General features: G+C 51.8%; 47 protein-coding genes and 1 tRNA gene (2 of these 48 running past the window's edge). 17 read left to right on the top strand and 31 right to left on the bottom strand.

What is annotated here, in order from left to right:
• The 3 genes from ACPXV9_RS05520 to ACPXV9_RS05530 all read left to right on the top strand — a co-directional run.
• On the top strand, nucleotides 1-1,031 hold the 3' portion of the coding sequence (locus tag ACPXV9_RS05520) for a BatD family protein (RefSeq protein ID WP_423895314.1). Its footprint begins 670 nt before the window's first position; the window shows 1,031 of its 1,701 coding nt (coding positions 671-1,701); the start codon falls outside the window, past its left edge; the stop codon is at nucleotides 1,029-1,031.
• A gap of 81 nt (nucleotides 1,032-1,112) precedes the next feature.
• Nucleotides 1,113-2,102 (top strand): LLM class flavin-dependent oxidoreductase, encoded by a 990-nt coding sequence (locus ACPXV9_RS05525; protein WP_423895316.1) that lies wholly within the window; start codon nucleotides 1,113-1,115, stop codon nucleotides 2,100-2,102.
• A 91-nt stretch (nucleotides 2,103-2,193) separates the two neighbouring features.
• Nucleotides 2,194-7,797: a PAS domain S-box protein gene (locus tag ACPXV9_RS05530; protein ID WP_423895318.1), complete on the top strand. Its 5,604-nt coding sequence runs from the start codon at nucleotides 2,194-2,196 to the stop codon at nucleotides 7,795-7,797.
• A 67-nt stretch (nucleotides 7,798-7,864) separates the two neighbouring features.
• Here the strand turns inward: ACPXV9_RS05530 and ACPXV9_RS05535 are convergent, their stop codons facing one another.
• Nucleotides 7,865-9,583 (bottom strand): acyl-CoA dehydrogenase family protein, encoded by a 1,719-nt coding sequence (locus ACPXV9_RS05535; RefSeq protein WP_423895320.1) that lies wholly within the window; start codon nucleotides 9,581-9,583, stop codon nucleotides 7,865-7,867.
• A 199-nt stretch (nucleotides 9,584-9,782) separates the two neighbouring features.
• On the opposite strand from ACPXV9_RS05535, the gene ACPXV9_RS05540 reads away from it, so the two are divergent.
• A complete protein-coding gene (locus ACPXV9_RS05540) occupies nucleotides 9,783-10,397 on the top strand; it encodes a TetR/AcrR family transcriptional regulator (protein ID WP_423895322.1) in 615 nt (204 codons plus the stop codon).
• Nucleotides 10,398-10,437: 40 nt separating this feature from the next.
• On the opposite strand, the gene ACPXV9_RS05545 is transcribed toward ACPXV9_RS05540, so the two are convergent.
• Nucleotides 10,438-11,121 carry a hypothetical protein gene (locus ACPXV9_RS05545; RefSeq protein WP_423895324.1) on the bottom strand — a complete coding sequence of 228 codons (684 nt, stop codon included), beginning with the start codon at nucleotides 11,119-11,121 and terminating at the stop codon, nucleotides 10,438-10,440.
• A 275-nt stretch (nucleotides 11,122-11,396) separates the two neighbouring features.
• Here ACPXV9_RS05545 and ACPXV9_RS05550 point away from each other — a divergent pair, with 275 nt between their 5' ends.
• A complete protein-coding gene (locus ACPXV9_RS05550; RefSeq protein WP_423895326.1) occupies nucleotides 11,397-13,229 on the top strand; it encodes a sensor domain-containing diguanylate cyclase in 1,833 nt (610 codons plus the stop codon).
• A gap of 101 nt (nucleotides 13,230-13,330) precedes the next feature.
• On the top strand, nucleotides 13,331-15,040 hold the full coding sequence (locus tag ACPXV9_RS05555) for an alkaline phosphatase family protein (RefSeq protein WP_423895328.1): 1,710 nt from the start codon (nucleotides 13,331-13,333) through the stop codon (nucleotides 15,038-15,040).
• Nucleotides 15,041-15,126: 86 nt separating this feature from the next.
• On the opposite strand, the gene guaA is transcribed toward ACPXV9_RS05555, so the two are convergent.
• The 6 genes from guaA to ACPXV9_RS05585 form a co-directional block, all read right to left on the bottom strand.
• Complete coding sequence (gene guaA, locus ACPXV9_RS05560) at nucleotides 15,127-16,704, bottom strand: glutamine-hydrolyzing GMP synthase (protein ID WP_423895330.1); 1,578 nt, start codon at nucleotides 16,702-16,704, stop codon at nucleotides 15,127-15,129.
• A 122-nt stretch (nucleotides 16,705-16,826) separates the two neighbouring features.
• Complete coding sequence (guaB, locus tag ACPXV9_RS05565) at nucleotides 16,827-18,308, bottom strand: IMP dehydrogenase (protein WP_423895331.1); 1,482 nt, start codon at nucleotides 18,306-18,308, stop codon at nucleotides 16,827-16,829.
• Nucleotides 18,309-18,448: 140 nt separating this feature from the next.
• Nucleotides 18,449-19,609: an MFS transporter gene (locus tag ACPXV9_RS05570; protein ID WP_423895333.1), complete on the bottom strand. Its 1,161-nt coding sequence runs from the start codon at nucleotides 19,607-19,609 to the stop codon at nucleotides 18,449-18,451.
• Nucleotides 19,606-20,712 (bottom strand): chorismate synthase, encoded by a 1,107-nt coding sequence (aroC, locus tag ACPXV9_RS05575; RefSeq protein ID WP_423895334.1) that lies wholly within the window; start codon nucleotides 20,710-20,712, stop codon nucleotides 19,606-19,608. The genes ACPXV9_RS05570 and aroC overlap by 4 nt, the downstream gene beginning before the upstream one ends.
• Nucleotides 20,713-21,103: 391 nt before the next feature.
• The gene (gene prmB, locus ACPXV9_RS05580; protein WP_423895336.1) at nucleotides 21,104-22,030 is read right to left on the bottom strand and encodes a 50S ribosomal protein L3 N(5)-glutamine methyltransferase; all 927 of its coding nucleotides are present in this window, start codon (nucleotides 22,028-22,030) and stop codon (nucleotides 21,104-21,106) included.
• 12 nt (nucleotides 22,031-22,042) lie between these two features.
• Nucleotides 22,043-22,801, bottom strand: a complete 759-nt coding sequence (locus ACPXV9_RS05585) for a sulfite exporter TauE/SafE family protein (protein ID WP_423895338.1) — start codon at nucleotides 22,799-22,801, stop codon at nucleotides 22,043-22,045.
• Nucleotides 22,802-22,977: 176 nt separating this feature from the next.
• On the opposite strand from ACPXV9_RS05585, the gene folE reads away from it, so the two are divergent.
• Complete coding sequence (gene folE / locus ACPXV9_RS05590; protein ID WP_423895340.1) at nucleotides 22,978-23,517, top strand: GTP cyclohydrolase I FolE; 540 nt, start codon at nucleotides 22,978-22,980, stop codon at nucleotides 23,515-23,517.
• Between the two features lie 13 nt (nucleotides 23,518-23,530).
• On the opposite strand, the gene ACPXV9_RS05595 is transcribed toward folE, so the two are convergent.
• The 17 genes from ACPXV9_RS05595 to sdhC form a co-directional block, all read right to left on the bottom strand.
• On the bottom strand, nucleotides 23,531-24,424 hold the full coding sequence (locus tag ACPXV9_RS05595; RefSeq protein ID WP_423895342.1) for a DUF4892 domain-containing protein: 894 nt from the start codon (nucleotides 24,422-24,424) through the stop codon (nucleotides 23,531-23,533).
• Complete coding sequence (locus tag ACPXV9_RS05600) at nucleotides 24,417-25,298, bottom strand: alpha/beta fold hydrolase (RefSeq protein ID WP_423895343.1); 882 nt, start codon at nucleotides 25,296-25,298, stop codon at nucleotides 24,417-24,419. The genes ACPXV9_RS05595 and ACPXV9_RS05600 overlap by 8 nt, the downstream gene beginning before the upstream one ends.
• Nucleotides 25,299-25,333: 35 nt before the next feature.
• Nucleotides 25,334-25,789: a phosphohistidine phosphatase SixA gene (gene sixA / locus ACPXV9_RS05605; protein ID WP_423895345.1), complete on the bottom strand. Its 456-nt coding sequence runs from the start codon at nucleotides 25,787-25,789 to the stop codon at nucleotides 25,334-25,336.
• Between the two features lie 14 nt (nucleotides 25,790-25,803).
• Nucleotides 25,804-26,064 (bottom strand): DUF4389 domain-containing protein, encoded by a 261-nt coding sequence (locus ACPXV9_RS05610; protein WP_423895347.1) that lies wholly within the window; start codon nucleotides 26,062-26,064, stop codon nucleotides 25,804-25,806.
• Nucleotides 26,065-26,081: 17 nt separating this feature from the next.
• Nucleotides 26,082-27,116, bottom strand: coding sequence for an NAD(P)H-dependent glycerol-3-phosphate dehydrogenase (locus tag ACPXV9_RS05615; RefSeq protein WP_423895348.1), 1,035 nt, complete (start codon nucleotides 27,114-27,116; stop codon nucleotides 26,082-26,084).
• A gap of 99 nt (nucleotides 27,117-27,215) precedes the next feature.
• Complete coding sequence (gene htpG / locus ACPXV9_RS05620) at nucleotides 27,216-29,126, bottom strand: molecular chaperone HtpG (RefSeq protein ID WP_423895350.1); 1,911 nt, start codon at nucleotides 29,124-29,126, stop codon at nucleotides 27,216-27,218.
• A 137-nt stretch (nucleotides 29,127-29,263) separates the two neighbouring features.
• Nucleotides 29,264-29,695: a PaaI family thioesterase gene (locus tag ACPXV9_RS05625; RefSeq protein WP_423895351.1), complete on the bottom strand. Its 432-nt coding sequence runs from the start codon at nucleotides 29,693-29,695 to the stop codon at nucleotides 29,264-29,266.
• On the bottom strand, nucleotides 29,688-30,191 hold the full coding sequence (locus ACPXV9_RS05630; RefSeq protein WP_423895353.1) for a PaaI family thioesterase: 504 nt from the start codon (nucleotides 30,189-30,191) through the stop codon (nucleotides 29,688-29,690). The genes ACPXV9_RS05625 and ACPXV9_RS05630 overlap by 8 nt, the downstream gene beginning before the upstream one ends.
• An 87-nt stretch (nucleotides 30,192-30,278) precedes the next feature.
• Nucleotides 30,279-31,151, bottom strand: coding sequence for a succinate--CoA ligase subunit alpha (gene sucD / locus ACPXV9_RS05635; protein WP_423895354.1), 873 nt, complete (start codon nucleotides 31,149-31,151; stop codon nucleotides 30,279-30,281).
• Between the two features lie 14 nt (nucleotides 31,152-31,165).
• A complete protein-coding gene (gene sucC / locus ACPXV9_RS05640) occupies nucleotides 31,166-32,329 on the bottom strand; it encodes an ADP-forming succinate--CoA ligase subunit beta (RefSeq protein WP_423895356.1) in 1,164 nt (387 codons plus the stop codon).
• A 94-nt stretch (nucleotides 32,330-32,423) separates the two neighbouring features.
• A complete protein-coding gene (gene lpdA, locus ACPXV9_RS05645; RefSeq protein WP_423895358.1) occupies nucleotides 32,424-33,869 on the bottom strand; it encodes a dihydrolipoyl dehydrogenase in 1,446 nt (481 codons plus the stop codon).
• A gap of 84 nt (nucleotides 33,870-33,953) precedes the next feature.
• A complete protein-coding gene (gene odhB / locus ACPXV9_RS05650; protein ID WP_423895359.1) occupies nucleotides 33,954-35,168 on the bottom strand; it encodes a 2-oxoglutarate dehydrogenase complex dihydrolipoyllysine-residue succinyltransferase in 1,215 nt (404 codons plus the stop codon).
• Nucleotides 35,169-35,257: 89 nt separating this feature from the next.
• Entirely contained in the window at nucleotides 35,258-38,110 is a 2,853-nt protein-coding gene (locus tag ACPXV9_RS05655) for a 2-oxoglutarate dehydrogenase E1 component (RefSeq protein ID WP_423895361.1), read from the bottom strand.
• Nucleotides 38,111-38,311: 201 nt separating this feature from the next.
• Nucleotides 38,312-39,016: a succinate dehydrogenase iron-sulfur subunit gene (locus ACPXV9_RS05660; RefSeq protein ID WP_423895363.1), complete on the bottom strand. Its 705-nt coding sequence runs from the start codon at nucleotides 39,014-39,016 to the stop codon at nucleotides 38,312-38,314.
• 17 nt (nucleotides 39,017-39,033) lie between these two features.
• Nucleotides 39,034-40,806 (bottom strand): succinate dehydrogenase flavoprotein subunit, encoded by a 1,773-nt coding sequence (sdhA, locus tag ACPXV9_RS05665; protein ID WP_423895365.1) that lies wholly within the window; start codon nucleotides 40,804-40,806, stop codon nucleotides 39,034-39,036.
• A gap of 3 nt (nucleotides 40,807-40,809) precedes the next feature.
• Entirely contained in the window at nucleotides 40,810-41,178 is a 369-nt protein-coding gene (sdhD, locus tag ACPXV9_RS05670) for a succinate dehydrogenase, hydrophobic membrane anchor protein (RefSeq protein ID WP_423895367.1), read from the bottom strand.
• A complete protein-coding gene (gene sdhC / locus ACPXV9_RS05675; protein WP_423895703.1) occupies nucleotides 41,172-41,546 on the bottom strand; it encodes a succinate dehydrogenase, cytochrome b556 subunit in 375 nt (124 codons plus the stop codon). Before sdhC ends, sdhD begins: the two co-directional genes overlap by 7 nt.
• Before the next feature lie 477 nt (nucleotides 41,547-42,023).
• Here sdhC and gltA point away from each other — a divergent pair, with 477 nt between their 5' ends.
• Nucleotides 42,024-43,313: a citrate synthase gene (gene gltA / locus ACPXV9_RS05680; RefSeq protein WP_423895369.1), complete on the top strand. Its 1,290-nt coding sequence runs from the start codon at nucleotides 42,024-42,026 to the stop codon at nucleotides 43,311-43,313.
• A 62-nt stretch (nucleotides 43,314-43,375) separates the two neighbouring features.
• Here the strand turns inward: gltA and ACPXV9_RS05685 are convergent, their stop codons facing one another.
• Nucleotides 43,376-43,678 carry a hypothetical protein gene (locus ACPXV9_RS05685; protein WP_423895370.1) on the bottom strand — a complete coding sequence of 101 codons (303 nt, stop codon included), beginning with the start codon at nucleotides 43,676-43,678 and terminating at the stop codon, nucleotides 43,376-43,378.
• Between the two features lie 144 nt (nucleotides 43,679-43,822).
• On the opposite strand from ACPXV9_RS05685, the gene ACPXV9_RS05690 reads away from it, so the two are divergent.
• On the top strand, nucleotides 43,823-45,448 hold the full coding sequence (locus ACPXV9_RS05690; protein WP_423895372.1) for a methyl-accepting chemotaxis protein: 1,626 nt from the start codon (nucleotides 43,823-43,825) through the stop codon (nucleotides 45,446-45,448).
• Nucleotide 45,449: 1 nt separating this feature from the next.
• Here ACPXV9_RS05690 and ACPXV9_RS05695 read toward each other — a convergent pair whose 3' ends face one another.
• A complete protein-coding gene (locus ACPXV9_RS05695) occupies nucleotides 45,450-45,680 on the bottom strand; it encodes a hypothetical protein (RefSeq protein ID WP_423895374.1) in 231 nt (76 codons plus the stop codon).
• Between the two features lie 26 nt (nucleotides 45,681-45,706).
• Nucleotides 45,707-46,108 carry a transglutaminase-like cysteine peptidase gene (locus ACPXV9_RS05700; RefSeq protein ID WP_423895376.1) on the bottom strand — a complete coding sequence of 134 codons (402 nt, stop codon included), beginning with the start codon at nucleotides 46,106-46,108 and terminating at the stop codon, nucleotides 45,707-45,709.
• A 147-nt stretch (nucleotides 46,109-46,255) separates the two neighbouring features.
• On the opposite strand from ACPXV9_RS05700, the gene ACPXV9_RS05705 reads away from it, so the two are divergent.
• The 5 genes from ACPXV9_RS05705 (at nucleotide 46,256) to ACPXV9_RS05725 (ending at nucleotide 51,663) form a co-directional block, all read left to right on the top strand.
• A complete protein-coding gene (locus tag ACPXV9_RS05705) occupies nucleotides 46,256-47,131 on the top strand; it encodes a DMT family transporter (protein ID WP_423895378.1) in 876 nt (291 codons plus the stop codon).
• 21 nt (nucleotides 47,132-47,152) lie between these two features.
• Entirely contained in the window at nucleotides 47,153-48,553 is a 1,401-nt protein-coding gene (locus ACPXV9_RS05710) for an NAD(P)/FAD-dependent oxidoreductase (RefSeq protein ID WP_423895380.1), read from the top strand.
• A 105-nt stretch (nucleotides 48,554-48,658) separates the two neighbouring features.
• Nucleotides 48,659-48,734, top strand: a tRNA-Ala gene (locus tag ACPXV9_RS05715).
• Between the two features lie 184 nt (nucleotides 48,735-48,918).
• Entirely contained in the window at nucleotides 48,919-50,763 is a 1,845-nt protein-coding gene (locus tag ACPXV9_RS05720; protein ID WP_423895381.1) for a TonB-dependent receptor plug domain-containing protein, read from the top strand.
• Between the two features lie 27 nt (nucleotides 50,764-50,790).
• Nucleotides 50,791-51,663 carry an EamA family transporter gene (locus ACPXV9_RS05725; protein ID WP_423895382.1) on the top strand — a complete coding sequence of 291 codons (873 nt, stop codon included), beginning with the start codon at nucleotides 50,791-50,793 and terminating at the stop codon, nucleotides 51,661-51,663.
• An 8-nt stretch (nucleotides 51,664-51,671) separates the two neighbouring features.
• Here ACPXV9_RS05725 and ACPXV9_RS05730 read toward each other — a convergent pair whose 3' ends face one another.
• Entirely contained in the window at nucleotides 51,672-52,184 is a 513-nt protein-coding gene (locus ACPXV9_RS05730) for a peptide-methionine (S)-S-oxide reductase (RefSeq protein ID WP_423895383.1), read from the bottom strand.
• 207 nt (nucleotides 52,185-52,391) lie between these two features.
• Between ACPXV9_RS05730 and ACPXV9_RS05735 the strand changes: the two genes are divergently transcribed.
• A complete protein-coding gene (locus tag ACPXV9_RS05735; RefSeq protein ID WP_423895385.1) occupies nucleotides 52,392-53,753 on the top strand; it encodes a GntP family permease in 1,362 nt (453 codons plus the stop codon).
• Between the two features lie 125 nt (nucleotides 53,754-53,878).
• Nucleotides 53,879-54,658, top strand: coding sequence for a lysophospholipid acyltransferase family protein (locus ACPXV9_RS05740; protein ID WP_423895387.1), 780 nt, complete (start codon nucleotides 53,879-53,881; stop codon nucleotides 54,656-54,658).
• Between the two features lie 67 nt (nucleotides 54,659-54,725).
• On the opposite strand, the gene ACPXV9_RS05745 is transcribed toward ACPXV9_RS05740, so the two are convergent.
• Nucleotides 54,726-55,517, bottom strand: coding sequence for a crotonase/enoyl-CoA hydratase family protein (locus ACPXV9_RS05745; RefSeq protein WP_423895389.1), 792 nt, complete (start codon nucleotides 55,515-55,517; stop codon nucleotides 54,726-54,728).
• Between the two features lie 127 nt (nucleotides 55,518-55,644).
• A complete protein-coding gene (locus tag ACPXV9_RS05750) occupies nucleotides 55,645-56,826 on the bottom strand; it encodes a diguanylate cyclase (protein ID WP_423895390.1) in 1,182 nt (393 codons plus the stop codon).
• Nucleotides 56,827-57,152: 326 nt separating this feature from the next.
• Between ACPXV9_RS05750 and ACPXV9_RS05755 the strand changes: the two genes are divergently transcribed.
• Nucleotides 57,153-57,671, top strand: partial view of a hypothetical protein gene (locus ACPXV9_RS05755; RefSeq protein WP_423895391.1) — the 5' portion only. Its footprint extends 81 nt past the window's final position; the window shows 519 of its 600 coding nt (coding positions 1-519); it begins with the start codon at nucleotides 57,153-57,155; the stop codon falls past the right edge of the window.

Genomic DNA, 57,671 nt, shown 5'->3' on the forward strand with positions numbered 1-57,671 from the left:
GTGTGGTGATCAATCAACAGAACTATCGACGCGACCCGTTTTACTCCGATCCCTTTGCCCGCAATGGTAAAAAAATCAATCTGCGCACCCCGGAGAAGACCGTCAATATCCTTGCCCAACCCGGCACCTATGATGCTGACGTCTGGCTGCCTGCGCGTCAGATTGAGCTGCAGCAAAGTTGGAGTCAGGCGCCAGACACCTTTAAAGTGGGTGAGCCCATCACCCGCAATATCACCATCAAAGCCGAGGGCGTGACCGCCGCCCAATTACCGCCTCTGACCATTGAGCCCATGACCGGATTGAGCTACTACCCGGATCAACCGCAGAGCGACGAACAATTGTCTGCACAAGGCGTCACCACCATAAAGCAGGAAAGCTACGCCATCGTCGCCAACAAACCCGGCACCATTACCCTACCCGCCGTTACCTTGAAGTGGTGGGACACCGAAGCCAAACGCATGCGAGAAAGCCGACTGCCAATACAAACCATTCAGGTCGAAGGTACTGCGGCACCCGTCGCAATTCTGGAACCAGAGCCAACTGCAATCTCCGCCGATGAAGCAAATCCGACACAAACGACCAACAGCAACCCTGTCTGGTTTTACACTACGCTTCTCACCACCCTGAGTACCCTGCTTTTTGCGGGCTTGTGGCTCAGCGCACGCAGATCCGGCCACCCCATGCCAACCCCTGACAAAAAACCAGTCAAACCCGCCATAGACCCAAAAGCCTTACACCAAGCTCTGGAATCCGGTGATCCTACTCAGGCACGCCAAGCGTTAATTCAGTGGGGGCAGACACACTTTGACGATTCAGGATTGACCGGCCTGCAACAACTGGCCCGGTATTGTGACGACACAGATTTTTCTGAAAGCCTCACAGCACTGGATCACCAACTTTATGGCAGCGAAGAACAGCGCCTGCCTCCGGCGTTGATTGATGCTTTAAAGCAAGGCATCGGCAGAGTAAAAATCAACACCGCAGAGCAACCGGAAAAGAGCTCATTACCACCACTGTACAAGTCAGCCTAGCTAGACAATACAACTAACATATTGGTTACTCGCAGCAGCAAGTCTTGAGCAAACCTCATATAACATTGACGGCAAAACCCCATGATCCGCTATTCCATTCTCGACCTCTGCCCTGTAGCCGACAACCAAACCCCTCGAGAGGCGCTGGCCAACGCCTTGTCTCTGGCCCAGTTTGCCGAAAACCGGGGTTTCAACCGCTATTGGCTGGCCGAACATCACAATATGGAAGGCATTGCCAGCGCAGCCACATCGGTGGTGATCGGGCACATTGCAGCCGGCACTGAACGGATCCGGGTTGGCGCTGGTGGCATTATGCTGCCCAACCACGCCCCGTTACAGATCGCCGAACAGTTCGGCACCCTCGAAACCCTGTACCCCGGCAGGATAGATCTGGGGTTAGGCAGAGCCCCCGGTACCGATGGCGCCACCGCCTATGCCCTGCGCCGAAATCTGCACGGCGATGACAACCGATTCCCGCGTGATGTACAGGAACTGATGCATTACTTCGATCCCCTAGAACCGGGCCAGAAGGTTATCGCCGTTCCCGGAGCGGGCTTGGACATTCCCGTCTGGATCCTCGGCTCCAGCCTGTTTGGGGCCCAACTGGCCGCCGCCCTCGGCCTGCCTTACGCCTTCGCATCCCATTTTGCTCCGGCACAACTGCACGAGGCCATCGAACTGTACCGACGCCAGTTCCAACCCTCAGATAAGCTCCGCGAACCCTATGTTATGGCCGGTTTCAATGTAATCGCGGCGGATACCGACGATGAAGCCACTTACCTTGCCACATCATTACAACAGAGCTTTTTGAAATTACGTCAGGGCAATCCGGGTAAATTGCCCGCTCCCAGAGAAGGATTTATGGGAACCTTGGCGCCGCAGGAAAGAGCACTACTGAACCAGGTACTGGCCTGCTCGGCAATAGGCTCAAAAACCACTGTGGAGAATAAAATCTGGGATTTTATCGATCACACGGGTGTCGATGAACTGATGGTCACCGGCAGCATCCACGACCATCAGGCACGATTGAAGTCATTTGACATATTGTCTCAAGTCATGGGCAACCCCTGAGCCCTGTGATTGAATAGGGCCATAAGCACATCAAAAAAACAAACGCGGTTATACTGAAACTCTATCGCCAAGATGGGGTAGCGGACCATAAATGATTAATTTGATCGCACAATACGAGCAGCGGGATCATATGGAACTGAGTAGATCAAACAGGACGTCTGCAACGCTGAGAGCTGGCTTGCTGATTGTTTTTCTGGGGTTGGCCATAATCGCCAATAGGATTAATGCGGACACAACCGTTAATGACACTTCCTCTGACTTGCTCCGCTCTACCCTCACTGACGCAGAACAGCAATACATTGCCTCCCTGCCAACGTTAACCATCCCTCTGACTGACGATCAGCCGCCGTACACTTACGCCATCAATGGCAGACCGACCGGTTATTTGAATGAGTTACTCGACTTAATCTTGGACCAACTTGGAGTCAAATATGAACGAGTACCCAACCTAACCTATAACCAAACCATCCAGGGCATGAAAGGTGGGGAGTATGATCTACTCAATGATTATTCGGCTTATGGTTCTGAGCGAGACTACATAATCGATACATCGCCGGTTCTGACCGTACCCTTTGTTGCGGTGGGGCGAACCAACGAATCCCTGATTAAAAGCATCGATGACCTAACAGGCAAAAGAATCGCACTTGTTAAAGGTTATCAGCAGACGTTAGCCATCGAAAACAAGTACCCGGCAATTGACATTGTGTATGTGGATAATATCGATGCCGGCTATCGTTCCTTGAGAACAAAAGAAGCCGATTACTACATTGATAATGCAACTCATGCTGGCTATAAACTGATCGATGGTCTGTATCACGACCTGCAAATTGCCGGTCAATTACCGCAACAAGAGCTGGGCGTTCTCGAATTCAAGTTTGCGATCCATAAAGACCACCCGCTGCTGCATTCGGCCATTCAAAAAATTCTGCAGCAACTGTCTAATACGGACATTATCGAGCTCAAAAAGCGTTGGAGTTATTTTGATTTTGACTCTGACAGTAACCTGCAAAAACTGGAAAAAAAACAACTAGATCTGACAGATAAAGAACAAGCATGGCTTGAACAGCACCATCAGGTGCGGGTGCATATTCTCGATTACACGCCGTTCAGTTTTATATCCGATGGCGAACCCAAGGGGCTCGCATTTGAGTACACCCAGAAAATTCTTTCCGATTTGGGGTTAGAACTGATTCCTGTTCCTATGACCTGGGTCGAAGCAAGGGAGCGCATCAAAAGTGCCGATGGCATTGATCTGGTTCCCATGTTGTACCACACCAAGGATCGGGAATCGTTTGTTAATTTCTCATCGGATTATCTGACATTCCCCATTGTCATTTTCAATAGAAAAAACACCCCGGCATTAACCAGCCTGAAAGATCTTAATGGCAAGACGGTAGCCTTGGAGAAGAGTTTTATTGCCGAAGAGCGTCTGCGTAAGGAATACCCGGAGATTATTCTGGATACTCGTGTGTCTACAGCCTCAGCCATGGAAGCTGTTGCTCTGGGCAAAGCGGATGCCTACGTGGGTAATCTGGTATCGGGTGTCTATTACATTGAACAAGAAGGCTGGACCAACCTGCAAATTGCGGCCCCCACGGGGTTTAAAGATGCGTCATGGGCTTTTGCCACCAGAAAAGATTGGCCCGAATTGGCCTCTATTCTGTCAAAATCTCTGGAGCAGCTTAGCCATCAGGATCATGCCTACCTGAGAAGTAAAGTGTTAAGTGGTGACTACCAACTGGGGGTTCAATGGTCAGCCATTTTCAAACTCGGCGGCCTGTTCATTTTGCTCGTCTGTATTGCGTTTTACTTTATTGTTTCCTGGAACCGTAAGCTCAGTCGCGAAGTTCAGGCGAGAATCGAAATTGAGACCGATCTGAGGAAGGCCAATGACACCATCGAATCCAGTGCCAAACGCTTTCAGACTCTGTTTGAAGGGTCTGAGACAGGTTTTTTGATTGCCGATGACGACAGCTTTCTGGACTGCAACAGAAAAGCCGTTGAAATGCTCGGGTATTCATCCAAACAAGAATTATTATCCAAGTCACCGGCAGAGTTATCCCCTGAATTTCAACCCGATGGTCAAACCTCTGTCGAGCATAAACGCCAAGCTCTGCAAGCGCTTCAGGCTGCAAATGGCAAGCAGGGCATTTCATTTGAAAAGCATTATCAGAAGAAAGACGGCACAACCATACCATTCAATGTAACGGCATCGACCATTGAACTCGATGGCAACAATTACGTCCTTTTAAATTGGCATGATCTGTCTGACCGTTACGAAACGGAAAGAAAACTGCTTGAGAGTGAGCAACAATTTCGAACTCTGGTTGCCAATATTCCCGGGGTTACCTATCGCTGTCTGGGGTATGCCCCTTGGACCATGTTGTTTATCAGTGATGGCATTGAAGAATTTGCCGGCCATCCTGCCACTGATTTCCTTGGTGACAACCCTAAAATCAACTTTGGTGATTTGATTCATCCCGATGATGAAGAGCAAATCGAGGAGGCCATGGAACGAGCCATTTCCAGCCGTTCAACCATCAGTAACGAATTCCGGTTTTACCATGCAAACGGCGAGATTCGTTATGCCATCGATAAACTGCAAATCATCTATGACGATGATGGCAGCATCCTCTATATGGATGGTGCCATGTTTGACATTACTGACAGAAAGCGCGCCGAACAAAATGCAGAATCGACATCCCGGAGACTGTCAACGCTGGTGGATGCCATACCGTCTATTATCTTTATGAAGGATCTGGATGGCCGTATGACATTGGCCAACAGCTATCATGAGCAGGCTATTGGCATCAAACCTGAGGACGTAACCGGAAAAACCTGCCACGAATTCCTGCCCGAAGCAGCCGCAAAGCTTATTGAACAACAGGATAATCGGGTATTACTGGACGGCGAAACGCTCAGTTATGAAGAAATATTACCAAGACCGGATGGCACACCACGGGATTATTTGACCTACAAAGCCCCACTGAAAGACAGTGATGATACCATTATTGGTCTGGTTGGCATTGCCACCGACATCACCGAAAGGAAAACCGCAGAAACTGAACTGCAAGTTGCAAAAGGCAATGCCGAGTCCAAAAGTATTGAGCTCGAAAAACTCAATAGAGATTTCATTGCCATACTTCAACACTCGACAGATTTTCTTTACATAAAAGACATTGAACATCGCTTCACCGCGGCAAGTCTGAATCTGGCCAAACTGACAGGCCATCAAAGTTGGCAAGATTTGAAAGGTAAAACCGATTTTGATCTTTACGATAGGGAAATTGCCGCAACCTATTATCAATCTGAAAGGCCGGTGATAGAGCAAGGCAAACCGCTTCTGGATCATCTGGAGCCCTACACTCGTCCTGATGGCTCGCAGGGCTGGTTGAAAACCAACCGCCATCCCTTGTTTGACGAACACGACAAGGTGATTGGCCTGTTCGGTTTTTCCTCAGATGTCACTGAATTGATCAATGCAAGAAAGATGGCGGATGAGGCCAGTCAGGCAAAATCCGATTTCCTTGCCAATATGTCCCATGAGATACGCACTCCAATGAATGCCATCATTGGTATGTCTTATCTGGCACTGCAATCGGGTCTGAACGCCAAGCAGCATAATTATGTCATTAAAGTAAATAATTCCGCACGCGCCCTATTGGGAATCATCAATGACATTCTGGATTTTTCAAAAATAGAAGCCGGCAAACTGGCAATCGAGAAAATACCCTTCCAGCTCGATGATCTACTGGAAAACCTCGCCACAGTCATTGGCTTGAAGGCAGACGAAAAAGGTCTTGAATTGCTATTTGACATAGAGCCGAATCTGCCACTGGCTTTGGTTGGTGATCCCATGAGGCTCAATCAGATATTGATCAACCTTTCCAATAATGCCGTCAAATTTACCGACCAGGGTGAGATCATTATCCGGGTTCGGCTAATTGCCTCGAGCACACAACACGCAGAACTTGAGTTCCAGGTTCAAGATACCGGCATTGGTCTGAGTGATACTGAGAAATCCAAATTATTCCAATCTTTCTCTCAAGCAGACACCTCTACCTCACGGAAATATGGTGGCACCGGGCTTGGATTAGCGATTTCCAAAAGTATTACCCATATGATGCAGGGCAAAATAGGCGTAGACAGTAAACTCGGAGAAGGCAGCACATTCTACTTTACTGCCAAATTAGGGTTACAGGAAAATCCTGCCCAGCTATCTACCAGCCAACAAGCGTCTCTCGAAAATCTGCGCGTTCTGATCGTCGAAGATAACGTCTCTGCCCGAACCATTTTATCGAGCATGACATCGAGTTTTGGCATGATTGTAAACGCGGTCAATGATTCCGAAAACGCCATGGTTGCCATTCAGAAAGCCATTGCCGATAACAATCCCTATGATGTATTGATCATCGATTGGAATCTGCCCAACACCGATGGCATAGACTGCATCAAGCAAATACAGCAGGAACAGCATCAGCAGGCTCCGGCAATACTGATGGTCACCGCATACGGTAAAGACAACGTGTTGCAGGCCGCTCTGGAGAAAGGCGTCACCCCACCGTTAACCCTGACCAAACCCGTAACCCCTTCTCACCTGATGGATGCCATTTCACAAGCGTTAGGGCGCGGCATCACAAGGACAACCGATTTACCGCATCACTCAAAGACCGATGCTGCGAGCGCAAGTCTGAAAGGCGCCAAAGTATTACTGGTTGAAGACAATGAAATTAATCGTGAACTCGCCATGGAGTTATTACTATCGAAAGAGTTATTGGTCGAGTGCGCAGAAAATGGGCAAATAGCGTTAGACAAGTTGAACGCCGGTCAAACATTTGACGGCGTCTTGATGGATGTCCAAATGCCGGTTCTGGATGGCTATGAAGCGACACGTCAAATACGGCAGAACCCCGAGTTTGACTCATTACCCATTATCGCGATGACTGCAAATGTGATGGCCGGTGACCGTGAGAAGGCAATTACTGCAGGCATGGATGATCACATAGGCAAACCGATTAACATTCATGAAATGTTCAGCACCATGGCCAAGTGGATCACACCATCGCGACCTCGCCACACAGAAAAAAATGAGAGCAACAGAGAAGGCGCTCATCAGCAAACGCTGCCATTACTTCGCACCATTGATACAGATTTTGGATTAGAAATAACCCAACATAATGTCGCCTTATACAGAAAATTTCTGGTGAAATTCAGAGAAGCCCAGCGAGATTTTGAGTCGCGTTTCAACGTCGCAATCAACAGCGACCATCTCGAAGACGCTCGACTGATATCCCACTCCCTGAAAGGTGTCGCAGGTAATATTGGTGCCAAAAGTATTCACGCATTAGCCAGTGAGCTTGAAGCGGCATGCCAACAGAGCGTTGTCGCAACCAAAGCGCCACTGGAGAAACTTGTGACCGCGCTTAATAACGTTATCGATGAACTGGAGATCATTACCGAAGAAGAACCGCGTGTTGATAGCCACAAACCTGAAACATCTCGGGAAGAATTGCAGCCATTATTAGCACAGCTTTCCAAGTCATTGAGTCAGTGCGATGCGGATGCCATCGATATCATTGAACAGATCATCAACCAAACGAACAACCAGCAACTGCTCACAGGGCTTTTGAAAATCAAAACCCTGATTGATCGCTTTGATTTTGAAGAAGCCGAACAAGAGCTCAATAAAATATAGAAGTCTGGCCCATGCAGGGTATGCCTACCCTGCTTTTCCATGACTGATAGCGACTCTAAGTGATGCATCACACCTTAGGCGTAGCCCGTTCAATGATGGCCTGACAATCCACCGCAGCCGGCAGCGTGCCATAGACCCAACCACTGTTGTCGGGGCTCAAGCGTCCAGCGCAAAAGGCTTCCGCTATCTCGGTATTACCATACTGAAACAGGGTCGACGCCTGTACAGCAAGCGCCATCTGCTCCACAATGCCACGGGCCCGATACTCCATATTATCCTTTTGGGTAAACTCTTTACCGATCTTGGCAATCGCCCGATCCAGAAAATCATGGGCCCCCTTGGCGCGGTTCAATTCGGCCATAAAGGCCTCGAATGAAGCCGGTGTTTTCGCCAGCGCACGCAGCATATCCAGACATTGAACATTGCCACTGCCCTCCCAAATGGCGTTCACCGGGGACTCACGAAACAGCCTGGGAAAGATACTGTCTTCCATCACCGCGCTGCCACCAATGCACTCCATAGCCTCATAGGCATGACCCGGGGCACGCTTGCAGATCCAGTACTTACCCACAGCCGTGCCCATGCGCATCAGCATTTTTTCATGCTCATCATCGAGCGAGTCCAACGACCGGGCTATGCGCATGGTGAAAGCCAGAGCGCCTTCATTTTCCAAAATCAGGTCTGCGAGTACATTTTGCATTAATGGCTGGTCGCTCAGCTTGGCACCGAAGGCCTCACGCTGCTGGCAGTGATGGGTCACATGGGCAATGGCCTGACGCATGCCGGCACTGGAGCCTACCATGCAATCAAAACGCGTCATGGCCACCATCTCCAGAATCACAGCCACACCACGTCCCTCTTCTCCAACCAGGCGGCCCTGGGCGCCTCGCAGTTCGGTTTCGCTGGAGGCGTTGGAGACATTGCCCATCTTGTTTTTCAGGCGCAGTACCTGCAGCGGATTTTTGCTGTCATCGTCACGCCAACGCGGCACCAGAAAACAGGAGATACCGCCGGCTGCCTGCGCCAGCACCAGAAAGGCATCGCACATGGGCGCCGACACAAAATACTTGTGGCCCACCAGCTCATACAGCTGCCCCGGCCCCGGCTGAGCAACCGGATAGGCCCGGGTGGAATTACGGCGCACATCGGAACCACCTTGCTTTTCCGTCATGGCCATACCAATGGTCACACCCGACTTGTGGCGATGATGGATATTGCGAGGATCGTACTCACCGGAAAGGATTTTAGGGGCCCACTCCTGAAACAATTCCGGCTGATTTTTTAATGCCGGAATAGCCGCAGACGTCATGGTAATGGGGCAGCAGTGTCCCGCCTCAACCTGATTAATCAGGTAATATTTGGCCGCCCGAGCGACATGGGCACCAGCTTTTGGCTCACGCCAGTGGGCAGCGTGTGCCCCTTCGCGAATCGAGAGATCCATCAGGTTGTGGTAAGCGGGGTGAAAACGCACTTCGTCCACCCGCCGACCGTAGCGATCCTGAGGGTGAAACACTGGTTTATTGTCATTGGCCTCAAAACCCCAATTGGCTACTTCGGCACTGCCGGTAACCTCACCCAATCGCTGCAGATCCGCCTCAGCCCACTCGGCTCCATGGGCTTTGGTTGCCTCCTGAAGAGCCTTATCCTCTTGATACAGATTGTAATTCTCCAGTGGCCACGACTGGTTTTCTACTTCATGGGTTTCCGCCCAATAGGGAGTGGAAGGTTGAAAATCACAACCTGGGGTTTGCGGTTGATTCTCTTGCAAAATAGTATTGCCGGTCATAGCTCAGTCCTCTGGAATGCGATCAGCCTGAAGAAGTGAATTTAAATTCACACCTTCAATAAAGTGAATCATTATTCACACCTTTGAGTCAATCGACATTTCCTGACAGAATGGCCATTGTTATCGCTCATGCAATTACTCAGGCCAACAAGCCAGAACCAGTGAACCAGCCCCAAGCAACCGGAAAAGTATCGACCCCATGCCCTACCGCCCCACGGAAAAAACCCGAGCCCACAGAGAAGCTCAACAGAAAAATTTGCTGAAAAGTGCCGTCAAGTTGGTTGCAGAAGAGGGATTTAAAGGACTGAAAGTAAGTAAAGTGGCCAAACGGGCCGACATCGCCACTGGTTCTGTCTACAAGTACTTTGAATCCAAACAGGCACTGTGTGCCGAGGTGTTCAAAGTCGCCACGATTAAAGAAGTGGAGAAAGTCAGACAGCAGGCCCTGGAAGATAAAACCCTCAGCTGCACCCAAAGATTGCTCAACACCATCGAGATCTTTGCCCAAAGGGCCATTCAGGGACGCCGATTATCCTATGCCCTGATCGCCGAACCGGTTGACCCGGCTGTCGAAACCGAGCGCCTGATTTACCGCAAGGCCTATGCCGATATCTTTACCCAATTGATTGAGGAAGGTATGGCACGGGAAGAATTCCGGCCACAACCGGCCAGTATCAGCGCTGCAGCCATTGTCGGGACCCTGTCTGAATCACTGGTCGGCCCGCTGACAACCGCCGTTGAAAGCAACCGGGATATTGAAACCGGGGATTTGATTGCCGCCATTCAGAACTTTTGCCTTGGTGCTGTCACCTAGCAACCGTTATCCAGGATAATGCGACCTAGGATCCATCACCCTATGGACTTGCAGACCAGCCTGTTGCAAGCCCGCGTTGTTGTAATAGACGACTCAATTCACTGGCGAGCTGTTGTTCAAACCGGGGATCACTGCCGCACATAATGGGTGAGAAGCCAATATTCTGATTCGCCGGCACCACAGTAAACTCACCCTCACCGGTCAACTGGGGGTCGACTTGAGTCATAAGATCGTACTTCGCCGCCAGAACCAGCACCACATCAAGACGCCCTGCGCGAAGCATCTTAAGTCCCTGCTCCAATCCCTTGGTTTCAATCACCTGCTTCTCTGCCATCAGGCCATCCACCGTTTCCAAAATCCAGTTAGCACTGGACTCAACACCAACGGAACCCTGGGATGACAAATTAGAGAAACTCACCGGTACGGGGCCGCCATCAAGAGAGATAGCATAGATATCACTGCGTGCCAGTTCGACCGGCAGCGCATTTAAATCATTGTTAATCGCAAAACTGAGATGTCGGGCACAGTCACCATCTACCTGACGATTATCCAGCATATAGTGGGCCCGCATGGGTGGTGCGTGGATCATCTCAAAAGACTTACCCAGATTGGCAAACGCCTCTTCATAAATACTCCAGAGAAACTGGCCAACAGCAGAATCTTTTGGTGCGGTGCAAACAAAGCGGTATTGATGCTCTGCAAAACTGTGAGATGGCAGCAACATAAGCAAGGCCACACAGATTCGGCAGCAGCCGGCCAGCCTTAACCGCCCCGGGTTAAGGCTCTGAATCATAAATCTGCAAACAACATCTGCGACATGGCTAAATTGCATAGATGCTCACTATCAAAAAGGCGAACTCATAATGGCATGCCCATCTTAAAAAGCAACCAATGACGCCTGCATGCGCTATCAGACAGAGTTATAATCTCTTGATTAATGTCCGTTTATCGGCCAAAACATCCAAAAAGTGCTGAACAACAAACAGAGCAAAAGCCCTTATGCGATGCCCTCCTCTTGCAACACCTGTCATTCGTTTTTTGCTGGCTACGCTTTATGGCCTGTTGCTGCTCCCCTTATCCGCTTCGGCAATGGTGACTGTCGGTGACGGTGAAAACGGCACACAGAAAACCGGGCTCCAACAGGTGTTGCATGATCCCCAAGCCAACCTGTCCGTTGCCGCTGCGGATCGGGAGCGTAAAGCCGGCCGCTTTTTCACCCTGCAGTCGGCCGGCTCTACCCGTTTACAACCCGGTGCCTACTGGTCCTTCTTTCAGCTTCACAATGCCCAGAGCCATGCCATCACCATTCATCTGGAATACGTTGATCATCAATTGATCCATCTGGATGCCTACGCCCGGGAACACCCAACGCGACCGGAGGGTGGCAGTGATCCTGCGTTTGAGCCGCTGGTGCAACTGTCCATGGAGCGCCCTTTTTCCCACAGACCGGTAGAACACCACCGGTTTGTTGTGCCCGTAGAGCTGCAGCCAGCTCAGACGCTGGACCTCATGATTCGCTTCGGCTCCAATGAAACCGGCTACACCTATCCCAGCATGAGGATCTGGTCCCCGGAGCAACTGCAGTTGAGCTACCTGCGGGAAACCATGCTGATGAGCTTTCTGTTTGGCAGCTTTTTTCTGATCTCGGTTTTTGCCTTGATCGCAGGCTTGGTAACAGGACAGAAAATTGCCTTCCTCTATTCCGCCTATGCCCTATCGAAAATTTTTTGCTGGGCCACCATTCTTGGCTACACCCATCAATTTATTCTGCGTGATAATTTTCACTGGAGCCTGATGTCCACCGGTGGCGCCATCACCATTCTGCTGGGACTGATTTTCGCGCGAAGTTTCCTGCAAACAGGCCGCCATACCCCGCATCTGGACCGGGTTATCCAACTGATGATTATCAATGCCGCTCTGCTGTTGCTGGCGGCGATCTTCCAAATCAAACCACTGGCACTGATTACCATCACCCTGGCACTGTTGCTCTATCCCGTGGTGGTGGTTGCCGCACTCAGGCGCTGGCAGCAGGGAGTACCGGAGGCCGGGGTATTTTCCCTCGCCTGGGGGATTCTGGTGATGGGCCTGATTTTTCAGGCGCTGCGGGATCTCGGCGTGGTGGAACACACACTGACCAATTATTACTGGCCACCGGTAGGCTCGTTTATAGAAATGCTGACCATCATGTTTGCCATGGGGCTGCAGATTCGCCGCCTGCGCCAACGCAAAGAAGCGGCCGAGCACCGCTACCTGCAACACCTTGAAAACTCGCGCGACCTGCTCGAACAAGAAGTCAAAGCCCGGACCAGAGAACTGGAACAGGCCAAATTCAAGGCCGAACAGGAAGCCCGTACCGATCCCCTGACGGGCATTCTCAATCGGCGCAGTTTTGTCCACGATGCCACGCTACGGCTTAAGCTGGCCGATCGTAAACAGCAAACCAGCTCTCTGCTGTTGTTCGATCTGGATTATTTTAAAAGCATCAACGACCGTTTCGGCCACAGTGTCGGGGACGAAGTTCTGTGCCGCTTTGCCGAGACGGTATCCCTGGTTGTGCGTGAAACCGATGTGTTTGGGCGACTCGGTGGCGAAGAGTTTGTGCTGCTCGTCAGTGAAACCGCAGAATCGGCCAAAGCGCTGGCCAAGAGGCTACAAGAGGACATCAGTACCATACACCTGAGCAGTCTTGATCAACCACTGGAGCTGACCGCCAGTATCGGTCTGGTGAGATGTGATGGCAGTACCGACATCAACGACTTGATGCATCGAGCCGACCAAGCCATGTACGAAGCGAAAGCACAGGGTCGCAATCTGGTTGTCGAGGTCAATTGATCAACCTGTAAGCCTCATCTTAAACAACCACTGCTATACTTTTTCCAGCTTCAGAATCACACGGCATCAGTCTCTTGATGCCTTTAACAGGATAGTTTTCCATGACGCCATCCACTAAATACCTTATGCGCTCAGTCACCCCGCTGTTTATGGCTCTCACGACAGGGCTTGCCTGCAACGCCCTTGCCGACACGCCCCCAAAGCTGGTGCTGCAGATTACCGTTGATCAGCTCCGGGCCGACCTGCCGATGCGCTACCTTGAGCGGATGCCCAAAGGCGGGCTGCGCTACCTTTATGATAAAGGCACGGTATTCACCGATGCTCATCACAATCACGCCAACACCGAAACCGTAGTGGGCCATGCGACCCTGGCAACAGGGGCAACGCCGGCAGTTCACGGCATGATTGGCAATGTCTGGTTTGATCGGGATGAAGGTCGGCTGATTTACAATGTGGAGGATGCCGAATTTCCGCTACTGGATAAGAACGCCGATGTGAACCGTAAGACGGAGATCGATCCCACCCAGAAGAAAGCCAAATCCTCGGGTCGCTCACCCAATAAAATTGCGGTTTCAACTTTCAGCGACGAACTGGTTTTACACACCAATCAGCAGGCCAAGGTGTTTGCTGTATCCGTTAAGGACCGTGGCGCCATCACCATGGCCGGACAATCCGGTAAAGCCTTCTGGTTCTCTAAAAAGACCGGCGACTTCGTTACCAGCCGTTACTACTACGACCGCTACCCTCGCTGGGTCAGTCAGTGGAACGATGAAAACCTCAACCTGAAATACGCCAACCAGAACTGGCAACTGCTGCACCCGGTGCAAGACTATCAATTCAAAGATCAGGATAACCAGCCCTGGGAGATCAATATGCCGGGCTTCGGGCGCACCTTTCCCCACGCCTACGGCAAGGCCAATCATCCCTATTTCAATACTTTTCTGACTCTGTCCCCGGCCGGAGACGAGCTCACCACCAGTTTTGCCGAACGCCTGATTTTGGAAGAGCAACTGGGGCAAGATAACATCACCGATTACCTCTCGGTGAGCTATTCATCAACCGACTACGTCGGGCACATGTTTGGCAGCGCCAGTCTGGAAATGGAAGACAACCTGTTGCGTCTGGATCGAACCCTTGCCCGTCTGCTGAAAACCGTGGACAAACAGGTCGGGCTCAAGAACACCGTGATTGTGCTGTCGGCAGACCACGGTGGTGCAGACTCGGTCCCCTACTCTCAAAAGCTGGGCATGAATGCTCATTATATTGCTCCCGATGCCTGGGATACCCAACCGGCATTTAATCGCCTGAAGAAGACTTTTGCGGTCGGTAAAAACATCATCAGTGCCTATTTTCATCCCTACGTGTATCTCGATCGACCGGCACTGGAGAAAAAAGGGCTGGATGTGAACACCGTGGCCGATGCCGTCGCCAAAGAAGTGTCGAAGATGCCGGGTGTTGAAGTCGCTATTGCCAGTCATCAGATCGCCAGCGGCAACCTGCCCGACACACAGCTGTACCGGTCCATTATCAACAACCACAACCCACAGCGCAGTGGCGATGTGTTTGTGGTGTTTGAAGCCCACAGCTTTATCAACGACATGGACGGTTTAAAAGTCTCCGCCCATCATGGTTCCCCCTGGCGCTATGACACCCATGTCCCCATTGTGTTTGCCGGCTATGGCATTCGCTCACAACAGGTCAATCGTCGAGTCGAAACCGTGGATATTGCAACCACATTGTCTATCTTGATGGGCACCAAGCTGCCCTCCGGGGCAGACGGAAATGCCCTCAGTGAAGTGCTGCCAGACTGAGGCGGCTAGATACCTCTGAAGAATTAAAAAAGGCTCTAACAATTAGAGCCTTTTTTATAAGTAGCCACGGTATTAGTGCAGCTGAATCATTCCCACTCAATGGTAGCCGGTGGCTTACTGGATACGTCATAGGCAACACGGGATACACCAGAAATCTCATTGATGATCCGGTTGGAGACGGTTTCCAGCAGCTCATAGGGCAAGTGTGCCCAGCGAGCGGTCATAAAGTCGATGGTTTCTACCGCGCGCAGTGAGATGACCCACTCGTAACGGCGGGCATCACCCACCACACCCACGGATTTCACTGGCAAAAATACCGCAAAGGCCTGGCTGGTCTTGTGGTACCAGTCGGCGCGGTGCAGTTCTTCCAGAAAAATGGCATCGGCTTCACGCAGAATATCGGCGTATTCTTTCTTCACTTCACCGAGAATACGAACCCCCAGTCCGGGTCCCGGGAACGGATGGCGGTAAACCATATCGTAAGGCAAGCCCAGTTCCAGACCGATCTTGCGCACTTCGTCTTTAAACAGTTCACGCAGTGGCTCTACCAGTTCGAAGGCCATATCTTCCGGCAGACCACCCACATTGTGGTGAGACTTGATCACGTGAGCCTTACCGGTTTTGGCTGCGGCCGATTCAATCACATCCGGATAGATGGTGCCCTGCGCCAGCCACTTAACCTCTTTCAGCTTGGCTGCCTCATCATCGAACACTTCAATAAAGGTGTTACCAATAATCTTGCGCTTCTTCTCCGGGTCCGCCTCGCCTTTCAACTTACCCAGAAACAATTCTTCAGCATCGGCACGAATGACCTTAACGCCCATATTCTTGGCGAACATGTCCATCACCTGATCGCCTTCGTCCTTGCGCAACAGGCCGTTATCGACAAACACGCAGGTCAGCTGATCGCCAATGGCACGATGCAGCAGCGCCGCCACCACCGATGAATCCACCCCACCGGACAGGCCCAACAGCACTTTGTCGCTACCCACTTGCTCCTGCACGCGCTTGATGGCGTCTTCCACGATATTGGCCGGGTTCCACAGCGCTTCACAGCCACAGATCTCCAGAGCAAAGTGTTCAAAAATTCGCTTACCCTGTTTGGTGTGGGTGACCTCCGGGTGGAACTGCAGACCATAAAAGTCTTTTTCTTCCCAGTACATGCCGGCAATTGGGCAGGAATCGGTGGATGCCATCAGCTCGAACTGCTCCGGCATCTGGATCACCTTGTCACCATGGCTCATCCACACGTCCATCAGGGCACTGCCGTCGTGATCAATGTGATCGCGGATGTCATGCAACAGTTGGCTCTTGCCGTGAACTTTTACCTGAGCGTAACCGAATTCGTGTACGTCGGAGTTTTCCACTTTGCCACCGAGCTGCTCGGCCATGGTTTGCATGCCATAGCAAATACCCAGTACCGGGATACCCATGTCAAACACACACTCTGGTGCGCGTGGCGACTGACCCGCGGTTACTGATTCAGGGCCACCGGCCAGAATGATGCCGCGCGGATCAAAGTCGGCGATCTCTTCGGCGGTCATGTCAAAGGCACGAATTTCAGAGTAGACGCCCACTTCGCGGATGCGACGGGCAATCAACTGAGTGTACTGGGAACCGAAGTCGAGGATCAAAATTCGCTGAGCGTGAATATCCTGGGTCATGGAAAACTCTCGTATTACAACAAAAAGTGGAACAAAAACTGTTTCTAAAAATTAACGCTTTCTAAAAACGCAAATCGCCGAGACACAGCTCAGCGATTTGGCGATTCAATTACGGCGTAGGCTTAACGGCCACCCACCGGATAATTGGGGGCTTCCTTGGTGATCTGCACATCGTGAACGTGAGACTCACCCATGCCGGCCGATGTCACCCGAACAAATTCAGGTTGAGTGCGCATGGTGGCAATATCAATACTGCCGGTATAGCCCATGGCCGAGCGAACACCGCCCATCATCTGGTGTACGATCGCGGCAATCGGTCCTTTGTAAGGTACACGGCCTTCGATGCCTTCCGGCACCAGCTTTTCAGCGCCTTCACTGGCGTCCTGAAAGTAGCGATCGGAAGAACCCTGGGTACGCGCCATGGCGCCCAGAGAGCCCATGCCACGATAAGCCTTGTAGGTACGACCCTGATAGAGTTCAACCTCACCCGGTGCTTCTTCGGTACCAGCAAACATGGAGCCCATCATCACCGAGGAAGCGCCTGCCACCAGTGCCTTGGCGATGTCGCCGGAGTAGCGGATGCCGCCATCGGCGATCAGAGGCACACCGGCATTCTTCAGGGCTTCTGCAACATTGGCAATGGCAGAAATCTGGGGGACACCCACACCACTGACGATACGGGTAGTACAAATGGAGCCAGGACCAATACCCACTTTGACGCCATCGGCACCGGCATCCACCAGAGCCTGAGCCGCCGCCGCGGTGGCGATGTTTCCACCGATCACATCCACTTCAGGGTGATCTTTCTTAATTTTAGCGACGCGATCAATCACATTTTTGGAGTGACCGTGAGCCGTATCAACAACCAGAACGTCTACGCCAGCGGCCACCAGAGCTGCGACGCGATCATCGGTATCAGGGCTGGTGCCCACGGAAGCGCCCACTCGCAAGCGACCTTCGGGGTCTTTACAGGCGTTGGGGTAGCGTTCGGCTTTGTCGATGTCCTTAACGGTGATCAGACCTTTGAGATCAAAGTCATCATTAACAACAAGAATTTTTTCGATGCGGTGCTCGTGCAACAGGCGACGAATCTGGCCCTTGGAACAGTTTTCAGTGGCGGTAACCAGCTTTTCCTTGGGGGTCATGATGCTCGATACCGGCTCACCCATGTCTTCCTGACGTTGGAAGCGGACATCGCGACCAGTGACAATGCCGACCAGATTGCCATTTTCCATCACTGGCACACCGGAGATATTGTTTTTCTTGGTCAGGGCTACCAACTCGCGAACAGTGGCGCTGGATTCAATGGTAATAGGGTCACGCACCACACCGGCTTCGTATTTCTTCACGGCAAGCACTTCGGCAGCCTGCTGCTCGATGGTCATGCTTTTGTGAACGATACCAATACCACCTTCCTGAGCAATGGCGATCGCCAGACGGGCTTCGGTAACGGTATCCATGGCAGCGGATACCAGCGGTATATTCAGCTGAATATTGCGAGTCAGCTGGGTTTTGAGGGAGACGTCCTTGGCCGTTACCTGAGAGTAACCCGGCACCAATAGAACATCATCAAAGGTAAGCGCTTCTTGAGCGATCCGTAACATAAGTAATCCCAACCCATTACAATCGATATAAAATCAGCCAAGGCCTTGATTTGTCTGCTGATGCATCCAAGGGGCCGATTCTGAGAAGCGCGCCATTATAGGCTAAAAGCAGTGCAAGATAAAAGCATTGTGAGGCTTATCTACGCCTTGCTTTCAAACTCGTCGCCACGTAGCCCCAACCAGACCACCAACAGAGCCAGAGCGGCAAACAATGCGCTCAAGGCGAATGACAACACCGGACTGAGAGCCCATACCAAACCACTGATAAAGGCACCCACAGCACCACCCGCACCAAAACTGGCAGCGGTATAGAGAGCTTGTCCCTGCCCCTGAATTTCGCCATGGAAATGCCGCCGCACAAACTCAATGGCCACGGCATGACAGCAGCCAAAACTGAAGGCATGCAGGCCCTGGGCAAAAATCAGAACGGCGGCACTGTCGGCGTAACAGCCAATCAGCCACCACCGCACTACCGTCATACTTAAGCTAAACAGCAGAATCTGACGCAGAGAATAACGATGCATAACCCGGTGCATCACCAGAAACACCAGCACCTCGGCCACCACACCCAGAGCCCAGAGCACGCCGATGGTGCTGCGACTGTAGGAGAGCGCTTCCAGATAAACGCTGTAGAAGGTGTAGTAGCTGCCGTGACTGACCTGCAGCAGAAACACACAGACGAGAAAGCTCAGCACATGGGGTTCACAAATGGTCTGCCATAGCGGCTGATGTTTGCCATGGCCTACGGTAAAAGGCTTTTCAGACACACTCAGAGAGCTGAACCAAATCAGGCACAGCATAAACAGCATCACCCAGGGCAAATAGCGGATATCCACCACATCGAAGAACAACCCAAGCCCCAACACAACCAGCACGAATCCGATGGATCCCCAGACCCGAATACGGCTGTAAAACTGGGGGCTGTTACCCAGATGCGCCAGCGTCACCACCTCAAACTGAGGTAATACGGCGTTCCAGAAAAAGCTGAACAAGGCCACACTCAAGGCCACCCAGGCAAAGCTGTGCTTGAACAGGATAATAAGAAAACAGATGATCGCCAGTAGGCACCCCACCTGCAGGATGCGCAATCGCTGCCCCAGCCGATCACCCAGCCAACCCCAGAGATTGGGAGCGACAATTTTGGTGCCCATCAGAATGGCACCGAGATAACCGATTTGCAGCGCGCTGAACCCGAGAGACTGTAGATACAGTCCCCAGAAAGGCACGATGGCCCCCAAGAGGCCAAAGTAAAAGAAATAAAACGCCGACAGTCGCCAGTAAGGCAGACCTTCAGGAATCATTCAGAATCCGCTTGCGAAGGAATCACGGGGATAGTGTGATTTACACCGCCATTTTGAGCCCGGTGACGCATAACGTGATCCATCAGAACCAGAGCCATCATGGATTCGGCAATGGGTGTAGCACGAATACCAACACAGGGGTCGTGACGCCCTTTGGTTACGACCTCTACCGGCTCGCCATGGACATTCACGCTGCGTCCCGGCAGATGCAAACTGGAAGTGGGCTTCAGGGCGATATTGACTACTAGATCCTGACCGGTTGAGATACCACCAAGAATGCCGCCGGCATGGTTGGAGAGAAATCCTTCCGGCAGAATTTCATCGCGATGCTCGGTACCTTTTTGCGCCACGCAATCAAAACCATCACCAATCTCAACACCTTTCACCGCATTGATGCTCATCAGCGCATGGGCCAGATCGGCATCCAGACGATCAAAAATGGGCTCACCCAGCCCCGGAATCATACCGGAGGCAGTCACGGTAATTTTGGCACCGACAGAGTTACCCTCTTTGTTCAGGGCTTTCATATATTCTTCCATCTCCGGCACCTTGCTGGCATCTGGAGAGAAAAACGGATTGTTGCGCACCTCGGTCCAATCCACGGTTTCAATTTTGATTGGCCCAAGCTGGGACAGATAACCGCGCACTTCAATACCCAGCTCTTGCTTCAGGTATTTCTTGGCAATGGCACCGGCGGCGACACGCATGGCCGTTTCACGAGCCGAAGAGCGCCCACCACCGCGATAATCGCGCACGCCATACTTTTGCATATAGGTGTAGTCGGCATGGCCGGGGCGGTACTGATCTTTGATATTGGAATAATCTTTGGAGCGCTGATCGGTATTCTCAATCAACAAGCCAATGGGGGTACCGGTGGTTTTTCCTTCAAACACACCGGAGAGAATCTTCACCTGATCCGGCTCACGTCGCTGGGTAGTAAAACGGGAAGTACCCGGCTTACGACGATCCAGATCTTCCTGAATGTCGGCCTCGGAGATTTCCAAACCAGGAGGGCAACCATCAACAATACAGCCCAGTGCTAGACCATGGCTCTCGCCAAAGGTAGATACGGTAAACAGTTTTCCAAAGCTATTGCCGGACATAATTCTCTCTTAATTTGTGCTTATAGCACGTGATCAAAATGCTTAGATTCGAGTTTTGGTTATTTTTTGGCGGTCGGCCACCGGGAAGTGGTGTTGGAGACACGCCGTAAACCCATCCATGGGGGCTCTTCACAGACATCCCTGTCTGTGAAGGTCTCCAACACCACTCCCCGGCACCCGCCCTACAACGTGCCACATTGAAATATGGCATCACACAAGGACGGATGCAGGGTGCTGCCTTCTGAAACCTTCACAGACAGGGATGTCTGTGAAGAGCCTACAGGGAAGTATTCACGGCGTGTTTCAGAAGGCAGCACCCTGTAGCCGGCCGACAGAAGTAATCAAAAGCCGACTATCAAAAAGTGCGCAGAATTATACGCACAAATGCCAATCAGTTCGACGCCTTAAACTCTTCAGCAAATTCGTCAAGTTGTTGGGCCGTTAGCATAAACACCCCATGACCACCGGCTTCAAAGTCCAGCCAGGTAAAAGGCACTTGGGGATAAGCCGCCTCCAGACTTGGCCAGCTATTACCGACTTCAACAACCAAGAGCCCATTATCGCTCAGATGGCTGCGGGCTTCACTGAGCAAACGCCGAGTAAAATCCAGGCCATCATCACCACTACCCAAGGCAATTTCGGGCTCCGCCTGAAACTCCTCGGGCATGTCCGCAAGGTCTTCCGCATTAACATACGGCGGATTGCTGACAATCAGATCAAATACCTGCCCCTGCAGGTTTTGAAACAAATCGGACGCCACCGCAGCTACCTGATCCTGTAACTGGTGGCGCTCAATATTGCGATTGGCCACGGCAATGGCTTCAGCCGAAATATCACTGAGCACCACCTCGGCATCCACAAATTGATCCGCGCAGGCGATACCGATACAACCGCTGCCGGTGCACAAATCCAAAATCCGGGCCGGATAATCCTGCAACCAGGGTTGAAACTCGTTGGCGATAAGCTCGGCCAAGGGTGAGCGCGGTACCAGAACCGACTCATCCACATAAAATGGCAAGCCCGCAAACCAGGCTTCACCGGTGATATAAGCTGCCGGGATGCGCTCATTGATCCGACGCTCAATCACCTCTACCAAGTGGCGGCGCTCATCCATGGTCAGTCGGGCATTGAGCAAATCCGGTGGCGCATCCCAGGGCAAATAAAGGCTGGGCATAATCAACTGCACCGCCTCATCCCAGGCGTTGTCCGTGCCATGACCAAAAAACAAGCTGGCGGCATTAAACCGGCTGGCCGCCCAACGTAAATAGTCGCGAATGGTCAGTAGCTCCTGCACCGGAGATTCTCTCTTTTCTATCATGTTCTACCCAAATCAAAAGATTAATGCGGCACCACTGGCACACAATGTCATCACAAATAAAAACCATTTTAGGCTGGATTGGCTCATGGACAACGCCAAATTCACGCCAATCTTCGCACCAACCATGGTGCCCACAGCGAGAATCAAACCGGGCACCCACATCACCTGATCACGCACTACAAAGACAGCCAGAGCGACCAAAGTAAAGGCGCCGGTACACAGCATTTTCAAGGCATTGGTCTTTACCAGGTCGTAACGCAGGGAACCGGCCAGAGCCGCAATCAGGATAAAGCCAACCCCTGCCTGCACAAAGCCTCCATAAATCCCAGCCAAAAACAGTGACACAAACGCAACCCGGTTACCCTGCACCTTTTTAGGCAACTCTCCCTCTGCCGGCATAACCGTTGATGGCCGGATCAGAATCAACAGTGACATAGCCAACATACTCAGGAGCAATACCGGTTTAAGGTAGCTAACGGGCATATAAGAAGCCGCCAGAGCCCCCACTGCGCCACCAACTAAAGTGGGCAACAGAATGCCTTTGAGGTCATCCCGAGGTAGCTGATTGTGCTGATCAAACGCTTTAACACCCACCAGATTTTGCAGAAACACACCCACACGATTGGTGGCATTGGCGACATCGGCAGGCATACCCATCACCATCAGGGCCGGTAACGTCAGGTTGGATCCTCCGCCAGCCAGAGTGTTGATAACACCGGCAATCAGACCAGTCACCAACAAAAGAATGATAAAAAAAGGGGTTATTTCCAAGGGTATAGAACCTGTGGCTAAGGGCGTTCAAAACCGTAAAAAAACTTTACGCTAACCGGCAGTTCACGTAGGGTTACGGCCCTTTTGTAATATAATGGCAATCGTTGGTTATTTATCGATGCCAGTTAAACAGAAAATCCAGCACAAGACCAAGCAAGTAAGACAAGGGCAACCCAATGAAAGACCACTACGAAGCCATTCTGCGCAGCATCGGTGAGGACGTATCCCGGCCGGGCCTGAAGGATACACCTGAGCGCGCCGCCAAAGCCATGGCTTTTTTAACCCGGGGTTACAACCAGTCGGTCGACGAAGTGGTCAACGATGCGCTGTTTCCTTCAGATTCCGAGGAAATGATCATCGTCAAAGATATCGAGCTCTACTCGATGTGTGAGCACCACATGCTGCCCTTTATTGGTAAGGCTCACGTAGCCTATGTTCCCACCGGTCAGGTGCTGGGCTTATCCAAGATCGCCCGCATTGTTGACATGTTCGCTCGTCGCCTGCAAATCCAGGAACAACTGACGGTGCAAATTGCTGAAACCGTGCGCGATGTTACTGGCGCGGCGGGGGTTGGCGTAATTGTCGAAGCCAAACACATGTGCATGATGATGCGGGGCGTTGAAAAACAGAACTCCTCAATGAAAACCTCAGCCATGCTGGGCAGCTTCCGAGATAATCAAGCCACCCGCACCGAATTTCTTTCTCTGATCCGCTAAATCAGAGCCCGTATTAATCCACTGCCCGCAATACTGTGATCATACGGCTGTCACTTTTCTGACCACGCTCACCCGGTGCCAGACCGCCAACTCCGTAAGCGGATAAGCGACTGGCATCTACGCCCAACGACTGCAGTTGGTTCATGATGGCTTCGGCGTATTGCAGTGACCGTTGCTGACGCGTCACTTCGCCGCCACGACCAAAATCGTGTCCGACCACAAAAAACCGGCTACCACGTTGCAGACGAATCACATTCACCAGACTTTTGGCGTGGGCGTCAGCCAAAACCGGTTGGTCCCCCTCCCATTGCAAACCGGGCAGGACAAAACTGTTACCCTTTTTCAGCTCATTGGTGATGACCTCTGAACTGCTGTGCAAATCCAGCTGCTGGCGGGTTTTAATCACTTCCAGCTGAACATAATTGCGCTTATTACCACGAGTGACCGCATAGATAACCACATAGGAGCGCATGGCATTGCCGTGATCAACCTCCAGTGCGCTGTACTCCTGACGATCATCAAGCCCATACAGTAATTTGACCTGAAAGTGATTATTGGCCCAGCTGTTACTGCTGCCACAGGTTCGGCCTTCACAGGCAAACAGTTCCCGACCGCCCAGCTGCTTAACCTGCTGCAATAAATAGGCGAACACTTCACTGGCTGTGTGCCCTTCATCAATGGCATAGGTCTTTTTCAGTAGAGAGCCACTGAGACGCTGTTCTCTTTCCGGGTTCCAGCGATTATTGATCTTTTCCATCGCCCCCAGCGCCAGACGATAATCGTCCAACTGCAGCGACGACTCATAGATGGTGTTGGCGTGTGGGTAATCTGCTATCGGTAAAGCCCCCGCCTGCCCTACAAATCCCAAACCGGCAAAAACGGTAAACCACCTCAGAACCCTAAGCATTGACGCCCCCTTGCGAAAAAATGGTTTGGTAAAACTGATTGATTTCTGCTGCCACCACATCCACTTGCTGCTCCATATGAAAGTGGTGACCGCCCGAGCAGTGCTTAACATCAATCATGGGAAATTGTTGTAACAATGATTCTAGCTGATCAAAACGCCTGTAGAGTCCCTCTTCGGCTACCAGCAATTTAACCGGCATCTGCAAGCGCTGGAGAAACGCCTTAACCTGCCCCAGTGATAACTTCAGTGGCGAAGCATTCAGCAGACGGGGATCGCTGCTCCAGGTGTAACCGTCGGGCTCACGACGGATGCCCCGACGCAATAATGCTTCAGCCGCGTCACGGGACAAAGGCCAGTAACTGCTCTGTCGGGCCTTGATAATGCGCTCTATGTCGGGATAAATCGGCTGTGAACGCTGACGACTATGATCGAGTATGGACTGCTGCAACTGCTCTGGCACTTTGGTTTCATCCAGAGGCTCTGGCACGATACTGTCGAGCAGCAGGACGCTGTCGATCACGTCAGGAAAGGTCCCCGCCACCAGGCAACTGATCACGCCGCCGCGGGAGTGCCCCAACAATGAAAATCTTTCCCAGCCCAATTGCTGAGAAATGCTGTAAATTTCTGCCACATCTTCCCAGATACCGTAAGGTGTAAAACCCGAACGATGATCAGATTCACCATGGCCGGCTTTATCAATGGCCACCAAGCGCACACCATTCAATAAAGGCGCCAACCGATAAAAGCTGTTGCTGTTATCGAGCCAGCCGTGCAACGCCAGAACCGGGATGCCTTCCGGATCACCCCACTCCTGAGCGGCAAAGGTCATACCTTTAACATCAAAACGCAGTTCAATGGGTTGTTGGATTGTCATATCGTTACATTTTTTCTCGGGTCGATGCTGTCATTTCAAGGCTGTTTTAATGACACCAGATCGGCACAGCCTCGAGCCAGAACGGATACCGACAGCTGCGCCAGGGCACTGGTGCCCATGATGTAACGACCCGGTTCAAAATCACCCAGCCAGTCAATAAAGCCACCAACAAAAGGTTGGTGACTGACCAGTAATGGCACCTCATCGGCCGCAAAGCTGCTGAGGAATTGGCACACTGATTCAATACGACCTTCCGGTGTAATCAGATCACAGGTTGTCACAGGCAAATCGAGCAACTCAGAGGCTATGGCAGCAGTTTGCTGGGCACGAACATAGGGACTGGCATAAATGCTGGTGACGCTGCTCAGGTCGGTAAGAGAGGCCTGTAAAATGGTTGAGGTTTCAGCCATGCCCCTATCGGTCAGATTACGCTCGGCATCAGTATTGGCATAGAGTTCGGCATTGCCATGGCGCAGAACAAATAATTGCATGCATCCACTCCAGTCTATTGCGTTGGCCAGTCTTCAAACGGAAAGGGCTTTTCATCGGTATTGTAAGTCAGAAAATCCATGGTTTGCCGCACAAACATTCCCAGAGATTTGGCAAAACCACGCACCTGTTCATTGTCACTGCCGGTGAACAGGGCAAAGCCGAACTGAACAACAACGACCGGCCAAAGCACCATCAAAGCCACCTGCAATAAAAAGGCATAAACCAGCATAAACACCAGACGAATCAGGTGCTGTAACATTGTGTCTTTATCCATTGCGATTGCTCCCGTATTTACTTGCCATCGGCGGTTTTATTGGAATATTCCACATCGGTATTTTGCTCGCCCAACATAAGACCTTTGATCACCTCTTCAAGGTTACTGTCTTCAAACAGCAGACCGTAGAGCCCGGTTACCAGAGGCATGTAAACATCCAGCTCATCAGCCTTCTGTTTGACCGTGCGCACGGTATTCACACCTTCGGCCACCTGCCCCAGTTCGGCTGTCGCTTCTTCCAGGGTTTTACCTCTGCCAACTGCCGCGCCAACACGATAATTGCGGCTGAGATCTGACGAGCAGGTCAGAATCAAATCGCCAACGCCGGCCAGCCCGAGAAACGTCATGGGGTCCGCACCCATAACCTGAGCAAAACGCCCCATTTCGGCGAGGCTTCGGGTAAGCAACATGGCCTGTGTATTCTGGCCACACCCCAGAGTCACCGCCAATCCGGAAACGATCGCATAGATGTTTTTCAGAGCCCCCGCCAGTTCCACACCGTATTTATCGGTATTGGAGTAAACCCGGAAACTGCTGGAGCAAAGGATATCCTGTACGGTTTTTACCACTTCCGGGTCGTCACTGGCGATCACGGAACCGGTCAAATGCTGTTGAATAATTTCCTTCGCGAAATTGGGACCACTCAAAACACCAACTTTGACGTTGTCGAGTTCCTGCTCAAGCACCTGACTCATCAGGTTAAAACTGCCCGGCTCAATGCCTTTGGTGGTACTGACCACAATGGCACCATCGTGCAGCAATGGAGCCAGTCGTCTGGTGACATCGCGAAAAGATTTACTGGGGACGGAAATAAAGACCACATCGCAGGCTTTGATAACGCCTTCGAGGTCGGCGGTAATGGTCAGGTTATCATCGAGTTTATGGCCCGGCAGGTAATTGGCATTTTCCCTGACTACCTGAGCCTGTTCGGCACGCTCTTCGTCGCGCATCCACAAAAAAGTTGGATTGCCATTAACGGCAATAATATTGGCGATGGCGGTGCCAAAGCTGCCACCACCGAGAACCGCTACCGTGGGTTTTTCGATCGTCATGAGGATCCGTTTGTTGTTATCTGTTAAGGCTTACTAAAGCACAAAACGGGTGCCTAAGCACCCGTCATGTTGTAATTTCATTGAGGCAACAGCCCGCGATCAATTACTGAGTTCCAGCAGCAACTTGTTCAGGCGCCCAACGTAAGCCGCAGGATCTTCCAGCTGCCCGCCTTCGGCCAGATTGGCCTGATCAAACAGAACGCTGGCAAGGTCGGCAAAGCGATCTTCATCCGGCTCCTGATCCAGCTTACTGACCAGCGGATGCTCAGGATTGATCTCAAATACCGGCTTGGAATCCGGAACCGATTGACCTGCCTGCTCCAAGATACGGCGCATCTGCGCGCCCATGTCGTGCTCACCCACCACCAGACAGGCCGGTGAATCAGTCAGGCGATTGGTAACGCGAACCTCTTCAACCTTATCGCCCAGAGCATCCTTAACCCGCTTGGTCAGATCTTCGTTCTGCTTGGCAGATTCTTCCTGAGCCTTCTTGTCCTCTTCGGTCTCCAGCTCACCCAGATCAAACTGGCCTTTGCCCACATCCTGGAACTGCTTGTCTTTGTAGTCCAGAAGATGGCCCATCAGCCACTCATCGACCCGATCAGACAACAGCAGCACCTCAATGTTCTTCTTGCGCAGGGCTTCGATATGGGGGCTGTTCTTGGCGGTATTAAAGTTCTCTGCACAGACGTAGAAAATCTTTTCCTGACCTTCCTGCATGCGCTCTATGTATTGATCCAGTGACTGATCCTGCTCGGCAGAATCGGTGTGGGTAGAACTGAAGCGCAACAGTGAGCCAATTTTCTCTTTGTTGCCAAAGTCCTCGGAAGGCCCCTCTTTCAGGACCTGACCAAAGGCTTTCCAGAAGGTGGCGTAATCTTCCGGCTTGTTTTTGGCCATTTTGGTCAGCATGTCCAATACGCGCTTGGTCAAAGCACTGCGCATGGCATCAATGTTCGGGTCTTTTTGCAGGATCTCACGGGAAACGTTCAAAGACAGATCGTTGGAATCCACCACCCCTTTGATAAAGCGAAGGTACATGGGCAGGAATTGCTCGGCGTCATCCATAATAAAAGTACGCTGGACGTACAGCTTCAACCCGCGAGAGGCATCGCGGTTGTACATATCGAATGGCGCACTGGTCGGGATGTACAGCAGGCTGGTGTAATCGAGCTTGCCTTCTACTCGGTTGTGGCTCCAGTTCAGGGGCTCAGCGAAATCGTGAGAGATGTGCTTGTAGAACTCTTTGTACTCTTCTTCACTGACTTCACTGCGAGAACGAGTCCAAAGCGCCGTGGCGGTGTTGATGGTTTCATCTTCGGGCTCGGCAGGAGCCTCTTCACCTTCGGCGGCCGGTACGGGATCTTTTTTCATGATCACCGGCAGAGAGATATGATCGGAATACTTCTTGATGATGCTTCGCAGACGCCAGCCATCGGCAAAATCGGCATCGTCGGCTTTCAGGTGCAAGACGATTTGGGTACCACGGTCTGCTTTCTCCACCGTCTCAACGGAATATTCGGCTTCACCATCGCAGGACCAGTGCACGCCCTCAGCGGCACTGGCACCGGCGCGGCGGGTAAAGACGTCAACCTTGTCGGCAACAATAAAGGCCGAGTAAAACCCGACACCAAACTGGCCGATCAACTGGGAGTCTTTCTTCTCGTCGCCGGTCATATTTTGCAGGAACTGGGCGGTACCTGACTTGGCAATGGTGCCAAGGTGCTCAACCACTTCGTCACGGCTCATGCCAATGCCGTTATCGGAGATAGTAACGGTCTTGGCATCCTTGTCGAAATCAACGCGAATCGCCAGCTCAGAATCGTTCTCGTACAGACTGCTATCAGAGAGAGCTTCGAAGCGCAGTTTATCGGCGGCATCCGAGGCATTGGACACCAGTTCGCGCAAGAAAATTTCTTTGTTGGAATACAGGGAATGGATCATCAAGTGAAGCAATTGCTTCGCTTCTGTCTGAAAGCCACGCGTCTCTTTTTGAGCATCTACAGTCACAATACAACTCCTGAAATAAGCTGGGTTCTACATACACCGGTTTACTGGCCTTATCCGGCTACCGGCATTTTGATTGTGAATAACAGATGGGGATAGATGGCGCCTTTTTCAAGACGCCAAAAAAGAAAAGTTTGTGATTAGTCGATCAAAAATTGAACGCGGGCTTTGGCAATGGACTTACCCTCTTCTTCCTGCCAGCAATCGACCGCGATATTGACCAGTTTGTTGCCAAATTTTTGAATGGTGCAGCGGGCATAAAGTTCTTTAAACAGCCCCGGACGCAGGTAATCGATACTGAAATCAACCACCTTGGGCATTTTAGCCACATCCATGGCCATAATCAGATGCAGCGACGAGACCATTTCCAGAAAGCCACCAACCGCACCACCGTGCAATGCCGGTAATGTGGGGTTGCCGATATTGCTCTTTCTCGGCATCAACACAAACACCAGATCATCACTGTGGTCTGCCTGAATACCAAGGGTTTTTGCATAAGGTATCGCGTCAATCAGAATATTGACGTCGCCTTTTTCCCGGGCCTGCTCCGCCGCCTCTGCGAGATTACTCATGGCCAGACTCCAGCTCGTCGTATTTTTCAAGAATCACCTGACGAAATCCCTCAAAGGTCTCAGCCCCCATATTCACAAAGTTACCAATGGCATGGGCAATGGGCTTTTCCGGATCCCCCTGATGGGCAATCCCCTTGGTGAAGATAACGGTTTTGGTGTTGCGATAGACTTCTGCCACCGCGTAAATGGTTTTGTGCGGCTCGGCCGGGCGCATATAGTCAATGCGCAAATCAATAGTGGGAGTCAATCCCAAGTGCCCTAAGGCCGTAGCAGCCGCAAAGCCACAGGTGGTATCCAACAGGGAGGTAATCACTCCGCCATGTATCACACCGGTATCTGGGTTGCCGACGAGAGATTCTTTGTATTCCACCTTCATGGTCATTCGATCTTGCTCGATACTGACCGCCTCAATACCCAGCGCGTGAAAATGATCGTCGTTCTGGGAATGGATCATCACATCCATTAATTTTTTGAGTTCCTGGAGATGCTTTGCCATAAATAAAACCGGAAAGAATTCAGTGTGATTTTACAACGAAAAAGCGGCCACTAGGGCCGCTTTTCCATTCGAAAGAATTGATTGATCTTACCAACCAGTCACTTCTTTCAGTGCGTCACCGATACCCGCCAGAGAGCGAACGGTTTTAACACCAGCGGCTTCCAGAGCAGCGAACTTCTCATCGGCAGTACCTTTACCACCGGAGATAATGGCACCAGCGTGGCCCATACGTTTACCCGGAGGTGCCGTTACACCAGCAATGTAGGAAACAACCGGCTTGGTTACATTGTCTTTAATATAAGCAGCGGCTTCTTCCTCAGCGGAACCACCGATCTCACCGATCATAACGATGGCCTCGGTTTGAGGATCGTTCTGGAACATTTCCAGAATATCGATGAAGTTGGAACCAGGGATTGGATCACCACCAATACCAACACAGGTAGACTGGCCGAAACCGTAATCAGTAGTCTGCTTAACGGCTTCGTAAGTCAGAGTACCGGAACGGGAAACGATACCAACCTTACCAGGCAGATGAATGTGGCCAGGCATAATACCGATCTTGCACTCGCCCGGGGTGATCACACCTGGGCAGTTAGGACCGATCAGGCGCACACCCAGCTCGTCACACTTAACTTTGGCTTCCAGCATATCCATAACAGGAATGTGCTCGGTGATACATACGATCAGCTTGATGCCAGCGTTAGCGGCTTCCAGGATGGAATCCTTACAGAAAGGCGCAGGTACGTAGATAACAGAAGCATCAGCACCGGTAGTTTCTACGGCTTCAGCAACGGTGTTGAACACCGGCAGACCGAGGTGAGTCGTGCCACCTTTACCCGGAGTTACACCACCAACCATTTGAGTACCGTAGGCAATGGCTTGCTCAGAGTGGAAAGTACCCTGACCACCAGTGAAACCCTGACAGATGACTTTAGTGTCTTTGTTGATTAAAACGCTCATTAACTTGTCCCCTATTAACCTTTAGCCGCTTTAACAACTTGCTCAGCAGCGTCGGTCAAGCTAGTTGCAGCAATGATGTTCAGACCGCTCTCGGACAGCACCTTGGAACCCAGGTCGGCATTGTTACCTTCCAGACGAACCACAACAGGTACTTTCACGCCTACTTCTTCAACGGCACCGACAACACCTTCAGCAATCAGGTCACAGCGAACGATACCGCCGAAGATGTTAATCAGAACAGCTTCAACATTGGCGTCGGACAAGATGATTTTGAACGCTTCGATAACGCGCTCTTTGGTTGCACCACCACCAACGTCCAGGAAGTTGGCTGGGCTACCGCCGTGCAGGTTAACAATATCCATGGTACCCATGGCCAGACCAGCACCGTTTACCATGCAGCCGATGTTGCCATCGAGAGCTACGTAGTTCAGGTCCCATTGGGCAGCGTGAGCTTCACGGGCATCTTCCTGAGTAGGATCGTGCATTTCTTTCAGTTCTGGGTGACGGTACATGGCGTTGCCGTCGATAACCACTTTGGCGTCCAGACAGTGCAGGTCGTCTTCAGGGGTAATAACCAGAGGATTAATTTCCAGCAGCGCCAGGTCTTTTTCCTGGAACATTTTGGCCAGCCCCAGGAAGATCTTGGTGAATTGACCAATTTGCTTGCCTTTCAGGCCCAGTTTGAACGCCAGATCACGGCCTTGGTATGGCTGAGCGCCTACCAGAGGATCAACAGTGGCTTTCAGGATTTTTTCTGGCGTCTCTTCCGCAACGGTCTCGATTTCAACACCACCTTCGGTAGATGCCATAAATACGATGCGACGGCTGGAGCGGTCAACTACCGCACCCAGGTACAATTCGTTGGCGATATCGGTGCAAGTCTCAACCAAAATACGGCTAACAGGCTGGCCATTTTCGTCTGTTTGGTAGGTAACCAGGTTCTTACCCAGCCACTTATTGGCGAACTCTTCAATTTCAGCTTTGGAGTCAACCAGCTTTACGCCACCAGCTTTACCACGTCCACCAGCATGCACCTGAGCCTTAACAACCCACTTGTCACCACCGATCAAATCGGCAGCAGCAGCGGCTTCGCTAGCGGTCTCAGCAGCAATACCTTTAGAAACAGGCAAACCGTATTCGGCAAACAATTGCTTGCCCTGATACTCATGCAAATTCATTTCTAACTTTCCATCCCATGCATCCGAAGATGCTATTACACACAAGCCCGGCGCTCACCGGGCCACTTACTTACGTTTTAGACTTGGGCGTCGCTTATTTTTTGCGGCGCTTGCGGTTTGGCATGTGAATGGCGTGACCATTCACCGCCAGGGCAGCTTCTTTGACTGCCTCAGACATGGTTGGATGACTGAATACAGTCATACCAATATCCTCAGCGGTGGAACCGAATTCCATCGCCAAAGCAACTTGTTGCACCAGATCGGCAGCACTTGGGCCTACGACATGACAGCCCAGCACGCGATCGGTTTTGGCATCGGCGATCATTTTCACCATGCCCTCAGCCTCGTCAGACGCTACAGCGCGACCAATGGCCATGAACGGGAAAATACCTACGTTGTAATCTTCGCCATCAGCTTTTACCTGTTCTTCGGTACGGCCAACGGCGGCTACTTCAGGGTGGATATAAATAACGGAGGGGATAATATCGTAATTCACCAGGGATTTCTGCCCGGCAATACGCTCGGCAACCACAACGCCCTCTTCAGAGCCTTTGTGGGCCAGCATTGGGCCACGCACCACATCACCCACTGCCCAGACGCCCGGGGCGCTGGTAGAACACAGATCATTGACGTAGATAAAACCGCGCTCATCGAGATTAACGCCACTGTCGGCAGCCAGCAGACCTTCCGTGTATGGACGACGACCAACACAAACGATCAGCTTGTCAAACACTTCCTGCTGTTCGTTACCGTCCTTATCGGTGTAGGTAACAGTAACTTTTTTGCCTTTGACCTCAGTTGCAGTAACTCGGGAACTCAGGCGGATATCCAGACCCTGCTTGGTCAGAATCTTCTTGGTTTCCTTGGCGATCTGCTGGTCCATCATGGCTAGAAACTCATCCATGGCTTCCAAACAGATAACCTCAGAGCCCAAACGACCCCAGACACTGCCCAATTCCAGACCAATCACGCCAGCACCGATTACACCCAGCTTCTTGGGCACGGATTGAAATTCCAAGGCTCCGGTAGAGTCCACAATGGTTTCACCATTAACCGGGGCGACTGGGATATCGACCGGTACAGAACCGGACGCGAGAATCACATTTTCAGCTTCCAGTTCCTGAACCGAGCCATCATTGGCGGTGAATTCAACTTTGCGACCAGCCAGCAACTTACCGGTGCCATACAGGGAGGTCACACCATTGGCCTTGAACAACTGGCTGATGCCACCAGACATTTGATCAACGACTTTCTGCTTGCGCTCGATCATCTCTGGCACATTGATTTTCGGAGCACCCGCAGTAATACCGTGATTTTTATAACCTTCTTTCAGGGCATGGTACTTATGAGAAGAATCCAGCAGAGCCTTGGAAGGGATACAACCGACGTTCAAACAGGTACCGCCATTGATACCCTTGCCTTCGTCGTTTTTCCATTTCTCGATACAGGCAGTTTTCAGCCCCAACTGGGCAGCACGGATAGCGGCAACGTAGCCCGCAGGGCCAGAACCAATCACAATTACATCGTATTTATCGGACATTTTAATTGACCTAAATATTTAAAAAGCTGTGTAAAGCAGGCCGGTACACATCAGTGACCAGCCCGTCATTATCTATGATCAGGCTTACATCTCAAGCAGAATGCGAGCTGGATCTTCAATCATGTCCTTAATGGCCACCAGGAATTGTACCGCGTCCTTACCATCAATCAGGCGGTGATCGTAGGACAGAGCCAGATACATCATTGGACGGATAACCACTTCTCCATTTACCGCCATCGGGCGATCCTTAATGGCGTGCATACCCAAAATGGCTGTCTGAGGCGGGTTGATGATTGGAGTAGACATCAGTGAGCCAAAGCCACCACCGTTGGTAATAGAGAAGGTACCACCAGTCATTTCTTCAATGGTCAGCTTGCCGGACTGAGCGCGAACCGCGAGATCCTTGATGGTATTTTCAACCGTCGCCAGACTCATGTTCTCGGCATTACGCAGTACCGGTACTACCAATCCCTTGTCAGTGGAAACGGCAACGCTGATATCCTGATAGCCATGATAAACAATGTCATCGCCGTCAATAGAAGCATTAACCGCTGGGAAGCGACGCAGTGCTTCTACAGCCGCCTTAACGAAGAAACCCATAAAGCCCAGACGGGTGCCGTTGTGGGATTTTTCGAACAGGTCTTTGTACTTCTTGCGCAGCTCCATAACCGGGCCCATGTCCACTTCGTTGAAAGTGGTCAACATGGCGGTACCCTGAGAGGTTTCCATCAGGCGCTCAGCGATACGCTTGCGCATACGGGTCATGGGGACGCGCTTCTCAACCCGCTCACCGACCAACTCACTGGGAATGGCAGGTGCAGACGGAGCAGCTGCGGCAGCCGGTGCTGCAGGAGCAGCCGGTGCGGCCGCAGGAGCAGTGCCCGCATTAGCCACATCTTCTTTATTGATTCGGCCGTCTTTGCCCGTACCTACAACCGATGCCAGATCGATGCCTTTTTCCTGAGCCAGCTTGCGGGCTGAAGGACTGGCAATCACATCACCAGCAGCTGCCGGCGCTTCATCCGCAGCGGGAGCTGCTGCAGGCGCGTCGGAACCACCGGCGCCCTCTTCAAACTTTGCGATGACTTCATTACTCAGAATGGTTTCGCCTTCGCCTTTAATAATTTCAGCTATCGCGCCGTCAGCCGGTGCCACAACTTCGAGAACTACCTTGTCCGTTTCAATATCAACAATCAGCTCATCACGGGAAACAGCCTCTCCGGGCTGCTTGTGCCAGGTGGCGATGGTGCCATCCTGAACAGATTCTGGGAATGTGGGAGCTTTGATCTCAATGGTCATTATTCTGGTCCTTTAGATATTCGCGTTTATCTTTTGGTCTCAATTCTATTGAGCCGGCCCTTCGTTATTTTAGAGGCCGGCTTTTCACATCATTTGCTTTGCTGGGTGTCTGTATTCAGAGCTTCTTCGACAAACCGGGTCTGCTCTTCAACATGGATTGACATATAACCGGCAGCCGGAGCGGCGGATGCTTCACGTCCTACATAACCGAGGTATGCCTTCGGCATCAGATCGTGAACCACACGACGCATATGGTGCTGACTGCTGTACCAGGCGCCCTGATTCATTGGTTCTTCCTGACACCAGACGATCTCCAGCTTGGCTTTTACAAACGGCTCCAGCGCGGCCTTCAACTCTTCTTCGGGGAAAGGATACAGCTGTTCAAGTCGAATCAATGCCACATCTTCCTTACCCTGTTCCTGACGAGCTTCCAGCAGGTGGTAGTAAACCTTACCGCTGCAGAGAACCACTTTTTTCACTTTCTTCGGGTTCACCGAATCGTCGCCAATCACATTCTGGAAACGCCCCTCTGCCAACTCATCCAGAGTGGACGTTGCCAATTTGTGACGCAGAATCCATTTCGGACTCATAATCACCAGCGGACGACGCATTGGACGTACCGCCTGACGACGCAACAGATGGAAAATCTGAGCAGGTGTTGTAGGAATACACACCTGAATATTGTGCTCGGCACACAACTGCATGTAGCGCTCAAGGCGAGCCGATGAATGCTCTGGTCCCTGCCCTTCATAGCCATGCGGCAACAACATGGTCAGACCACAGAGGCGACCCCACTTGTGCTCACCACTGGTGATAAACTGATCGATCACCACCTGAGCACCATTGGCAAAATCACCAAACTGGGCTTCCCAAATAACCAACGCATTGGGCGTTGTGGTGGAATACCCATATTCAAATGCCAGCACCGCCTCTTCCGAAAGATAGGAATCGTAGATATCGAAAGGCGGTTGGTCCTCAGATAGATTGCGCAACGGCAGATAATTGGAGGCGTCCTTCTGGTTATGAACCACCGCATGGCGGTGAGAGAAGGTACCGCGTCCCACATCCTGACCCGTCAGGCGAACTCTCTGGCCCTGCTCAAGAATGGTTCCATAGGCCAGAATCTCGGCCATACCCCAATTCAGAGTCATGGCCCCACTGGCCATTTTATGGCGATCGTCATAAATCTTCTGGACCTGACGCTGTACCTGAACACCATCTGGCACAGAGCTGACTTTGAGAGCCAGTTCTTTGAGCTTTTTCAGGTCGTAACCGGTGTCCGCAGGCGTTTGCCAGTCGTGCCCGAGATACGGAGTCCAATCGACAAACAGCGACTTATCGGGCTCGCTTACCAACCCCTGAGTTACATGTTCACCACGATCCAGAGCAGCGCGATAGTTATTGGAAATATCATCCGCTTCCTGCTGACTTACCACTCCCTCTTTGACCAGTTTGTCGGCGTAGATAGTTCTTGTGGTTTTGTGGCCGCGAATTTTCTTGTACATCAACGGCTGAGTAGCGGATGGCTCATCGGTTTCATTGTGCCCGCGGCGGCGATAGCAAACCAGATCGATAACCACGTCTTTCTTGAACTCGTAGCGGTAATCCATCGCCAGCAAAGTGACAAACAATACCGCTTCCGGATCATCGGCATTAACGTGGAAGATCGGTGCTTCGATCATCTTTGCCACGTCGGTGCAGTATTCGGTGGAACGAGCATCGTCACGACGGTTGGTGGTAAAGCCCACCTGATTGTTGATGACCACATGCAAGGTGCCACCAGTGCTGTAAGCACGGGTCTGGGACATCTGGAAGGTTTCCATCACCACACCCTGACCGGCAAATGCCGCGTCACCGTGGACTACGATGGGCACCACGTTATTCCCCAGCGGATCATCACGACGATCCTGACGTGCTCGCACCGAGCCTTCCACTACCGGAGAAACAATTTCGAGATGAGACGGGTTAAAGGACATCGCCAAATGCACTTCCCCACCCGGGGTCATCACATTGGACGAGAAGCCCTGGTGGTATTTCACATCACCAGAGGTATCGACAAGGCGCTTACCTTCAAACTCATCAAACAGGTCGGCAGGGTTTTTACCCAGAATATTGACCAGAGTATTGAGACGGCCACGATGCGCCATGCCCATGACAATTTCTTTGGCGCCGTGAGTACCGGCACGGCGAATCAGACCATCGACCAGCGGGATAAAGCTTTCGCCACCCTCCAGGCCAAACCGCTTGGTACCCGGGTATTTACTATCGAGATGACGCTCCAGACCTTCAGCGGCGGAGAGACGCTCAAGAATTCGCTTGCGAAAATCGGTTTCGTATTCTGGATTGGAGCGGACACTTTCCAGCCTTTGCTGCAGCCACTGCTTCTCGGCAAAGTTGGTAATGTGCATGATCTCGGGTCCAACAGAGCCGCAGTAGGTCTGCTCGAGATCATTAATGATGTCCCGCAGTGGCGCCTCTTCGTAACCGTAGAAAGTATTACCGGACTGGAATACCGTATCCAGATCAGCTGGCGTCAGGCCGTGAAAGCCCAATTCGAGATCGGGTACCTTTTCGCGCTCCATCAGCCCCAAGGGATCCAATGAAGCCTTCTGATGGCCCCGGAAACGGTAGGAACTGATTAACTGAACGACCTTAACCTGCTTGCGTTCATGCTCGATATTGGCACCACCAGAGCCGGGGGCCGCCAGTGGCCGTGCACGATTTTTGCCGAGCAGTTCAAAGTGTTCGCGAACTACGGAGTGAGGGGTATCCTGAGTAACCACACCCTCAACCCGGGGCAGCTGCTCAAAATAGTTGCGCCACTCTTCAGGGACGCTGTTGGGATCGTATAAATAGTTGTCGTAAAGCTCTTCAACGTATGCGGCATTGCCCCCAGAAATGTGGGACGTTCGCCACAGTCGTTCCATGATGCTGTCTTGCATTTATCTCCGCCTTGAAAGAGAGTAAAAGAACGTTTTTCTCACCTTCCCTTTTTCAATATCCATTTGCGAGAAGTGTGAGACGGGTATATCCAGATTGTTATTCTATCTTTTTAAGTCTCTCCGCACCTGTGAAAACTTGTCAATTTCGACCTATGTCTATGTCGAAAAGGCCCAGTTTTCACAGACACAAAAAAGCGCTACCTAGGTAGCGCTTTGAATTAACATGTTGCGAATGTGGCCGATTGCCCGAGTCGGGTTGAGGCCTTTCGGGCAAACAGAGACACAGTTCTGAATGCCGTGGCAACGGAAGACACTGAATGGGTCATCCAAGCCTGCCAGACGTTTCTCAGTGGCAGTGTCACGACTGTCCGCCAGGAAACGGTAGGCCTGCAACAGGCCCGCAGGACCAATGAACTTGTCCGGGTTCCACCAGAAAGATGGGCAACTGGTGGAACAGCAAGCACAGAGAATACACTCGTACAAACCGTCCAGCTTGGCACGCTCTTCCGGCGACTGCAGACGCTCAATAGCCGGGGCCGGCGTATCGTTCTGCAGAAACGGCTCGATCTTTTTGTACTGAGCGTAGAACTGGCTCATATCGATCACTAGATCACGAATCACAGGCAGACCAGGCAGAGGGCGCAGAACCAGCTTATTACCGGTTACGCACTCAGACAGAGGCTTGATACAAGCCAGACCGTTTTTACCATTAATATTCATGCCATCAGAGCCACACACACCCTCACGACAAGAACGACGATAGGCCAGAGAGGCATCTTGAGCCTTCAGCAGCTCAAGCACATCCAGAACCATCAGGTCTTTACCCTGAGTGTCGACTTCATAGCTCTTCATATATGGAGCAGAATCGGTCTCCGGGTTATAGCGATAAACTTCTACTTTTAACATTACTCCAACTCCCCCTATTAATAAGTACGAATCTTAGGTTCGAAAGCTTCCATTGTTTTCGGCGCAAAGTTTACATCACGCTTACCAACACGCTTCTCGCCTGGGAAGTACATGGAGTGACACAGCCAATTTTCATCGTCACGATCCTGGAAGTCTTCACGGGCATGGGCACCGCGAGATTCTTTACGCTCTTCTGCAGCGATAGCAGTTGCTTCAGCCACTTCAAGCAGGTTTTGCAGCTCAAGTGCTTCAACGCGTGCAGTGTTATACGCATTGGACTTGTCTTCCAGTTTAACGTTTTCGATACGCTCACGCAGATCAACCAGCTTCTTGATGCCGTCCTGCATAAATTCGCCATTACGGAATACACCAAAGTGATTCTGCATGGTGCTTTGCAGCTCTTTACGCAGTGCAGGAGCAGATTCACCGTCGTTGGTGTTATTAACGCGATTCAGGCGAGCCATAGCGGCTTCCAGATCAGACTCGGAAGCTTCGCGGTGCTCAATACCTTCACGCAATGCTTTCTCAATAAACAGACCCGAGGCGCGACCGAACACAACCAGATCCAACAGCGAGTTACCGCCCAGGCGGTTGGCACCGTGCACAGATACACAGGCAACTTCACCACAGGCGTAGAAACCGTCAATTACCTTGTCGTTACCATCAGCATCCTGAGTCAGGGCCTGACCATCAACATTGGTTGGGATACCGCCCATCATGTAGTGACAGGTAGGAACAACAGGAATCGGCTCTTTAACCGGGTCGGCGTGAGCGAAGGTACGGGACAACTCCAGAATACCAGGCAATTTGGCGTTCAGGGTTTCTTCACCCAAGTGATCCAGCTTCAGGAATACGTGATCAGCTTCCGGGCCACAACCACGGCCGTCCAGAATTTCCAGAACCATGGAGCGAGCCACAACGTCACGACCAGCCAGATCTTTGGCGTTCGGCGCGTAACGCTCCATAAAGCGCTCACCGTCTTTGTTTACCAGATAGCCACCCTCACCGCGACAACCTTCAGTAACCAGCACACCAGCACCGGCAATACCGGTTGGGTGGAACTGCCACATTTCAATATCTTGTACCGGGAAGCCTGCACGCAATGCCATACCAATACCGTCACCGGTGTTGATGTGAGCATTGGTGGTAGAGGCGTAGATACGACCCGCACCACCTGTAGCAAATACAGTAGCCTTGGACTTAACGTAAACCACTTCGCCATCTTCGATGTTCATGGCGATCACACCGGTCACTACGCCGTCCTGATTCTTAACGATATCAATCGCGAACCACTCGTTCAGGAATACGGTGTCATTTTTAACGTTACCCTGATACAGGGTGTGCAGCAGCGCGTGACCGGTACGGTCAGCAGCAGCACAGGTACGGGCAGCCTGACCGCCCTTACCGAAATCTTTGGACTGACCACCAAAAGGACGCTGATAGATGCGACCGTTCTCTTTACGAGAGAAAGGCAGACCCATGTGATCCAGTTCAAATACCGCTTCAGGACCAACAGAACACATATATTCAATAGCGTCCTGATCACCGATGTAATCCGATCCTTTTACGGTGTCATACATGTGCCAGCGCCAATCGTCATTCGGATCTTCAGAAGCGATTGCACAGGTAATACCACCCTGAGCAGACACAGTGTGGGAACGAGTTGGGAAAACCTTGGTAATTACCGCAGTTTTATAGCCGGACTGAGCCAGCTGCAGTGCAGCGCGCATACCAGCGCCGCCGCCACCGATGACGATACCGTCAAAAGAAATTGTTCTCATATTAGCCATTACTTAAAACCCCCAAAGAATCTCGATACCCCAAACGGTGTAGGTAATCAAAACCACACCCATCACCAACTGAGCAGCAACGCGCAACACGGTTGCCTTGGCACCCATCATGCGGGTGGTCACATAGTCAGTCAGCACCGCCCAAATGCCAATCCAGGCATGAGCGATAATAGAAAGCAAAGTAAGGAGACTAAAAACACGCATCCACAGGGTGGAATACAATTCTTTCCACTCTGCGTAACCCAATTCAGGGGTTGTTACGATAAAACCAACCAAATAGACGACATAAGCCGCCATAATTACAGCGCTTACACGCTGAGCGAACCAGTCATAAAGGCCACTGCGACCAAAACTTGTAACTGCCGTTACCATACCCAAACCCCCGCTAATACGATCAATGCAATTGCTACAACCAGAGCGATTTTCGCACCGGTCTGCCCACCCTCCAGGGTCTCACCAATACCGGTATCCATAATCAAATGACGAATACCAGCCACCATGTGGTAAGCCAAAGCTGCAAGCGAAGCCCAGATAAAGAACTGATACACAGGGTTTTGCAGTCCTTCTTTCAAAGCCGCGAAACTCTCCTCAGATTCCAGACTGGCATCCAGCATGCACAACAGAATCGCCACAACTGCAACCAGGATAACACCTGAAACACGATGCAGAATGGACACATACGCTGTGATTGGAAGTTTTATAGTGGAGATATCTAGATTAACAGGTCTATTTTTGTTCACTGTCTTAGCCACACCTTAATAAGCCCTGAACGGGCTATTTATTTAATAGAGAAAACAACAAAGTTGTACTGGCTTCGAGGCCCATCGCCCATAGAAAACCGGACGGTCACCCAATGAAGTCGGCGCGCGAAGTATAGGCCCTCACCCCGAAAAACTCAACAGGAATCAGGGCTTACAATCTTCTTATGTCGACTTATGTCTAATACCGAACAAAACCTATACAGGCAGACTAGGCCCTCCTCAAAGGGCCAACTTTGCGCACCAAAAAATGGCATTTTCCAACTCAACAAACTCAGACTGTACAAATTAAAACCAACTTGAAAGTTTTATTGGGTAAAACAGGTGTTTGAAAGCCATTTCATTTGACAATAAACCCCTGCGCCTTATAGTGTGGCCGTTTTCAAATACAGGCCGGTTTCGATAAAAAATTGGCACATTTTGATAAGAAATTTATTAATCACAACACAGGAGTCCGCAATGACTGATAAGAAAGCACAGCTTACGGTCGACGGTTTAAGCGAATCCATTGAACTGCCCATGTATTCTGGTAGCCAAGGCCCAGACGTTATCGACGTTTCCAGCCTGACCTCCAAAGGTTACTTCACCTACGACCCAGGTTTTATGGCTACCGCCTCCTGTGAGTCCAAACTGACTTACATTGATGGCGGCAAAGGCGTGCTGCTGCACGGCGGCTACCCCATCGATCAACTGGCGGAAAAATCCGACTACCTGGAAACCTGCTACCTGCTGTTGAATGGCGAGCTGCCAAACAAAGAACAGAAAGAAGAGTTTGTTAACATCATCATGAACCACACCATGGTTCACGAAAACATCGCTCGCTTCTTCCGCGGTTTCCGCAGCGACGCTCACCCAATGGCCATCATGTGTGGCGTTGTGGGTGCTCTGTCTTCTTTCTACCACGACTCTCTGGACATCAACGATGAAGAGCATCGCAAGATCTCTGCCCATCGCCTGATCGCCAAAATGCCTACTCTGGCCGCCATGTGCTACAAGCACCATGTTGGCCAGCCGTTCATGTACCCGAACAACAAGCTGGGCTACTCTGAAAACTTCCTGCACATGATGTTCGGTACTCCGTGTGACGATCCGGAAGTAAACCCTGTTCTGGCCCGCGCCATGGACAAAATCTTCCTGCTGCACGCAGACCACGAGCAAAACGCCTCTACCTCTACTGTACGTCTGGCTGGCTCCTCCGGCGCCAACCCATTCGCCTGTATTGCTGCTGGTATTGCCACCCTGTGGGGCCCCGCTCACGGCGGCGCCAACGAAGCCGTTCTGACCATGCTCGAAGAAATCGGCTCTGTTGATAACATCGACGCCTTTGTTGCCAAAGCCAAAGACAAGAATGACCCATTCCGTCTGATGGGCTTCGGTCACCGCGTTTACAAAAACTTCGACCCACGTGCCAAGGTTATGAAAGAAACCTGTGACGAAGTTCTGAAAGAACTGGGCCTGGAGAACGATCCACTGCTGGCGATTGCCAAGCGTCTGGAAGAAATCGCTCTGGAAGACGAGTACTTCATTGAGAAGAAACTCTACCCGAATGTTGATTTCTACTCTGGTATCATCATGAAAGCCATCGGCATCCCAACTGACATGTTTACAGTGATCTTTGCCACTGGCCGTGTGGTTGGCTGGATTGCCCACTGGCATGAAATGATCAGTAACCCATACAAGATTGGCCGTCCTCGCCAGCTGTACACCGGTTACGAGCCTCGCGAATTCACTCCTCTGGAAGATCGCTGAGCAACAAAAAGGCTGCCCTAGGGCAGCCTTTTTTTATGGCCTTTTGCTATCTGGATTTACCCTTAAAAGCGCAACACGCCCAACAGCACCACCATCACACTACTGACCAACACACCACCTTCCCACAAACACTGTTCCGTTCTGTGTCTTAATCCAGCCAATACATCGGCAGTCGCTACAAGACTCTCCGCCGGACAACTGATGCCTCGAGTCAGCTGCAACACCCTCAATCGGGCGTACACCGCCTCTCTGTTCTGATTATTGAGCTCGGCCAGACGACAAGCCTGCTGCCAAACCTGCTGTTTATATCGTTGCACCCGTATTTCTTTCGCCGCCAAAGCCAAAGCCTGATCCACTTCCAGCACACTTCCCCCTGCTTCCAGAAAACAACTCTATGACAGTTTAGTGAATAATCTTAAATTACAAATATTTCAATTTAACTTCTGACTGCAACAGCCGATATAGCACCTATACTTCCAAGAAATATCCGACGTACAGCAGGGGACTTTATGAATTGGTACAAAACCAGTATGCAGGCAAGATTGATGACCGCAGTAATTGGCGGCAGCGTTATACTGCTGATCATTGCCTCGATTGCGATCTCCGCATTGAGCAACAAGCTGCGCGATTACAACAATTTAGTTGAAAATCACGTCACCTATGAGCGGGAAATTGTGCAAATGAATTTTCTGTTCAAGGTGCAGGTGCAAGAATGGAAAAACGTCCTGATTCGCGGCAGCAACGATGAAAAGCGCAAAAAATATTGGGATCGCTTTCACAAGAAGCAGCAGGAAATTCAGGAGCTGGGCAAAAATGTTGTCACCAACCTGAAACACTCCAACGCAGTGCCCATTGTCAAAGAATTTATCGCCGCCCATCAAAAGGCTTATGGCCAATACAAAGCCGGTTACGATCAGTTTGTTGCCAGCGGCTACCAATCAAACGTCGGCGACAAAGCCGTATCCGGCATTGATCGTGCGCCCTCGAAATTACTGGCTGATGCGACTGCAATCGTCATCGAAGAAGATCAGAACACCGCCAAAACCCTGCAGGCTGAGGCCAGCTCCATTCCCATGAAAGCCCAACTGGGGATTCTGGCCTTCTCATTGCTGTTGACCGCCTTTGTCTGGTTTATCTTGAAGAAAACCTTTCTGGCCCCTCTGCAAACCCTGATGAAGAATATCCACGACATTGCCGATGGCGACTTTTCCCGCCCCATTGTCTGCGACAACGAGGATGAGCTCGGCAAGCTTGCAGTTGATGTGGAATCCATGCGCGAACAGGTTGGTAATGTTTTATCTGCAGTGCAGCAAACTGCATCTGAACTGGCTAACGCGTCACTGCAAATCAATGAAGCCGCCGCCAATATTGCCAACCACACTGGCGAAACAGAGAGCTATACCAATCAGGTCTCTACCGCCGTGGATGAACTCAACGGTACTGTTCAGGAAGTCGCCTCAGGCGCCTCTAACGCCGCCGATTCCGCCCAGGTGGCTGACGACTCTGCCCAGGAAGGTTTGGGCATGATGGAAAAAACCACGGCCTCCCTGAGCACCCTGTCTGGTGAAGTAGAAAATGTCGCACAGGCCATGGACAAACTGGAACAGGATACAGCCAGTGTCGGAGCCGTTTTGGACGTCATTAAAGGCATCGCCGAACAAACCAATCTGCTGGCACTCAATGCCGCCATTGAAGCAGCCCGTGCTGGTGAGCAGGGCCGCGGTTTTGCCGTAGTTGCCGATGAGGTTCGAGCTCTGGCACAACGTACTCAGGAATCCACCGAGGAAATCCAGCAAATCATTGAGACCGTGCAAAACGGTGCCTCAGCCGCAGTAAGAGCGATGAGCACCAGCAAAGAGCAAACTCTGAACACCGTAGAGCTCGCCAACAGCGCCAGTGCTTCCATCAGCGAAATCACCAACTCGGTGGGCAGTATCAGAGACATGAACAACCAGATCGCGACTGCGGCTGAAGAACAAAGTTACGCTGCCGGAGAGATTCACAAAAATGTCGGCAGCATGGCCGGTCTGGCCAAGGAAGCTCACGAAACCGCACAGCGCACCACTTCCATTGCCAACAACCTTGACGGCGCCGCTGCCCAGTTGACGGATCTGATCCAGAAGTTCCGGCTCTGATTTACATCAGCTCCTGCAACATTCTTTCATTAACCTGCCGCCATTGCGGCAGGTTTTTTTGACTGTCCGCTTTCAATCTTTTATTCCGCGCTTTTGCCAACCATAGATTTTTGGCATTAAAGCTGTAAACCGGGAGCAAATCTTTGCGCTGGGAAGCGGGTAAAACTTTCTTATTGATGTTATCCAGAATTAAAGGTTCAGCCTCCGGCGAGGGATAATAGGCCAGAACCATATGCGCCTGATTGTAATCCAGCGCCTTTAAGTGATCCGCAGTTTATCGTTATCGATACCCAGCTCATTGAGAGTGAAATACTTGGCAATAGAGAAATCTTCACAGTCTCCGGCGTTGGTACCCAGCGTTTCAATTGGCGTTGCCCAGTAATCTTCCTTTTTCCAATGCTCCATATCACTGACCCAGCGCACTTCGTTAAAGAAATCGTTGGCCGCCTCGATTTTCTGCCGATCAGTGTAATTACCTGCCGCGTTGATACGACTCATAAGCTGCTGCCAGCGCTCTACCCTGAGTCTGGCGGAGGCACCATAGCGCGCCTCAATCATGGCATAGGCCCTGGCTGTAAAGCCGGTATATTCGGCAACCGCCATCAATGCAGCGCACAGCAGTGCAACCACACCAGCAACGTTTGCCAAAGACCGCTTCATGCCCATATTCCGATACATTCCCTATTTCGCCGGAGCCTTAAGTTAGCCTCAAAAGACTAAAGTAAACCCCTGTATTAAACCACAACCTTTCTCACAAAACTGTGCATTCCTTTATACTGGTATTTTACTCAAACAGCGCCAGACAACATGACTCAAAGCTCTGCCATTAAAGGCGTTTTCTTCGCTCTGGCCACTTCCCTGGTTGGCAGTACCGCAGCCGCGGCAGGAAAACTCATCGCCGATCAGGTCAACCCCTACAGCATTGTGATGATTCAGTTTTCGATCTGCTTTCTGCTGTGCCTGCCTCAGGTATATCGGCATCAGACAGCGAGATTGAAAACCAATCAGTGGCGCCTTCATCTGATCAGAGGTCTGGGTGGGTGGCTGGCCTTTATTGCTTTTTATGCCAGCCTCGGAAAAATTTCACTGGTGGAAGCCAATCTACTGCGCAATACCGCACCATTGATGGTACCGCTGGTTGTCTGGGCATGGATTGGTTTGCTGGTCCCTCTGAACCGCTGGGTGCCATTACTGATTGGTTTTGTGGGCGTCAGTCTGGTACTGGCACCCAAGCCAGGTGATGCCAACCTCAATAGCGGCTATCTGCTCGGACTGGCCTCAGGTCTGGGCTTGGCAATATCCATGGTAGGCACCCGAATCCTGTCAAAAACGGATTCCAGCCTGCAAATCATGTTCTACTATTTCGCCCTTTCCCTTGTCTGCAGTCTGCCACTGGGGATTTATCACTGGCAGCCTATCCCCCTGTCTGCCTGGCCCCATCTGATCTTCATTGGTGTCTCTATCTATCTGGCGCTGTGGCTCTATACACTGGCCTACAGCTATGCCAAACCCTCTCTGGTCTCACCCATTAGCTACTTTTCAGTGGTTTTTTCCGGGGTACTGGGATGGTGGCTATGGGGATTCGTGCCGGGGACCACGTCGATGCTGGGAATTACTCTGGTGGTTGCCGCAGGCATAGTCACGGTCTACTTATCCAGTCTGGAAAAAGACAAAAGTGAATAAATGACATCGAAGGAATCGGGCATGAGCGATCACAATCTGTGCTTCTGGCAAGACAGTATTTACCCCCAGCAACGACCTCAGTCACTCGATCGGGATATCGAAACCGATGTGGCCATCATCGGTGGCGGCTTTACCGGTCTGTGGACCGCTTACTATCTCAAGCAGGAAGCCCCGGATCTCAAGATCACCATACTGGAATCACGCCATTGCGGTTTTGGTGCCTCTGGTCGCAATGGTGGCTGGCTGATGGGCAATCTCGCCGGTGAACACCACTGGCTGCCGAAACTGCCAGCGGCACAACAACAGCAAACCATTGCCCTGATTACCGGCATTGTGGAAGAGGTCAAACGGGTATGCACCAAACACGCTCTCGATATTGATCTCCAACATGGCGGTACTCTCTACAGCGCCTGTCGCTACCCGGAACAGGAGTCCATTCAGCGTGAACTGCTCGCAAGCCTTTATGCCAGTGGTTATCAGGAAGGCGACTATCAATGGCTGTCACCCGGCGAGCTGCAGCAACAACTGCAAGTAGCACCTTGTTATGGCGGTATTTTCACCCCCCATACGGCTGCGATTCATCCCGGTAAGCTGGTCAGCCAGCTCGTCGACACACTGAAAAGTCTGGGCGTATCCATCTACCAGAACACTCCCATCGAGCACCTTGAGCCCCGGCAACTGAGAACAGTAAACCATGCCATCAAGGCAGACATTATTGTTAACGCCACCGAGGCCTACAATCTGCTACAGCCCAAAATGCGCCCCTATGTGCTGCCGATTCAGAGCCGGGTTATTGCCACCGCTCCGATTGCTGAGTCGGTGTGGCAGAACGTAGGGTTAGAACAACGTCAAACCTTTGCCGATGCCAGCCGTCTGGTCAACTATGGCCAACGTACCGCCGATAACCGTCTGGTATTTGGCATGCGTGGCGACTACCGTTACGGCGCCAAACCCCAAGCTGAATTCAGCTGCCCGGATAAAGCCCTCAGCAACATCCGCCATATGATTGGAGAACTGTTCCCCGCTCTGGACAAGGTTGAGATCACCCATCACTGGGGCGGCTCACTGGGGCTAAGCAAAGACGACACCCCCTACGCCCTGTTTGACCCTCACTCGGGTATCGCACAGGCCGGCGGCTATGGCGGAGAAGGGGTTGGGGCCACCAATCTGATGGCGCGAACCCTGTGCGATATGATCTTTCACAAGCAGACCGAGCTCAGTCAGGCCCCATGGGCCCATGAAGGATTGGCCCATAAAAAACTGCGCCGGTGGGAACCCGAACCCCTGCGCTGGATCGGCTACAACAGCATCGTCAAAACCCTGGAAATTGAAGAAAACCTCTGCGCCAAACAACAGCGTCCACACTGGTTTCGGCGAATTGTTACCCGATTTGCCGGGTTTCTTAGCAGGATCTTCCTCTGAATTAAAAAACCTGCAAAATCAATTACATATTTATAAAAAGGGAGTTGACAGCCACACCAGTGCGCCCTAGAATGCGCCCCACTTCTGCAGCAATGCAGGCAGTTTGGGGCCTTAGCTCAGCTGGGAGAGCGCAACACTGGCAGTGTTGAGGTCAGCGGTTCGATCCCGCTAGGCTCCACCAAATACAAAACCCTCGTGCCGAAAGGCTCGGGGGTTTTTTATTTGTGGTACTGGAGGGTGAGAATCGCTGATAGCGGTTCACAAAATGGCAGGACAGCCATTTTGCACTCCGAAGGAGCCCGCAGGGTGAGGGCCATGGATGGCCCGAATGCATCCCGTGGAGTCCAAATTAAAGAGAGCAAAAAATGAAAAAAGTAACTCAAGCAGCTGCAATAGCTTTGTTCTACACCACTTCTGTCTTCGCTGAAACAGACACAACAAAAACTATCGAAGAAATTCTGGTTCAGGGCCGCACAACCGCCAATACCCTACCGGTTGGCACCTACGCCACCCCGATTTCCAATCTTGAGTACGACCCTCGCATCGACCTGCAATCACGCAATATGGCCGAAGCTCAGGCTGACGTTACCATTCGCGGCGGTATTTTTGAAAATACCGGGTTTCGCATTGGCAGTGCCACCCTGTTTGACCCTCAAACCGGCCACTATTTTGCAGAGATACCCGTCGGTCCGGAAATGCTCAGTGACCCCAATGTTCTCACTGGCGCGGACAATGCTCTGTTAGGCTTTAACAGCTCAGTGGGCACCGTCGATTTTGACTGGCAACCCATTGCAACCGGCGGCAGTGCTTCTGCCGGGGTTGGTAATAACGACCTGAACCTTCAGAGAATTTACAACGGGTACAGCACGTCACTGACCAATGCTCCGGATTGGACGCTCGGCATCGAGGCCGAATACTCTCGCTCGGAAAGTGACGGCACCATTGATAATGGCGATCACAACTACTACCGGGCATCCGGTCGGGTACAGCTGCTGGGCCCGGTTTCCCAGACCGATGTATTTTTTGGCTATCAGGAAAAATTCTTCGGCTGGCCCAATATGTATACCCCCTTCGGTGTTAACGAAACCGAGAATCTGAAAACCCGATTGCTGGCCGTCAATCACAGGCAAACTTACGGTCTGGACAGCAACTTTGAGATCTCTGGCTACTACCGCCGCCATAATGATCACTATGTCTTTTCCCGTGAAAACCCTGGTGCATTTCAGGCTTTCCATGAAACCAAAGTCAGCGCTCTGGCCATTTCCGGGTTGCACCAGCTGAATCAGGCATTCGGGCTCAATTACACGGTCCAAGCCATGGCCGACGAAATTGATTCCACCACTCTGGAAAACAACTTTGTCTCGCGCAGCTATTACAAAGCCAGTATCCTGCCTGAATACCGCACGGATCTGTCCGGCAATCAACGCCTGACTATTCGCGCCGGTGCCGCCTTTGACGACACCAATCGCGATGACTCGGACGTCTCTTTTATTGGCGATATCACCTGGTTGCAGGCCCACACTGACGGCTCTTCGGAGCGTATCTATCTGTCTTACGCTGAAGCCACTCAGGTGGCCGGTTACACAGCCATCGGCGGCAGTGATTCCGGCGGTCTGTTTCGAAGCAACTACGATCTCGAACGTGAAACCGCGAAAAATCTGGAACTGGGTGTCACACTGGATCGCAACAGCTGGACATTGGACGCCGCCTTGTTTTATCGCTGGGACAACGATCTGACAGACTGGACCTACAGCTTTGCCAATACCGCCGCACGCTCAGCCAATGCGGTGGATATCGAGACTCAAGGCCTGGAATTCATCGGCATCAAGCGCCTTAATCAAGCGGAAATCATCGCCAGCTACACCTTTCTGGAAAAGGACGAGGACTACAAGGCCGCCAATATCGATGCCAGCTTCTACGCCCTCAACTACCCCAACCACCGCGTCACTCTGGGTGCAATCTGGCGTCCCACGAACACATTGGAAGTCCGTGTCGACAACGAATGGCGCCGTCAGGAAAAAAACCAGCTGCGCAATGGCGACAACGAAGCCCTATTTACGCAATTGACCATGACTTACTCCCCAGAGCAGCTTAATCAGTTGCAAATACTCTTCTCAGTGGACAATCTCTGGGATGAATCCTTTGAGGAAGTGCCTGGCACTCCGGGCAGGGGTGAACAGTATTCCATAGGCGCCACCTATCACTGGTAACGGCTCGCAGACAGGCTCTACAACGCAATGACATATCTCGCCATTACCTCGCTGATCTGGGCATTTTCTTTCGGCCTGATCGGCAATGCCCTGCAAGGATTGGATCCACTTCAGGTGGCCGACACACGGCTGTTGATTGCTTTTATTGCCTTTCTGCCCTTTCTCCAACCGTCGACCATAACCGTCAGGGAAAAGTGGCAACTCATGCTGATTGGCGCCATTCAGTACGGTGTGATGTACACCTGTTACCTATCGGCCTTTCGCTATCTACCTTCCTATCTGGTGGCGCTGTTTACGGTTATGACACCGGTCTATGTGATCCTGATCTACGATCTCCGTCAGCGCCGCTTCACCCCATGGTACCTGCTTGCGGCACTCCTCTCGGTTGCCGGCGCCACGGTGATCAAGGTCAAAGGCACGGAATCCACCGATATATGGGTAGGCTTCGGGCTGATGCAAGTCTCGAATGTCGCCTTTGCCTTCGGGCAGGCTTACTACCGCGAGTGGAAGCTCGCCCGGCCTCATCTCCGTGACGCTTCCGTGTTCGGTTTCCTGTATCTTGGAGCCGCTATTTTCACCACGCTTGCGATCATATTGACCCAACAGAAACCGCCCGTACCTCTGGATGCCACCGCCAACCAGTGGGCGGTCATGGTCTATCTGGGGCTGGTAGCCTCTGGGCTTGGCTTTTATTTCTGGAACAAAGGCGCCACACAAACCACCGCCGGGGTGCTGGCGGCCTTCAACAACGCCGTCGTGCCTCTGGCGATGTTTGCCTCACTGTTTGTGTTTGGGGAAGCCAAAGGCGGCAGCAATGAAGAACTGATACGACTCGCTATGGGCTCGCTGCTAATTGGTGCCGCACTGGTGCTGGGTAAACGCGGCCAGACATCAGCCTGAATACCCAATTAACGGCCTTTGTATTTGTGCAAAAGATCCAGAGGGATATGGCAATAGTCATTGGGGAACCGGCTCAGACGATCCTGATGCTCGGCGTCACTTTTGACGTAGTTATTTAACGGCAGGACTTCTACCGCAATATTCAAGGCGTCCTCACGGCGCCCGATATAGTCTTGCGCCGCCGCCAGATGCTGTTCATCGTCGCTGTAGACACCGGTGCGGTACTTCAAGCCGACATCCTGCCCCTGTCGATTAACGCTGTAGGGATCAATGATTTCGAAAAAATACCCCATCAGCTCAGCCACTGTTACCTGCGCAGGATCAAAGCAGGTTTTTACACACTCGGCGTAGCCATCGTAGGACGCCTCAGTGGACGAACTGGTGCCATTGGCACGCCCGGCCTCAGTCGCCACAACGCCAGGCAAATGCTTTATAAACTCCTGCACACCCCAGAGGCAACCCCCGGCAAAATAGATAGTCTGCAGGGAGCCTTGTTTGGTTGAATGTTGTAAATCAGACATAGCGGCTTCAGCCATAAATACCCATCGCGGCATGACTCTACTGGCAAGTCATTCCCATTTCCAGTCAACTGCGGCTAGGGAACAATGGCCCCAGACCGCATCAAAACGCTGCAGCAACGCTCACGCCCATTAATCCGATCAAAATTGTACAGAACTCAGACAATTTTAAGCGGTCTATTCTCCACACTTTTTTTGAGCATTTGCGTTATGACTTCTGCTACCTATCTGTTACTGGTGTTGCTGGCCGGTGTCGGTTTTATTATTTATGGCACCACTCGCCTGAAGTGGCACCCCTTTATCGTTCTGCTGCTGGCCGCCTATGGCATCGGCTTTGCCGCCGGCATGGACCCGTTGGAGATCGGGGCAACAATTCGCAACGGGTTTGGCGGTATTCTGGGCTATATCGGCATCATCATTCTGCTGGGTACACTCATCGGCACCATCCTTGAGCGAACCGGAGCGGCCATCACCATGGCCAATACGGTACTGAAGCTGCTGGGCGACAAAGCACCGGGGCTGGCCATGAGTATCATGGGCTATATCGTCTCGATTCCAGTGTTCTGTGATTCCGGCTACGTGATTCTGTCTTCTCTGAAACGTGCGCTGGTCGCCCGCACCAACGTATCCGCCATCACCATGACCGTGTGTCTGGCCACAGGTCTGTTCGCCTCCCACACTCTGATTCCACCAACCCCCGGCCCCATTGCCGCCGCGGGTAATCTGGGCTTGAGCGATCAACTGGGTCTGGTCATTCTGGTGGGCGTTTTTGTCTCTATTTTCACCATGGCGGCGGGATACGCCTGGGCGTTGTTTGCTGGCAGTCGCTGGACCAGCGCAGAGGATCAGGAGCACATGGATGAAAAAGAATATCAGGAAGCCCTGCAAAGCTATGGCACCCTGCCTTCTGCCGGCAAATCCTTTGCTCCGATTCTGGTTCCCATCCTGCTGATTTCACTGGGTTCCATTGCAGCATTTCCCTCTCACCCGTTTGGTGAAGGCAGCATCATGCAAGTACTCGCGTTCCTGGGAAAACCCATTAACGCCTTGCTGATCGGCTTTTTCCTGTCCCTGCGTTTGTTGCCCCAGTTGAACAAAGTGACCATGAACGACTGGATGGAAGATGGTCTGAAAAGCGCCGCCATCATCATTATGATCACCGGTGTGGGCGGCAGCCTCGGAGCCATTCTCAAAGCCACCGGGATTGGTGAAACTCTGGGCAACAGTCTGGCCGCCTATAACCTCGGCATCTTCCTGCCGTTTATCGTGGCGGCGGCATTCAAAACCGCTCAGGGCTCCTCCACCGTAGCTCTGGTCGCCACTTCGGCTCTGGTAGCGCCCATGCTGGCGAGCCTGGGGCTGGACTCCGATATGGGCCGGGTTCTGACGGTGATGGCCATTGGTGCCGGCGCCATGACCGTTTCGCACGCCAACGACAGCTATTTCTGGGTGGTTACCCAGTTCAGCCGCATGGACGTAGCGACATCTTATAAAACCCTGACCCTGGGGACTCTGGTGCAGGGCCTGACCACCATTTCCGTTGTGGCCATCCTGTCTCTGGTTTTGCTTTAAAGAGTGACCGGCCGGTCTTTACAGCTTGATAACGAATCGTTATATTGTGATTGATATAACGAATTATTTTAAAAACCCCTGCATCAGTGATGCGGGGGTTTTTTGTATGCCAGAGGAGCCTCGCGTTGTCTCAAGCGACAGAAACATCCGCCAAGCAGGATACCCCCCGTCAAACCCCGGTAACCCTGGCCACCTACTTTCGCAGCAGTCTGTTCTATTTTCTGCTGTTTGCTTTTACCGCACTTTACGGATTGATACTCGCCATCAGCGCCTTGATTTTGCCCCTTGAGCAACGCTGTCAGCTGGCGCGCATCTGGAGTATCGGTACCCTGACCATGGCCCGAGTCATCTGCGGTGTCAGATACAAGGTGACGGGTCTGGAAAACATCCCGGACAAACCCTGTGTGGTGATGAGCAAGCACCAAAGTGCCTGGGAAACCTATTTCCTGCAGAACCTGTTTGCGCCCCAGGCGACAGTATTGAAAGCCGAACTGCTCAGAATTCCAATCTTTGGCTGGGGTCTGAAAGCTCTTGAGCCCATCGCCATCGATCGTAGCCTCAAGCGCAACGCTTTGAAAGAAGTCATCAAACAAGGTGGTGAGCGACTGGCTCAAGGACGCTGGGTGGTAATTTTTCCCGAGGGCACCCGGGTTGCACCGGGCCAGAGCTCGACATTTGCCAACAGTGGTGCCCTGCTGGCGCAAAAAAATGGGGCTCAGGTACTTCCCGTGGCCCACAACGCCGGGGAATGCTGGCCGGGGCGCAGTGTCCTGCTGACACCCGGCGTGATTCAGCTGGTGATTGGCCCCGTTATCGACAGTACCGAATTATCCGCCAAAGAGCTGGGCCAACAGACTCAGGACTGGATCAACTCGACGATGAAAGCCATAAGCGAGTTTGAATAAGCCCTTAGCGATAAAGAAGGCCCTTAGCGGTAAAGAAGGCCATTAGAGAATTTGAATAAGCTGGCGATCAGCCTTCCACATCCACAAAGTTGGGCGCACGTTTTTCCATATTGGCCATCACCGCTTCCATTTGATTGGGCGTACCCGCCAGCGCATCCTGCTCTATCGATTCGGCCAGTAAAGCCTCTTCGGCACTGAGGCGATCCTTGTTATTCAGCAGACGTTTACAGGCGCGAATGGTATGCGGGCTTTTGTTGACAATGGCATCTGCCACGGCCAACGCTTCGGCCAGTGGGTCATCACACAGTTTGGTGACAAAGCCATACTGCTCGGCTTCGACGCCGGAGAATATTCGGGCGGTGTAAGTCAGTTCACGCAGAATATCGCCGCGAACAAATTCACCCCAGAGTGCGGTCCCCGCCATATCAGGCACCAACCCCCAATAGGTTTCACGAATGCTCAATTTGGACTTGGGAGAAACGTAGCGCATATCCGCACCACTGATGATTTGCAGGCCACCGCCCAGACAGGCACCCTCTACAACGGCCAGCACCGGCACTTCAAGCTCATGCCAAACCCAGGCAACCTGTTGATACAAATTGGTAATCCCGTGGGTTCTGGGAGCAAAGCCGTCATCGAGCATGCCCGAAGTAAAATTTTCCATATCCAGACCCGCACAGAAATTGCCATTGCTGCCAGACAGGATGGCAACTCGCACGGAATTATCGGCTTTGATCGCCTCCCCCGCGGCAACCAGATCTTTAAACATCTGAATACTGATGGCGTTCATTCTGTCGGGGCGATTAAGCTCCACACGGGCAACACCGTCAGCGACGGTATAAGCGATGGTTTCGAACATGAAAATTACCTGAATCAAAATTAATTGGAATCAAAGGCACACTGTTGATCCGTGAACCTCTGAGTAATGTCACCATTAAAAATGATAAAGCGACTCAGGGAAACAATGCTTTACAAAACTCTTGGCATCAGGAGATAGCGCCAGCACCACACAGGGTCCCAGCAGAGAGTTCAGTTTGAGACTCAGTGGCAGCGCCCGGATGATACAGACGAGTACAGCAACGGCCATCACGCTTAGCCTGATAAAGCGCTTCATCGGCTCGTTTCAGGGCCGCCTCGGGCGCAACATCAACCGTCATTTCACTGATGCCTACGCTGCAACTCACATGCAGACTGGCTTCAGCACCAAGATCAACTGGCGTCTGCGCCAGGGCCTGATGGATGCGATCGGCCAGCAGGCAGGCATCCTTAGCATTGGCACCGGGCAGAACCGCTACAAACTCTTCCCCGCCATAGCGAGCACAGACATCGCTGTTTCGGGCTTGTTTTGACAACAAGCGCGAGAAGAATCTGATGACATCATCACCGGCCTGATGCCCCAGCTCATCATTGATTTTTTTAAAGTAATCCAGATCGAACATCACCACACTGCAGCGGGAAGGCTCCCGCTGCAAGCGCTCATGCTCGAGTACCATCATGGTATTCAACCCCCCCCGATTCAATAGCCCGGTCAGCGAGTCTTTCATGGATTGTCGATGCAGCATCAGCTGGCAGTGCAGCTGAGACAGCTGAGCCCAGATCGCCACTCCCATCATCAGGCACAGCAACCAGAGATGACCAATACCAGCCACCGTAAACAGTGTGCCCCTGCCCAGTTCATCAAGCGATAACAGCAGCACGGTAAAGCTGGCCAATCCTAACCCCTCACTCAGGGTCAACGGAAAGATACTGTGCATGGCAATGATCAACATGGGTAAAAAGGTATAACTGATCAACCAGTCCGAATGTTCCTGCTTCAAAATTAACTGGGCAGCGATTTGAAACAGCGATGGCAGAACCATCAGAATCACCAATCGCAGCCGAGCCATTTTCAAAGTCGGCTGACAGGGGGCCAACCAAAGCCACAACAGCATCATGGAAAACAGAATTCTTGCTAACGCCATCGAGGCCACTGCCGGCGCTGGCAGAATAATAAAATCAACGGGGATCCACAGTGGTGTCAGTATCGCAAACATACCCGCCAACAGGCGCACCCGGGAGTCGATGTACTGGGCGCGAATATCGCCAAAGCCAGTGGGGTGTTGCCTACCGACGAGCAAATCCGCAATACGAGCCAGTCCTTGCTGGCCTGCGACTATCCAAGATCCCATGTTTGATTCCTTTGACTTGACAGCTGCACAGACGCCCACTGTCAGCTGGCGGCACAACCGCAATGAGCACCATGATTGCCAATAAACAAACACAGCACCGTCTTAGATTTTTATTAGACGCCAATAATGACACTACAACTTAAAAGGTTATTTGATCCGCATCAAGACGCCTAAATCAACATGCATTTATATTTTGCACAATTTACTTGCTCACAATTATAAAGATCGCTATAGTAGCCTCCACCATCAGGACGCTAACACCTATATTGGTGCCCGAACTACCACACAAGAACAACACCACCAGAACAACAGGAGCAAATCCAATCATGAAATCGTTCTTACTGACTCTGACAGGCTTCGCCGTGTTATCCATGCAGGTGATCGCGGAAACTGTCACCGATAGCACTGACGCCTTGAGCGTTGATGCAGACACTTTTGAGTGCATGCTGGATATGACCAAAGTACGTCACTTCTATGTCGGCAACCTGAATCCGGACAAATTGGAAGAAACCAAATCACTGGCCGAAGCAGGTCAGGGGGAATACCCGGAAGGATCCATCGTGCAACTGGTTCCCACCGAAGTGATGGTGAAACAACCCAAAGGTACCAGTCCTGGCACCAAAGACTGGGAGTTCTTTGAGCTCAACGTATCAGCCGAAGGTACCCAGATACACAAGCGTGGCTATGCCGATGTGGTGAATCGATTTGGCGGTAACTGTCTCGGTTGTCACATCAAGGCCAAACCCGAGTTCGATATGGTGTGTGAGCAGGGCCACGGCTGCGACCCCATCCCACTCACCCGTGACGTTATTGCTCTGCTGCAAAAGACCGACCCACGTTGTGGT

It is taken from the genome of Candidatus Pelagadaptatus aseana (assembly GCF_040362265.1).
Taxonomy (GTDB): domain Bacteria; phylum Pseudomonadota; class Gammaproteobacteria; order Pseudomonadales; family Cellvibrionaceae; genus Pelagadaptatus; species Pelagadaptatus aseana.

What these genes read in the sequence shown, in the direction of transcription:
- ACPXV9_RS05525 (WP_423895316.1), top strand. Translation starts at nt 1,113, where the DNA reads ATGATCCGCTATTCCATTCTCGACCTCTGCCCTGTAGCCGACAACCAA.
- ACPXV9_RS05530 (WP_423895318.1), top strand. Translation starts at nt 2,194, where the DNA reads ATGATTAATTTGATCGCACAATACGAGCAGCGGGATCATATGGAACTG.
- ACPXV9_RS05535 (WP_423895320.1), bottom strand. Translation starts at nt 9,583, where the DNA reads ATGACCGGCAATACTATTTTGCAAGAGAATCAACCGCAAACCCCAGGT.
- ACPXV9_RS05540 (WP_423895322.1), top strand. Translation starts at nt 9,783, where the DNA reads ATGCCCTACCGCCCCACGGAAAAAACCCGAGCCCACAGAGAAGCTCAA.
- ACPXV9_RS05545 (WP_423895324.1), bottom strand. Translation starts at nt 11,121, where the DNA reads ATGTTGCTGCCATCTCACAGTTTTGCAGAGCATCAATACCGCTTTGTT.
- ACPXV9_RS05550 (WP_423895326.1), top strand. Translation starts at nt 11,397, where the DNA reads ATGCGATGCCCTCCTCTTGCAACACCTGTCATTCGTTTTTTGCTGGCT.
- ACPXV9_RS05555 (WP_423895328.1), top strand. Translation starts at nt 13,331, where the DNA reads ATGACGCCATCCACTAAATACCTTATGCGCTCAGTCACCCCGCTGTTT.
- guaA (WP_423895330.1), bottom strand. Translation starts at nt 16,704, where the DNA reads ATGACCCAGGATATTCACGCTCAGCGAATTTTGATCCTCGACTTCGGT.
- guaB (WP_423895331.1), bottom strand. Translation starts at nt 18,308, where the DNA reads ATGTTACGGATCGCTCAAGAAGCGCTTACCTTTGATGATGTTCTATTG.
- ACPXV9_RS05570 (WP_423895333.1), bottom strand. Translation starts at nt 19,609, where the DNA reads ATGATTCCTGAAGGTCTGCCTTACTGGCGACTGTCGGCGTTTTATTTC.
- aroC (WP_423895334.1), bottom strand. Translation starts at nt 20,712, where the DNA reads ATGTCCGGCAATAGCTTTGGAAAACTGTTTACCGTATCTACCTTTGGC.
- prmB (WP_423895336.1), bottom strand. Translation starts at nt 22,030, where the DNA reads ATGATAGAAAAGAGAGAATCTCCGGTGCAGGAGCTACTGACCATTCGC.
- folE (WP_423895340.1), top strand. Translation starts at nt 22,978, where the DNA reads ATGAAAGACCACTACGAAGCCATTCTGCGCAGCATCGGTGAGGACGTA.
- ACPXV9_RS05595 (WP_423895342.1), bottom strand. Translation starts at nt 24,424, where the DNA reads ATGCTTAGGGTTCTGAGGTGGTTTACCGTTTTTGCCGGTTTGGGATTT.
- ACPXV9_RS05600 (WP_423895343.1), bottom strand. Translation starts at nt 25,298, where the DNA reads ATGACAATCCAACAACCCATTGAACTGCGTTTTGATGTTAAAGGTATG.
- sixA (WP_423895345.1), bottom strand. Translation starts at nt 25,789, where the DNA reads ATGCAATTATTTGTTCTGCGCCATGGCAATGCCGAACTCTATGCCAAT.
- ACPXV9_RS05610 (WP_423895347.1), bottom strand. Translation starts at nt 26,064, where the DNA reads ATGGATAAAGACACAATGTTACAGCACCTGATTCGTCTGGTGTTTATG.
- ACPXV9_RS05615 (WP_423895348.1), bottom strand. Translation starts at nt 27,116, where the DNA reads ATGACGATCGAAAAACCCACGGTAGCGGTTCTCGGTGGTGGCAGCTTT.
- ACPXV9_RS05625 (WP_423895351.1), bottom strand. Translation starts at nt 29,695, where the DNA reads ATGAGTAATCTCGCAGAGGCGGCGGAGCAGGCCCGGGAAAAAGGCGAC.
- ACPXV9_RS05630 (WP_423895353.1), bottom strand. Translation starts at nt 30,191, where the DNA reads ATGGCAAAGCATCTCCAGGAACTCAAAAAATTAATGGATGTGATGATC.
- sucD (WP_423895354.1), bottom strand. Translation starts at nt 31,151, where the DNA reads ATGAGCGTTTTAATCAACAAAGACACTAAAGTCATCTGTCAGGGTTTC.
- sucC (WP_423895356.1), bottom strand. Translation starts at nt 32,329, where the DNA reads ATGAATTTGCATGAGTATCAGGGCAAGCAATTGTTTGCCGAATACGGT.
- lpdA (WP_423895358.1), bottom strand. Translation starts at nt 33,869, where the DNA reads ATGTCCGATAAATACGATGTAATTGTGATTGGTTCTGGCCCTGCGGGC.
- odhB (WP_423895359.1), bottom strand. Translation starts at nt 35,168, where the DNA reads ATGACCATTGAGATCAAAGCTCCCACATTCCCAGAATCTGTTCAGGAT.
- ACPXV9_RS05655 (WP_423895361.1), bottom strand. Translation starts at nt 38,110, where the DNA reads ATGCAAGACAGCATCATGGAACGACTGTGGCGAACGTCCCACATTTCT.
- ACPXV9_RS05660 (WP_423895363.1), bottom strand. Translation starts at nt 39,016, where the DNA reads ATGTTAAAAGTAGAAGTTTATCGCTATAACCCGGAGACCGATTCTGCT.
- sdhA (WP_423895365.1), bottom strand. Translation starts at nt 40,806, where the DNA reads ATGGCTAATATGAGAACAATTTCTTTTGACGGTATCGTCATCGGTGGC.
- sdhD (WP_423895367.1), bottom strand. Translation starts at nt 41,178, where the DNA reads ATGGTAACGGCAGTTACAAGTTTTGGTCGCAGTGGCCTTTATGACTGG.
- gltA (WP_423895369.1), top strand. Translation starts at nt 42,024, where the DNA reads ATGACTGATAAGAAAGCACAGCTTACGGTCGACGGTTTAAGCGAATCC.
- ACPXV9_RS05690 (WP_423895372.1), top strand. Translation starts at nt 43,823, where the DNA reads ATGAATTGGTACAAAACCAGTATGCAGGCAAGATTGATGACCGCAGTA.
- ACPXV9_RS05695 (WP_423895374.1), bottom strand. Translation starts at nt 45,680, where the DNA reads ATGGTTCTGGCCTATTATCCCTCGCCGGAGGCTGAACCTTTAATTCTG.
- ACPXV9_RS05700 (WP_423895376.1), bottom strand. Translation starts at nt 46,108, where the DNA reads ATGAAGCGGTCTTTGGCAAACGTTGCTGGTGTGGTTGCACTGCTGTGC.
- ACPXV9_RS05705 (WP_423895378.1), top strand. Translation starts at nt 46,256, where the DNA reads ATGACTCAAAGCTCTGCCATTAAAGGCGTTTTCTTCGCTCTGGCCACT.
- ACPXV9_RS05710 (WP_423895380.1), top strand. Translation starts at nt 47,153, where the DNA reads ATGAGCGATCACAATCTGTGCTTCTGGCAAGACAGTATTTACCCCCAG.
- ACPXV9_RS05720 (WP_423895381.1), top strand. Translation starts at nt 48,919, where the DNA reads ATGAAAAAAGTAACTCAAGCAGCTGCAATAGCTTTGTTCTACACCACT.
- ACPXV9_RS05725 (WP_423895382.1), top strand. Translation starts at nt 50,791, where the DNA reads ATGACATATCTCGCCATTACCTCGCTGATCTGGGCATTTTCTTTCGGC.
- ACPXV9_RS05730 (WP_423895383.1), bottom strand. Translation starts at nt 52,184, where the DNA reads ATGTCTGATTTACAACATTCAACCAAACAAGGCTCCCTGCAGACTATC.
- ACPXV9_RS05735 (WP_423895385.1), top strand. Translation starts at nt 52,392, where the DNA reads ATGACTTCTGCTACCTATCTGTTACTGGTGTTGCTGGCCGGTGTCGGT.
- ACPXV9_RS05745 (WP_423895389.1), bottom strand. Translation starts at nt 55,517, where the DNA reads ATGTTCGAAACCATCGCTTATACCGTCGCTGACGGTGTTGCCCGTGTG.
- ACPXV9_RS05750 (WP_423895390.1), bottom strand. Translation starts at nt 56,826, where the DNA reads ATGGGATCTTGGATAGTCGCAGGCCAGCAAGGACTGGCTCGTATTGCG.